Below are 55,624 nucleotides of genomic sequence, written 5' to 3' on the forward strand. Positions count from 1 at the left end.
CTCCGACGCCCGTTCGCGCGAATCGCGCACCGACAGCAGGGCTTCGGTGGGGTCGATGGCGAACTCGAGATGCAGGACCGACCCGTCCCGGCTGCGCTCGACCTGATAGCCCGCGTCCCGGAAGACCGTCACCATCACGGTGTTCTCCGCGAGCACCTCGGCGACGAAGGTCTCGATCTTGTTCTCGGCGGCGGCGCCGGCCAGATGCTCCAGCAGGATCGAGCCGAGCCCGCGGCCTTGATGGCCGTCCGCGACCACGAACGCGACCTCCGCCGCCCGCGGTCCGTCCCGTTCCAGCAGTTCGTAGCGGCCCACCGCCACGATCGCCTCGCCCAGTTCCAGCACCAGGCCGACCCGGTCGTGATAGTCGACATGGGTGGTGCGATACAGGTCCTTCGGCGAGATGCGCGGATACGGCCCGAAATACCGCAGATACCTCGTGCGATCCGACAGCGCCCCGTGGAACTCCTGCAGCCGCTCGGCATCGTCGGGAATGATCGGGCGCAGCCGGACGACCCCACCGTCGGAGGCGAGCACGTCGGCGAACCAGTGTTGCGGCGGCGGGGGCGGGGCGGCGGGAGTGTCCGCGGTATCGGGGAAGTCAGTCACGAGGATCCTCCGGGTCCAGACCCAGCAACCCGAAAGTCGCTCGGCGGGTGGCCAGCACGGCCGTGTCGACGGCACGCTGGGCGCGATCGACCCGCGCGTCACCGGTCTCACCGGTGCCGCCGGGGCCGTCCCATGGACGGTAGGCGACGTCACCGCCGTCGCCCATGGTGAGGGGCGGGTCCGCCCTCGGCGCCGCCGCGCGGATCATGTCGCTCCAGTCCGGTGGGATCGCCGTCGCGGGGTCGATGGTGCGGTCCAGCGCGGTGGCCAGCAGGTGGGTCCAGGCCCGCGGCACCACCCGGACCAATCCGTATCCGCCACCGCCCACGGCCAGCCAGCGGCCCTCGGCATAACGGTCGGCGAGCTCGCGCATGGCGCGGAAGGCCGCGCGCTGTCCGTCGACGGTCAGTTCCAGGTCGGCCAGCGGATCTTCGCGATGGCTGTCCACCCCGCACTGGCTGACCACGATCTGCGGGCCGAACGCGGCCACCGCGCCCGGGACCACGGCGTGGAAACCGCGCAGCCACTGCGCGTCCCGGGTACCGGGCAACAACGGCAGGTTGATCGAGGTGCCCTCCGCCGCGCCCACGCCCGTCTCCTCGGGCCAACCGGTGTTGGGCCACAGGGTGGCCGGATGCTGGTGCAGCGAGATGGTCAGCACCCGCGGGTCGGCGTAGAAGGCCCGTTGCACGCCGTCGCCGTGGTGCACGTCCACGTCGATGTAGGCGATGCGGTCGAATCCGTGGTCGAGCAGCCAGGAAATGGCCACCGCCGGATCGTTGTACACGCAGAAGCCCGCCGCCGAATCGGCCATGGCGTGATGCATGCCACCGCCGATGCTCACCGCTCGCGTGGCGCGGCCCTCGGCGATCTCCCTCGCCGCGGCGAGGGTGCCACCGACGATGGTGGACGCGGCCTGGTGCATGCGGGGGAACACCGGATTGTCCGGGGAACCGAGGCCGTAGGGCGGCGCGGCGGGCGAACCCATCGGCGGCACGGCGCGTTCGACCGCGTCGAGGTAGTCGGGGGTGTGGATGCGCAGCAGATCCTGACGGTCGGCCGCGGCGGGTTCGAGCACTTCGACGCCGTCGAGCAAGCCGAGACTCGCCGCCAGCGCCATGGTGAACTTCAGCCGCGCCGGCTGCATCGGGTGCTCCGGAGTCCAGCGATAATCCAGGAACCGCTCGCTCCAGACGACGGTTCCGGTGCGGCTCGTTCCGAGCGGAATCGGCGCCCGAGGTTCGCCGCGCGGTGCAGTGGCCATGATCGCAACGCTAGCGGGAAGCAAGGAACCCCGCGAAACGTTCCTATGCAGTACAAATACAAGAAAGTACGCTCACGGCCGCCTGCCGTGCGCCGATCGGGTTCCCGCGATGTCGCCGGAGGTGTCGTGCGCAGCGTGGAGCGGCACGATCCGGCACACGGGGGTGCCGTCGTGCGTGGGTAGAATTCGTGCCGACGAAGGGGTAACAGGTGAAGGATCTGGTCGACACCACGGAGATGTATCTCCGTACCATCTACGACCTCGAGGAGGAGGGCGTGGTGCCCCTGCGCGCCCGGATCGCCGAGCGCCTCGAACAGAGTGGTCCCACCGTGAGCCAGACCGTCGCGCGCATGGAACGTGACGGTCTGCTGCTGGTCGCCGGCGACCGTCATCTGGAGCTGACCGAGAAGGGGCGCAGCATGGCCGTCGCGGTCATGCGCAAGCACCGGCTGGCCGAACGGCTTCTCGTCGACATCATCGGCCTGGACTGGCAGAACGTGCACGCGGAGGCCTGTCGCTGGGAGCACGTGATGAGCGAGGACGTCGAGCGACGTCTGGTCGAGGTGCTCAACCACCCCACCACCTCCCCGTACGGCAACCCCATCCCCGGCCTGGACGAACTGGGCATCATTCCGCCGGTGACCGCCGACGAGACGCTGCTGCGCCTGTCCGACCTGCCGCACGGCCAGCGGCACGCCGTCGTCGTGCGCAGGCTCGCCGAGCACATCCAGACCGACCCGGAGGTCATCGGCCGCCTGCGCGAGGCGGGCGTGGTGCCCGACGCCCGCGTCACGGTGGAGACGAAGCAGGGTTCGGTGATCATCACCGTGCCCGGCCACGACGGCTTCGAACTGCCCGACGAGATGGCGCACGCCGTTCAGGTGAAGCTGGCCTGACCCATGAAACTTCTCGTCACGGGTGGCGCAGGTTACGTCGGCGGCGTCTGCGCGAAGGTCCTGCTGGAATCCGGCCACGACGTGGTCGTGGTCGACGATCTGTCCACCGGCAATGCCGACGGTGTGCCATCCGGCGCCCGGTTCGTGCAGGGCGACGTGGCCGTCGCCGCGCCCGAACTGCTGGCCGCAGAACCCTTCGACGGCGTGCTGCATTTCGCGGCGCAGTCGCTGGTCGGCGAGTCGGTGCAGCAGCCGGAGAAGTATTGGCACGGCAATGTCGTGAAGACCTTCGAACTGCTGGAGGCGATGCGGCGCACGGGAACGCCGCGACTGGTCTTCTCCTCCACCGCCGCGGTCTACGGGGAGCCGGAGCGGGTGCCGATCACCGAAGATGCCCCGACGCGCCCGACCAATCCGTACGGCGCGTCGAAGCTGGCCATGGACCATGCCATCACCTCCTACGCGGTCGCACACGGGCTGGCGGCGACCAGCCTGCGCTACTTCAACGTCGCGGGCGCTTATGGCGGCCTCGGTGAGAACCGTGTCGTGGAAACACATCTCATCCCGCTGGTTCTGCAGGTGGCGGCCGGGCATCGCAAGGCGATCTCGGTTTTCGGCACCGATTGGCCCACCGCCGACGGCACCGCGGTTCGCGACTACATCCACATCCGCGACCTCGCTCAGGCCCATCTGCTGGCTCTGGCGACCGCGGAGCCGGGCGCCCATCGGATCTACAACCTCGGCAGCGGCACGGGATTCTCGGTTCGCGAGGTGATCTCGGCGTGCGAGCGCGTCACCGGGCTGCCGATCGCCGCGCAGGACGCGCCCCGCCGTCCCGGCGACCCGGCGACGCTCATCGCGTCCAGCGAACGGGCCATCGCCGAACTCGGCTGGCGGCCCGAGCACAACGATCTCGACGAGATCGTCACCGACGCCTGGGCGTTTCTGCGATCGCTCGGCTCCCGCGCGCACAGCGCGAAATAATCCGCGTACTGCCCGAGTCGGCCCCGCACCGACTCGGGCCGCCGCGACGACATGAGCGCTCCGGAGCCGCAGCGCCGGACGTTCGGACGTAACGCTGCGCGCCGCCACCGCCTCGGTGCCGCGGGCCTGCATATCCGGCTTCACGGTGTCGGTTCCTCGAGATCGACACCGAGCCCAGCGGCGGTTCGGTAGCCGCTGTGCGCGAGGCGACGCAATTGTTCCGGGCGCATGCCCAACCGCAGCGAGGTATCGAGCAGCATCGCCATCGGATGTCCCGGATCCGCCTCCAGCGCGGCTTCCAGCGCGATGCCGGCCAACGGTCCGTCGCAGCGGACGTAAGCGCTGTAGCCGAGCAGGGCGGCGGCCTCGGCCCGATCCGTGCCGGTCAGCGCGCGGGTCAGCGCCGCCCACACCGCCTCCGCGGCGGCGGCGTCGTCGCCGACGGCCAAGGCGAACATCGTGTCGCGCACCGCCCGATCACGCAGGGCTGCGGCGATGTTCGCGAGTTCGGGCGCCAACAGCGCGGCGCCGGATGCGGTGTTGGCGATCTGCCACAGCACATGGTCCAGCGCTTGCCTGCTGTATCCGATCGGATCGCCACGACGCGCGGCGCGCGCATAGCGTTCGCCCGCGCGCGCGAGCGCGTCCGTCAGGTGCGCCGCCACCTCGGCGCGCGCGAGCGGGTCCGGCGCGACCAGATCGGTGAGCTCGGCACGCGAACCGCGGATCGGCCTGCCGTCCAGCACGTGGGTCAGGGTCACCAGGGAAGCCGCGGGATCCCGCAGCACCCCGCGCCGCTGCGGTCCCGCCAAGGACCACCAGCGCTGACCGGCGGCGATCGCGCGCACCGCCCAGACTCCCGCGAGCGCGATATCGCACGCCGCGAGCCGCCTGCCGAGCGAGCCGACCAGCACGTCGAAGCGCCCGGTCGCGCACTCCGACCGATCGGCGCCCGGCTCGACGGCGCGTTCGTCGACGACGACGGCCATGACCTCGGCCGCTTGGTCGTGCGCGCAGATCCGCGCGACCGCGGCCGCCAGCGTCGCACCGCGCACACGCCTGCCGCCGGGTGAATCCAGATCGAACCGCACCACCGCGTCGACCGTCGCACCGCCGGACGCGGCGGGCCGCAGGACGAGCACAACCACCGACCGTTCCGGGGTGAAGCCGAGCATCGCCGGTACCGCGGCGATCAACTCCGCCGGATCGTCCACGCACACAACGTGATCCGGAACACCGTGAAACTGCGGCGGATCTTCACGGCAACGGGTGTGCCGCGTTCGTCCCCCGAGGTTCCACGCACCTGGTCCGTGCGCCGGCGGGCGCGAAAGCGGGTGCGGCGCGCCGATAGCGGCGGGCACGGCGCCCGGCACCGCGTCGGAAGAATCGCGGCCGGGTGGATGGCCGAGGCCTGAGTCCGGCGGCGATTCCTCACCCGTGCCGGTATGTCCGGCATCGACGGGCTCGGGGGTTCGAAACGGGTTCGCGGAAGTCGTCATGCATCGACCATGCGACTCGGCGGCTGCCGGTCGTCGGCGCCGACCTGGCGATTCCGCCGCCCTGGGGAGACCGCTTCGCGCTGTGCACGAATCGACCGAACACAACGGCGGACCGGTGACCCGTGTCGGAGGCTCCTGCTATCGTGCCGTCGCTACTTTTCGCGCACTTTGCGCACCGCGGTGGCGAACAGAGCGTCCAGCGCCGCGGTATCCGGTTCGCCGTCGGCGAACGACATGTAGGTCACCGAGATTCGCACGTCCCCCTTCTGCGCGACGTGGGTGCGCATGGATTGGGTCAGCCTGGCGCCACCCGACTCCGGTCGCACGGTTCTGCGCAGTGAAAGGGCGTCGTCGGCCTCGATCTGCGGCGGCGAGGCCGGCTCGGACGTCACGGTGGTGGCGGCGCCCGCCCGGTTCACCCGCACCGATCCGCACTGCTCCAGCCGGGCGCGCAGGGTGGCCAACGGCTCGCCGGTGCGAGTCAATTCGACGGTCAGCGTGGCGCGCGTCGCGTCGTCGGTGCCGACCGCCATCGCCGTGTGATCGGGCCCGAAGTCCTGCTGCGGCGGCACGCAGCGGCTGGGCTGGACATTCGCGCCGCGGCCCATGCCGTCCAGGTCACCCGCCGCCTGGGCCACCGCCTCCTGGGGCAGCACCACCGCCGTGTACGGCGCGGGGAACTGGCCCGGATCCGGCAGCAGAGTCGGCAGTTCGGCGCTCACGTGCCGGGTCACCGCGGTGGGCGCCCACGAGACGGGGCGCCCCGGCACCGTCGACCCGCATCCTGCGAGCAGCATCGCGAACACGACGGGCGCCACCCGGCCCAGCCGCACGCGCCTCGAATCCGCCACGGTCACACCCCCACTGTGCCGTACTCCCCGGGTCCGGTCGGCGATGCCACGCCGCCGGGCCGGGAATGCGCGGCCCACCGATGCTGTTGGCTCGGAGTGAGGGTCGGTGTCCGGCCGTGCGCGGTGGCCGCCACGGTATGGGGGACAATGGACACGGTCCCCGGTTCGGACGACTGCTCGTCTAGCGCCACCAGCAGTGGCGAACGATCGAGCAGGCAACCACACTGGCGCGTGAGGCACATGTCCGGGCCGCAGGAGCCGCGCAGGAAGGAGTACGCGATGGACTACGAGTCGCGAATGTACGAATTGGAGTTCCCCGCTCCGCAGCTGTCGTCCGCCGACGGCGCGGGCCCGGTCCTGGTGCACGGGCTGGAAGGTTTCACCGACGCAGGGCATGCGGTGCGGCTGGCGACCACGCACCTGCGCGAAAGTCTGGAAAGCGAGCTGGTCGCCTCGTTCGACGTGGACGAGCTGCTGGACTACCGGTCGCGGCGTCCGCTCATGACGTTCAAGACCGATCATTTTTCCGATTACGCCGAGCCGGAACTCAACCTCTGGGCACTGCGCGACACCGCGGGGACGCCGTTCCTGTTGCTCGCGGGCCTGGAGCCGGACCTACGCTGGGAGAAGTTCACCACCGCGGTGCGGCTGCTCGCCGAACAGCTGGGGGTGCGGCGCAGCATCGGCCTCAGCGCCATTCCCATGGCGATTCCGCACACCCGCCCGCTGGGCGTGACCGCGCACTCCTCCAACCGCGACCTGATCTCCGAGCACCAGCGGTGGCCGGGCGAGCTCCAGGTTCCCGGCAGCGCGTCGTCGCTGCTGGAATTCCGCATGGCGCAGCACGGTCACGAGTCGGTCGGCTTCTCGGTGCACGTGCCGCACTACCTGGCGCAGACCGCCTATCCGGAGGCCGCGCAGACACTGCTGGAGAACGTCGCCGACAACGCGGGCCTGGAGTTCCCGCTGGCCGCGCTCGGCGAGGCCGCCGCCAGGGTGCGCGAACAGGTCAACGAGCACATCGCGGGCAACGTCGAGGTGGAGACCGTCGTGCACGCGCTGGAGCGGCAGTACGACAGCTTCGTCACCGCCCAGGAGCGGCAGTCGAGCCTGCTGGTGGGTGACGGCGAGCTGCCCAGCGGCGACGAACTCGGCGCCGAGTTCGAGCGTTTCCTCGCCGAGCAGAGCCGCTATCAGGGCGACGACGAGGGCGATCAGGACTGACCCGGCCCGGCCGCCGGATCCGGATCGCCCCTGCACGCGTGCCCGCGGACGAGGCCGTAGGGTGGTCGGAGTGGATCTGACCGAACTGCTCGACATCCCGGGGACCGACGCCGACGCGCTCTACGAGTCGTTCGGCATGTGGGCCGCCGAGCAGGGCACCCCGCTCTACCCCGCGCAGGACGAGGCGCTGCTCGAGTTGGCGTCCGGATCCAACGTCATCCTCGCCACGCCAACCGGTTCCGGTAAGTCACTCGTCGCGGTCGGCGCGCATCTGTTCGCCCTCACCCAAGGACGGCGCACTTATTACACGGCCCCGATCAAGGCCCTGGTGAGCGAGAAGTTCTTCGCTCTCTGCGATGTCTTCGGGGCCGAACGCGTCGGTATGGTCACCGGCGACGCGGCGGTCAACCCGGAGGCGCCGATCATCTGCGCCACGGCGGAGATCCTGGCCAACCTGGCGCTGCGCGAGGGGGCCGACGCGGATGTGGGCCAAGTCGTGATGGACGAATTCCACTTCTATGCCGACCCCGATCGGGGATGGGCCTGGCAGGTCCCGCTGCTGGAGCTTCCCCGCGCCCAGTTCCTGCTCATGTCGGCCACCCTCGGGGAGGTCGATTTCTTCGCCCGTGATTTGGAGCGCAGGACCGGCCGCTCCACCGCGATCGTCGCGGGCACCGAGCGCCCCGTGCCCCTGACCTTCTCCTACGCGCGCACCCCCATCACCGAGACGCTCGAAGAGCTGGTCACCACCCACCAGGCCCCGGTGTACGTCGTGCATTTCACCCAGGCCGCCGCGCTCGAGCGCGCGCAGGCGCTGACGAGCGTGAATTTCGCGACGCGCGCCGAGAAGGACGCGATCGCCGAGGCGCTGGGCGAGTTCCGGTTCGCCGCCGGTTTCGGCAAGACGCTGTCGCGGCTGATCCGGCACGGCATCGGCGTGCATCACGCGGGCATGCTGCCGAAGTACCGGCGGCTGGTGGAGCGCTTGGCCCAGGACGGCCTGCTGAAGGTGGTCTGCGGCACCGACACCCTCGGCGTCGGCATCAACGTGCCCATCCGAACGGTGCTGCTCACGGGGCTGACCAAGTTCGACGGCGTGCGCACCCGCAGGCTCAAGGCGCGCGAGTTCCACCAGATCGCCGGCCGCGCGGGCCGGGCGGGTTACGACACCATGGGCACCGTCGTCGTGCAGGCTCCCGAGCACGAGGTGGAGAACACCCGCCTGCTGGCCAAGGCGGGCGACGATCCCAAGAAGCAGCGCAAGGTGCAGCGGCGCAAACCGCCGGAAGGCTTCGTCTCCTGGAGCGAGGAGACCTTCGACCGCTTGGTCGCCGCGCAGCCCGAGCCGATGGTGTCGCGTTTCACGGTCACCAACGCCATGCTGCTGAACGTGATCGCCCGGCCGGGGAACTGCTTCACCGCTATGCGCCATCTGCTCGAGGACAACCACGAGCCGCGTCCCGCCCAGCGCAAGCACATTCTGCGCGCCATCCGGCTGTATCGCGCGCTGCGTGATGCGGGGGTGGTGCAGCAACTGCCGGAACCCGACACGCAGGGCCGTCGCGCCCGCCTCACCGTCGACCTGCAGCGCGACTTCGCCCTCGACCAGCCGCTGTCGCCGTTCGCACTGGCCGCGCTGGACCTGCTGGACAAACAGTCCCCGAGTTATACCCTCGACGTGGTGTCGCTCATCGAATCCACGCTGGAGGATCCGCGCCAGCTGCTGATGGCCCAGCAGCACAAGGCGCGCGGCGAGGCGATCGCCGAGATGAAGGCCGACGGCATCGACTACGACGAGCGCATGGAGCTGCTCGAAGAGGTGACCTGGCCCAAGCCGCTGGCCGAGCTGATCGAACCGGCCTACGAGACCTACCGCGCCGGTCATCCCTGGGTCTCCGAGTTCGCGCCCGCGCCGAAATCGGTGGTGCGCGACATGATCGAGCGCGCCATGACCTTCGCCGAGCTGATCTCCTTCTACGAGCTGGCCCGCTCCGAGGGCGTGGTGCTGCGCTACCTCGCCGACGCCTATCGCGCGCTGCGGCGCACCGTGCCGGAGTCGGCCCGCACCGAGGAGCTCGACGACATCACCGAGTGGCTCGGCGAGCTTGTGCGGCAAGTCGATTCGAGCCTGCTCGACGAGTGGGAGCAACTGACCAACCCGGGCGCGGAGACCGACGCCGACCAGATCGCGTTCGGCGCCGAGACCGTCCGCCCGATCTCGGCGAACGAACGCGCCTTCCGGGTGATGGTGCGCAACGCGATGTTCCGGCGGGTCGAACTGGCGGCGCTGCGGCGCTGGGACGAGCTGGCCGGACTCGGCCCCGGCCCGGACTGGCCGGAAGCGCTCGCGGACTACTACGCGGAATACGAGCGCATCGGCACGGGCCCCGACGCGAGGGGCCCGCAACTGTTCCAAGTGGAACGAAGACCCGGATTCTGGCACGTGCGGCAGGTGCTGGACGACCCGGCGGGCGACCACGGCTGGTCGATCGACGCGGTGGTCGATCTCGCCGAGTCCGACGCCGCGGGCGAGGTCGTCTTCGACGACGTCACCGTGTCCGCCGGCTGAGCCCGCACCGCGTACCGGCCCCCTGTCCCCGCAGGTCAGCGGCTTCTTCGTACCGGAAGGACGGGGTTGCGCGATCAGGTGGCGAATCCAGGTTTCGACGGATTCGTTTCTGGGTAGAGGCCGCTGATACTCTCTCCCCCGCTGCCGAAGCGAAAGATCAACTATGCCCGAATCGCCGTACCTTGTCATCCATCCCGAGCGGGTCCGCCGGAATTACCGCGCGCTCGAGGCCGCCCTGTCCCCTGGCACGGGCGCGCGGACGAGGATCCGTTTCGCCGTGAAGGCGAGCCCCGTGCCGGAGATCGTGCGCCTGCTCGACGAGGAAGGCGCGGAATTCGACGTCGCGAGCATCGGTGAGATCGACCTGTGCCTCGGGCTGGGCGTGGCGCCGGAGCGGCTGTGCTACGGCAACCCGATCAAGAAGGCCGCGCACATCGCCCGCGCCTACGCCATCGGGGTGCGCCGTTTCGCCTTCGACACCGAGGACGACCTGCTGCGCATCGCCGAGCACGCGCCGGGCTCGGAGGTGGAGTGCCGGTTCCTCGCCTCGGCCCCGGAGTCGCGTACCCCGTTCGGCGCGAAGTTCGGCTGCAGTCCCGGCGAGGCGTTCCGGCTGCTGGTCCGGGCCAGGGATCTGGGCCTCGTGGTCGCAGGGCCGTACTTCCACGTTGGCTCGCAGCAACTGGACCCCACCGCGTGGCGGATCGGCATCGAACAGGCGGGCCGGATCGCCGAGGCGCTGGCCGACAAGGACATCTCGGTCGGCTCGGTGAACATCGGCGGCGGATTGCCGATCTCCTACGCCGACCCGGCGCCCGCGCTGGATGAGATCGCCGCGGTGGTCAACCACGCCGCGGCCGAATTCCTTTCCGGGAGCACCGGATTGGTCGTCGAACCGGGCCGGGCGCTGGTCGGTTCGGCGGGCACGATTCACGCCGAGGTCGTCGGCGTCCGCACCGCGCCGGACGGCAGGCGCTGGGTATATCTCGACATCGGCCGCTACAACGGCATGGCCGAGACCGAGAACGAGTACATCGCCTACCGGTTCGTCACGGATCGGGACGGCGACCCCGTCGACGAGGCGGTGGTGGCCGGTCCGACCTGCGACGGCGACGATGTACTGTATCAACGCACGCGAGTCCTCCTACCGACCACGTTGCGAGCCGGTGATCGCGTTCGAATCCTCGACACCGGCGCCTATACCGCGAGTTATTCGTCGGTGTCCTTCAATGGTTTTCCGCCCTTGACCGTTCATGTCTCGGGCGCTGAGCGAGAGTGAGTTTGCCCATGACGGCGGAATTCACCGGTTGGCATGTGCTGGCCGAGTTCGGTGGTGTCGACGCAGCCCTCTGCGACGATCTCGAACGACTCGAATCGGCGTTGCGTGAGTCTCTGATCGCGGCGGGCGTCACCATCTGCGATGTCGTACACAAGAAGTTCGAACCGCAGGGGGTGACCGTCCTCGCGCTGTTGTCGGAGTCCCACGCCTCGATTCACACTTATCCGGAGTCCGGCGACATCTTCGTCGACGTCTTCACCTGCGGCAGCATCGGCGCCGGCGCCTCCAAGGCGGTCGAGCTACTGCGAGACGCGTTGGCGCCCAAGGATGTTCGCATGCAGGTCATCCGCAGGGGACACGGCGGTCAGCGGATCGAGGAGCCGGTGGGGGCGGGCCTGACCCGCATCTGGGATCTGCACGAGGTGATCGTCGACACCAACACCCCCTTCCAGCACATGGTCATCGCGCGGACCGAGCAGGGCATCAGTCTGTTCTCCGACGACGACCGCCAGTCCACCGAGTTCTCCCAGCTCACCTACCACGAGGCGATGATGGTGCCCGCCTTCGCGCTGGCCGAGAAGCTGGACAAGGTGCTGATCATCGGCTCCGGCGAAGGCGTGGCCAGCCAGATGTCGGTCGCCGCGGGCGCCACCCTCGTCGATCATGTGGACATCGACCAGCTCGAGGTCGAGTTGTGCGCCGAGCACCTGCCCTACGGCTACACCAGCGACGAACTGGCCGCCGCCGTCAAGGGCGAGGGCCCGATCAAGGTGCACTACGCCGACGGCTGGGATTTCCTGGCCGAGGCCGAGCGCGCGGGCACCCGCTACGACGTCGTCGTGATCGACCTGCCGGACGAGCGCGTCGAGGACGCGCAGCACAACCGCCTCTACGAGGCGGAGTTCCTGTCGCGATGTCGTGCACTGCTCGCACCCGGCGGCGTGCTGTGCGCCCAGGCTGGCTGCGCGACCATGTGGCGCAACGAGACGCTGAAGCGGTCCTGGCAGCGTTTCCACGAGCAGTTCGGCACCGTGGTGCACTACGGCAGCGACGAGCACGAATGGTCGTTCCTGTTCGGCCTGGTCGACCGGATCGACGACCCGGTGGGCGGGATGACCGATCGCCTGGCCCGGCTGCCCTACAAGCCCGAGACCATCGACGCCAGGGCGCTGGTGCGCGGCGCCATCGAACCGCACGCGCTGCGGGTCCAGTGACGCCCGAATGCGCCGGCTCCGGATCCCGGGACCGGCGCATTCGCTACAGCGGTGTCGCGAGACACGCGGCGACCGTCGTCATGACGGCACGGTAGGTCAGGACGGCGACGACCGCTGCTGCTCGCGCCACTGTTCGACGTCGACCCCGCCGACGCCCCAGTTCGACAGCGCGACTTCATCGATCACGACGTAAGTGCTCGCGGGCGATTTGCCGAGCACGTCGTGCAGCAGATCCGTGACACCCTTGATCAGGCGCGCCTTCTGCTCGCGGGTCACGCCTTCGTCGGTGACTTTGATGTTGACGTAAGGCATTTCAGGCCGCCCTTCCAGAGATGAACCCGCCGTCGACGGGGAGGATGTGTCCGGTGGTGAAGGCCGCGTCGGCGAGATACAACACCGCGGCCGTCGTTTCGGCGACTTCGCCGATGCGGTTCAACAGGGCGAGCCTGCCCGATGCCCGCTCGTCGCCGTCGCCGAACAGCGGCGTGCGGATGATGCCGGGCGCGACCGCGTTGACCCGGATGCCGTCGGCGGCGAGTTCGGCGGCCAGAGCGGTGGTCAGCGCGTGGATACCGCCTTTGCTGACCAAGGCCGCGGAGGCGGGCAACCCGGCGAGGGCGTGATCGATCAGCACGGTGCCGATGTTCACGATGCTGCCGCCGCCGGCTCGGGTGAGAAACTGCCGCACCACGGCCTGCGTGGTGAAGTAGGTGCCTTTGAGGTTGCCGGTCAGATACACGTCCAGGTCCTGCTCGGTGACCTCGACGAACGGTTTGGCTCCGAAGACGCCCGCGTTGTTGACCAGCACGTCCACACCGCCGAACCGCTCCACCGCGACGCGCACCAAGGCCGCTCCGGTCGCGGCGCCGATATCGCCCGGCACCGCGGCCACTTGCTCCGGCGCACCGAGTTCGGCGGCCACCCGGGTCAGTTTGTCCGCGTCTCGGCCGTTGAGCACGACGTTGTCGCCGCGTGCCACGAACGCCCGCGCGATATCGCGCCCGATCCCGCTGGAGGAACCGGTCACGATGACGGTCTTCGCCATAGTCATCCCTTCTTCTATACGACCGGTCGTCTTGGAACAGGCAGCCGAAGACGCCGGACAGTCGTTGCGCCCGGATTCAGGGCAGGAAATAGTCGCCCAACAGGCGATCGAGACACTTGCGCAGCGGCGTGAGGGTGCGCTCCATCTTCATCCTGATCACCGCCCCTTCCCAGGATTCGAGCAGCAGATCGGCCAGTTCGACCGCCTCGATATCGGCACGGATCATGCCGAGGCGCTGGCCCTGCGCGAGTTGCTCGGCGACGCGATCGCGCCAGGCCAGCCACGCCGCCGACAGCGATTCCCGCAGCAGCTCACTGCCTTCCAGCTCGCCCCCGAGATTCGCGATGAGACAACCGCCGGTGAAATCGGCCGCGACGAAGTCGTCCATCAGCCGCCCGAAGAATGCCAGCAATCCGCTCACCGGGTCCGGCGCCGAACCGAACGCCTCGGTGAGATTTCGCTGCACGCACACGGAGTGATGCTCGATGATGGCGCGGCCGAAGCTCTCCTTGCTGTCGAAGTAGTTGTAGAACGAGCCCTTCGGCACACCCACCTTGTCCAGGATCTGTTTGATCCCGGTGCCGTGATAGCCGTTCGTCAGGAACCCGGCGGCCCCTTCTTCGACCAGAAGTCGCCGGGTGTCCTCGCTGCGTCGCGGTCGCGCCATGCGCTGAATATACGACCGGTCGTCTTGGAATCGCAACAGCTGTGCGTCATGCTCCAGGGTCCGACCACCCGGGTCCGGCCGTATCGGAGAAGCTCGCAGGCTCCTGCCGCCACCGGGCGGACCGGGCGGTGAAACCCGCGAGATGCTCGGCGGCGAAGCGGTCCCGCTCCCAGTCCGCCGGGTCGGCCGCCACCGTCCAGACGTAGGTCCACACCGGCACCTTCCGGCCATCGACGCGCACCCGGCGCAGGTCGTACTCGTCGTCTTCGAACGCGTCGAGGATGGCCCACTCCGTCGCGGTGAGGCCGCTCAGCACGGCGCCGCGGGCGCGCCCGTGCGCCGCGGAGACCAGTCCCGGATACAGCCGCCGCGGCAGCGTGGCAGCGCGCCAGCCGGTCAGCTCGGCTGGTTCGAGCGACGGCACCCGCCCGAGCAGCGCCGTCAGCACTTCGGGAAATTGCAGCGTTCCGTAGACGAACAGCGCGTGATCCGGCCCGAACAGGCGGGCCAGCCGCCCCGCTCCCAGCGCCGCTGATGCCAATTCGCCTCCCCTCTCGTCGCGGTCCCGTGCTCCCCGCACCGCTACATCGGCCGCTGGGCACGAATGATGGCGGCCAGGTATTCGTAGTCGTCGGCGCGGGCGCTGGACGCGCGGAAGACCAAGCCGATGGTGCGGCCGGGGGCGGGCGCGGAGAAGTGCGCCACGTCCAGCGTGGCGCGGGCGGTCTCCGTGGCGACGGCCATCTGCGGGATCAGCGTGACGCCGAGCCCGCCCGCCACACACTGGACCACGGTGGACAGGGACGCGGCCCTGGTGTCGCCGACGGCGGCCGGATGCACGTCGGCCGAACGGCATGCCTCCAAGGTCTGATCGCGCAGGCAGTGCCCCTCATCGAGCAGCAGCAGCGGCTGGGCGTCCAGTACCGACGCCGCGAGGTCGCCGCGCCCGGCCAGTTCGTGGCCGCGCGGGGTGACCAGCACGAATTCCTCCGAGTACAAAGGGATCTCGACCAGGCCCGGCATCTCGGTCGGCACCGCGAGCAGGGCGACGTCCAGCACGCCGGTGCGCAGCCCGTCCAGCAGACGGGCGGTCTGGTCCTCGATGATCTGCGGTCGCAGCTCGGGCAGCCGCTTGCGCAGCTCCGGCAGCAACCCGGGCAGCACATACGGGGCGACCGTCGGGATGATGCCCATCCGCAGCGTGCCGCCGAGCCCGTCGCCGGTGGCCGAGGCGACGAAACGGTCCGCGGCCTCCAGCGTGGCCATTGCCTTGGGCAGCAACCGCATCCCCGCCGCGGTCACCAGCACGCGCCGGGTGCTGCGTTCGATCAGCTGGAGCCCGAGCCCGTGTTCCAGGGCGGCGAGCGCCTGCGATAGCGTGGGCTGACTCACACCGAGCCGCGCAGCCGCGGTGCCGAAATGGCGATATTCCGCGATCGCCACGAACGCACGCAGCTGTGACAGGGTGGGCTGATAAGTCTGATCAGTCACACCTATCAGTGTAGTGCGACTGATCACCTTTACCTTTTACCGCCCCTTGGGCAAGATCGCCCATGAGCTTTTCACCGGCGGTGTGAGTGCTGGGTCCGAGTCGGTGGCTCTTCCGGCCGCAACGGTCCCGCAATACCGCAGAACACAGTTGGCAAACAAATGACGAGGAGATGAGCATGGCCCTGCTGACCATCGGCGACCAATTCCCGGCATACAACCTCACCGCGGTCATCGGCGGTGACCTGTCGAAGGTCGACGCTCAGCAGCCCGACGACTACTTCACCCGGATCACCAGCGACGATCACGCGGGCAAGTGGCGGATCGTCTTCTTCTGGCCGAAGGACTTCACCTTCGTGTGCCCGACGGAGATCGCCGCGTTCGGCAAGCTCAACGACGAATTCGAAGACCGGGACGCCGTCGTGCTCGGCGCGTCGGTGGACAACGAGTTCGTGCACTTCCAGTGGCGCGCGCAGCACGAGGACCTCAAGACCCTCCCCTTCCCCATGCTTTCGGACCTCAAGCGCGAACTGGCCACGGCCACCGGCGTTCTGAACGCCGACGGCGTCGCCGACCGCGCCACCTTCATCATCGACCCGAACAACGAGATCCAGTTCGTCTCCGTCACCGCGGGTTCGGTGGGCCGCAACGTCGACGAGGTGCTGCGCGTGCTCGACGCCCTGCAGTCCGACGAGCTGTGCGCCTGCAACTGGAAGAAGGGCGACCCCACCATCGACGCGGGCGAGCTCCTGGCCGCCAGCGTCTGAAATCCCCGGCGTCTCCGAGCCTTCGGATACACCCACCCCACACCATCTAGAACCGACCTGGTCCCCGCGGGGACCGCTTCGAGTAGAGGAATCGCCGAATGAGCATTGAGAACCTGAAGAACTCCCTTCCCGAGTACGCCAAGGACCTCAAGCTCAACTTGTCATCCATCGCGCGCACCACGGTGCTGAACGAACAGCAGCTGTGGGGCACCCTGCTCGCGTCGGCGGCCGCGACCCGGTCGACGACCACGCTGCGCGAGATCGCCGAGGAAGCCGCCGACGTGCTGTCGGCGGAGGCGTACAACGCCGCGCTCGGCGCCGCCTCGATCATGGGCATGAACAACGTGTTCTACCGGGGCAAGGCATTCCTCGGCGGTCGCTACGACGACCTGCGGGCCGGGCTGCGCATGCAGATCATCGGCACGCCGGGCGTCGACAAGGCGGACTTCGAGCTGTGGTCGTTCGCGGTCTCCTCGATCAACGGCTGCGCGCACTGCCTCGAGGCGCACGAGCACACACTGCGCGAAGCGGGCGTGTCCCGCGAAGTGATCTTCGAATCGCTGCGCGCCGCCGCCATCGTGGCCGGTGTCGGCCAGGCAGTTCAGTCGACCGAGGCACTCAGCGCGGCCGCGATCTGATTTCGCCGGGAAAGAGGCCCCTGTCCTGCGACGGGGGCCTCTTTCGCGTTCCCGATGTGGTCCCGGCGACAGCTCGCGACCGCGACACCCGAGTAGGCTCGGCGACCATGAGCACACAGGTTGATGTCGTGCGAGTGTTCACCGACGCCGCCGGACGGTTCGGCAACGAGCTGGGTATCGCGCGAGCCGCCGACGTGGCCGCGGCCGATCGGCAGGCGCTGGCCGCCAAAGCCGGATACAGCGAGACCGTGGTCGTCGAGGAGCCGGTGGACGGCGCGGCCGCGGTGCGGATCTACACCCCCACGGTGGAACTCCCCTTCGCGGGACACCCCTCGGTGGGCACCGCGTGGTGGTTCGCGTCGCAAGGGGTCCCGGTGCGCACGCTGGATGTGCCCGCAGGCCCGGTGGCCGTGGAGCTCACCGAGGGATTGACCTGGATCACCGCTCGCGGCGAGTGGGCGCCCACGTTCACCTTCCATCAACTCGAGGACGCCGACGAGCTGGCCGCCCTGCGTCCGGACGAGTTCCCCGGCGGCCCGCACTACCTGTGGGCGTGGACCGACGAGCATCGCGCCGCCCTGCGATCGCGCATGTTCGCGCCGACCATGGGCATCACCGAGGACGAGGCCACCGGAGCGGCGGCCGTGGCGTTGACGGCGTTGCTGCGCAAAGGGCTGGTCATCACCCAGGGCAAAGGCTCGCAATTGTTCACCCGATGGGACTCCGACGGGTGGGTGCATCTGGGCGGCCGGGTCGTCGCCGACCAGCCGGTGGACATCTGACGCTCAGGGCAGGGTGACGCCCACGATCGGATCGCCGCTCGGCGCGTCCGAACCGCCGTCCGGCTCGACGCTCACCGCGAGCACTTCGCCCGATCGGAAACCGGTGACGAACGGTCGCTCGATCGACGGCACGTCGCTGAGCAATCCCGCCGAGCGTGGTTGTCCGTCCGGACCGACCAGCCACACCTGATACACCTGGCCGACCGGCGGCGGAGCGACCTGATCGAAGACGACGACCGCGCGTCCCGATTCGGGCGAGGCGTCCACGACGAGCAGACCGCCCCCGGCGAACGATCCGTTCACCGTCCGCCCGTGCACCTGGTCGGCGGCGGCCGGCTCCGACGGGGTATCGATGAGCTCCGCCGTCACCACGATGCCGCCGATCGCCAGGCACGCCGCGGCCGCGATCGGCACCGCCCAGCGCAACCGCCGCCGCCACGGCGACATCCGCGTGGCCGACCGCTCGGCGTGCTCGTCGGGCAGCGCGTCCAGGATGCGGCGTTCCAGCTCGGGCGGCGGCGCGAGTTCGTCGAGCACGGCCAGCCGCCCCATCACGTCGCGGACCTGCCAGACGGTGTCGGAGAACGCCTGCCGCACCTGCGGGTCGGCAGCCGCCAAGCGGGCATCGATGTGCCTGCGCTCGATGTCGGCGACCGCGTCCAACGCGCAGGGGTAGGCGAGGTCGATGAGATCCGCCTGCGAGCGCGGCGAGGTGTCAACCATCGGTGCCTTCCCCGGACAAACACTTCTCCAATCTTTTCAGCCCGTCGCGGATGCGGGTCTTGATCGTGGGCAGCGGCACCGAGAGATGATCGGCGACCTCTCGGTAGGTCCACCCGCCGTAATAGGCCAGCGTGATCGCTTCGCGCTGGGTAGGCGTCAGCATCTCCAGGCAACCGGCCACCTGTTGCTCCTCGATGCGCTGGGTAACCGATTCGGCGACGACGTCGTGGGCGCGCCCGAGCTGCTCGTGCGCGTAGACCAGGTCCCGGCTGCTGGCCGAACTCTCCGCGCGCACCCGGTCCACCGCCCGGCGGTGGGCGAGCATCATCAGCCAGCCGACCGGACTGGCCAGCGTGGGATCGTAGCGATCGGCCATCGACCACACCTGGAGGTAGACCTCCTGGGTCACCTCCTCGGCGGCGGCGTGACTGCGCAGGACCCGCACCGTGAGCCCGAACACCCGAGGACTGGTCAACTGATAGAACTCGGTGAACGCGCCGCGATCGCCCGCACCGGTGGCGGCGAGCAGCGCCGCGAGTTCACGGCTCGCGCGGGTGGCCTGCGCTCGGTCGTAACCGGTCGGCAGCGGGCGCGCGAGCACCGGGTCATCGGTTCCCTCTCGCGCACGCGCCGGACCGCCGGAGCGATGGGGTGAAGCAGAACCGTGTTCGTTGCTCATGGCCGAATCCCGTGCCTGCATGCACAGGGGTTCGGTATGCGGGGGAAACCGGATTGGTCACGGTCACCGAATGATCACGGCCACGAGCATGTAGGCCGTACCCGCGTCCATCACCACATGCGGCACCGCCGCCCACGGTTTGGCGGGACCGGTGAGGGCGGCGACGCAGCCGCCGGAACGCACCAGCAGCCGCACCGGCCCCGGCGCCCGCGCGGGCGTCCCGCCGGTGCAGGCGGCGAAGGTCACCACCAGCGCGTCGAGCAGGAACAGTACGGCGAGGCCCAGAGCGGGTCCGGTGGCCGGACCGCCCGCATGGCCGGAGGCCGTGTGGCCGGACATCGCGTAGAGCATCGCCGCGGTGGTGACGATGTGGTAGCCCAGCGGCACAAGCCGGTCGATCGGCAGTGGCCGCCCCTGGGCGGCGTGCTCGGCGGCACGGATGGTCAGCAGTCCGGCGAAGACCACGGCCATCGCGGTGAGCACGCCGCGCACCGCGTGCGGGCTCGCGCCCGAGGGAAACACCAGCATGCCGAGCATGACCAGGCACATCACCAAGTGCGCCGCGTCGGATTCGGCGTGCCCGCCCGAAGTGTCCTCCGGTGGACGCGTTTGCGCGACACACCCGGCCGACGGTGTCGCGGCCGCCGCCACCCGCGACAGCACGATCCCGGCGGCGATCACGAACGCCGCCACCACCATCCATCGCAATACGGCATACTCCTGCACGAACTGCGCCACACCCCACCACCTCTCAGCACGGCGACCACGGTCGTCGCGCTTCCATGCTCGCATCCCGGAGCGGTGAGGGTGCCCTTTTCAGACCTCTGGGCGGCAACTCCGACGAGCCGAACGTCGTGGATGCGCCTACTACGACGATGATTCCGAGCGAACCGGGCGGCGAGCCGGATAGCCGCCTGTCCGAATCCGACGAATTCCGGTGCCGGACAGTGGCCTTCCTGCGAGCGCCGTCGGATTCGGCGATCCCCCGGCGTCCTCGGCCGTATCGCCGGAAGTCGGCTCCCCGCGCCGTTCGGTCGGTTCGAGGCCGCCGGAGGAGCAGTCAGGTCGGCCCCGGCGAGTCCGAGCCCGGCGGAAGTGCGAGCGTCGCCGAGCGGGCCGCCATGATGGAGTGATGTCCGACCACGCCGAGCACCGCGCCACCGAGATCGAGCGCGGCGGTCTGCGCATCGTCGTCGACGACCTGACCGGCCCCGAGATCGCGGCACTGCTCACCGAGCATCTCGCCGAGATGGCCGCGCACTCGCCCGCGCAGAGCATGCACGCGTTGGACCTGGCGGCGCTGCGCCGTCCCGGGATCACGTTCTGGACCGCGTGGGAGGGTGCGGGCCTCGCGGGATGCGCCGCGGTGTCGCCTCCGCCCTGCTGCGCCATGTGCTCGCCGAGGCCACCGAACGCGGCTACCGCCGCCTCAGCCTGGAAACGGGCGCCGGTGATTTCTTCCGGCCCGCACGCCGGCTCTATGCCGCCCACGGCTTCGTCTGCTGCGCGCCGTTCGGCGCCTACCGCCATGACCCGCACAGTGTCTTCCTGACCCGCGCCTTGTGACGTCGGGTCGGTGCACACCGTTCGCTCACCCGCCCGGTGACCTCAGGCCTCGTCCAACGCGCGGGTGAATCCGTCGACGAGTTCCGCGACCTGCTCGTCGCTCATGACGAAGGCCGGGGAGATCTGCATGGCGCCCTGGCCGGCGGCGCGACCGGAGATGCCGTGCGCGCGCAACGTCTCGACCAGGCGCGGTCCTTCCGCGGGATCGGCGAGCTGGACGGCCGCGACGGCGCCGAATCCGCTGCGCACCTCGGCGACCCTGGGGTGGTCGGCGAGCACCGACAGCTGGTCGCGCAGGCTGGATTCCAGGCGCAGAGCGGCCGCGAGCAGGTCTTCCCGCTCGATGATGTCGAGATTCGCCAATGCGGCGGCCGCAGCGCCCGCGTGGCCGCCGTAGGTGTAGCCGTGCCGCCACCAGACGCCGCCGGCGAAGAACGGCTCCGCGACGCGCGGGGCGGCGAAGACCGCCCCCATCGGGAGGTATCCCGAGGTCAGTCCCTTCGCGGTGGTCATCAGGTCGGGCTCGAGCCCGAGACGGGATGAGGCGAACCACGCTCCGCCGATGCGGCCGAAACCGGTGACCACTTCGTCGGCGACGAACAGGATGTCGTGGTCGCGGCAGATCCGGCGCACCTCGGCGAGGTAGCCCGCCGGCGGCGGATACACGCCGCCCGCGCCGATGACCGGTTCGCAGAACAACGCGGCGATCCGCTCGGCGCCGACCTCCTCGATCAGGACGAGCAGTGCTTTCGCGTCGTCCCATTCGATGGTTCGCGCCGCGGGCATCAGCTCGCCGTAGCCCTCCGAGTTCCCGGGCAGGCCACCGAGCGCGGTGCCGCCCACGTGCATGCCGTGATAGGCCATCCGCCGCCCGACCACGATGGTCTTGCCCGGCTGCCCGACTTCGTGCCAGTAGCGGCGGGCGAGCTTGGTCGCGGTGTCGACGGAGTCCGAGCCGCCCGAGGTGAAGAAGATCTTGCTCCCTGGCACCGGCGCGAGCCCGGCGAGCCGCTCGGCGAGTTCCTGGGTGGCCGGCTCGGTGATGTCGCCGAAATTGGAGTAGTGCGCGATCGTGCGCAGCTGGACGGCCACCGCGTCGGCGATCTCGCCGCGCCCGTGGCCCACGTTGGCGAACCACAGGCCCGCGGTCGCGTCCAGGTAGCGGTTGCCCGCCCGATCGAAGACGTACACGCCGTCTCCGCGGGCGACGACGAACGCTCCGTCCCGCTCGACGGCGCCCATGTCGGCGAAGCCATGCCATAGCGCGCTCATGTCTCCACCTTTGCCGGTTCCCCGGCCGGGGTCCATACCTCCAGCGCGAACCGGGCGAAGGCCTGGCGCGCACCCGCGTCGACCAGCGCATTCCCCGATGTGGCACCGGGACGGCGGCGAACCTCCGAGTTCCGTCCGGATACCGGCCGCGCCGCCTGGTGGAAAAATCCGCTGGCGGATTTCGCTAGGCTGGTCGATGCAATGACCAGGACAGCCGCCACCGATCTCCGCGACCTTCGCACCCGCCTGGCGAATCTCTCCCTTCGCGACGAACACCGGTTGCGGCGCAGGCTCGACAAAGCACGCGGCGGCGATCTGAGTGAGGTCGAGGCGGAGATCGCGGCGGCCGAACTGCGCGTCGAAGCGCGCCGCGCCGCGGTGCCGGAGATTCGCTACCCGGAGCAGCTTCCGGTCACCGCCCGCCGCGAGGACATCGCCGCGGCCATCGCCGAGCACCAGGTGGTCATCGTCGCGGGCGAGACCGGCTCCGGCAAGACCACCCAGATCCCGAAGATCTGCCTCGAACTCGGCCGCGGCATCCGCGGCACCATCGGGCACACCCAGCCGCGCAGGCTGGCCGCGCGCACCGTGGCCGAGCGCATCGCCGAGGAATTGGGCACCGAACTCGGCGACGTCGTCGGCTACACCGTGCGGTTCACCGACCACGCCTCCGAGCACACCCTGGTCAAGCTGATGACCGACGGCATCCTGCTCGCCGAGATCCAGCGTGACCGGCTGCTGCGCCGCTACGACACGATCATCATCGACGAGGCGCACGAACGCAGTCTCAACATCGACTTCCTGCTCGGCTACCTGAAGCAGCTGTTGCCGCGCAGGCCCGACCTCAAGGTGATCATCACCTCGGCGACCATTGATCCCGAACTGTTCGCCCGGCACTTCGCCGACGAACACGGCACGCCCGCACCGATCGTGGAAGTGTCGGGGCGCTCGTACCCGGTGGAGATCCGCTACCGGCCGCTCGCGCTGGAGCTGCCGAACACCGCCGAAGACGAGGACGACGAGGACACCCGTGTCGTCGACCGGGACCCGGTGGACGCCATCGGCGACGCGGTGACCGAGTTGTTCGCCGCGGGCGACGGCGACGTGCTGGTGTTCCTGTCCGGCGAACGGGAGATCCGCGACACCGCCGACGCGCTGCGCGATCTGAAGCTGCCCCGCACCGAGATCCTCCCGCTGTACGCCCGGCTGTCCACCGCCGAGCAGCACCGCGTGTTCGCCCCGCACACCGGACGCAGGGTGGTGCTCGCGACGAACGTCGCGGAGACCTCGCTCACCGTGCCCGGCATCCGGTACGTCGTCGATCCCGGCACCGCGCGGATCTCCCGCTATTCCATGCGGACCAAGGTGCAGCGGTTGCCGATCGAACCGGTGTCCCAAGCCTCCGCGCGGCAGCGCTCCGGGCGTTGCGGTCGCGTCGCCGACGGCATCTGCATCCGGCTGTACTCGGAAGAGGACTTCGAATCCAGGCCCGCGTTCACCGATCCGGAGATCCTGCGCACCAACCTGGCCGCGGTCATCCTGCAGATGACCGCGCTCGGCCTCGGTGACATCGAGAACTTCCCGTTCGTCGAGGCGCCCGACCGCCGCGCCATCCGTGACGGCATCGCCCTGCTGGAGGAACTCGGCGCCCTCGCGCGCCGGGACGGCGCGACCAAGGCCGACGGCACGCTGTCGCTGACGCCGATCGGCCGCGATATGGCCCAGCTGCCGGTCGATCCCCGCATGGCCCGGATGCTGGTGGAAGCGCAGCGCACCGGCTGCCTGGCCGACGTGCTGGTGATCGTCGCGGCGCTGTCGATCCAGGACGTCCGGGAGCGCCCCGCCGAGCAGCAGCAGGCAGCCGACGCCAAACACGCGCGCTTCACCGTCGAAGGCTCCGATTTCCTGGCCTACCTGCGCCTGTGGGACTATCTCGGCGGACAGCGCAAATCGTTGTCGTCCAACCAGTTCCGGCGCCTGTGCCGGGAGGAGTTCCTGCACTACCTGCGGATCAGGGAGTGGCAGGACCTGCACGGACAACTGCGCACCATCACCAGGGGCCTGGGCTGGTCCACGCGGCCGGAGGGCTCGGAGGACGGTGAGCGGCCCCCAACCGAAGCGGCCACACCGGCTCGCAAGTCCGGCAACAGAGCCCGCCGGGGGACGCGCGACGGTCGCCCCGGTCCAGGACGCGACCGGTCCACCGCCGCCACGGCTGCCGGTGACAGCGACGGACTGCCCTGGGACGCCACGGCCATCCATCAGGCACTGCTGGCGGGCATGCTGTCGCACATCGGCGTCCGCGAGGCGGAGACCAGGGAATTCCTCGGCGCCCGCAATGCCAAGTTCATGATCTTCCCCGGTTCGTCGCTGGCCAAGAAGCCACCCCGCTGGGTGATGGCCGCCGAACTGGTCGAGACCTCACGGCTGTGGGGACGGATGGCCGCGAAGATCGAGCCGGAGTGGGCCGAGCGGCTGGCGGGCGACCTCGTCAAGCGCACCTACTCCGAACCGCACTGGTCGGCCAAGCGGGGCTCGGCGCGCGCCTACGAACGGGTGACGCTGTACGGGATCCCGCTGGTCACCGGCAGGCCGGTCGACTACGGACGCATCGACCCCGAGCTGTCGCGCGAGTTGTTCATCCGCCATGCCCTGGTGCAGGGCGAGTGGCAGACCCGGCACGAGTTCTTCCATCGCAATCGCGCGCTGCTCGACGACGTCGCCGACCTGGAGCACCGCGCCCGCCGCCGCGACATCCTGGTCGACGACGAGGTGCTGTTCGAGTTCTACGACAAGCGCCTGCCCGCCGACATCGTCTCGGTGCGGCACTTCGACAGCTGGTGGCGCACCGCACGCCGGGAAGACCCGGCGCGGCTCGACTTCTCCACCTCCACCGTGGTCAACGAGGGCGCGGCCACGCTGGACCCGGCGGCCTTCCCCGACTCCTGGCGTCAGGGCGAACTCAGTTTCCCGCTCTCCTACCAGTTCGAGCCGGGCAACGAGGACGACGGCGTGACCGTCCGGATCCCGGTGGAACAGCTCGCCCACGTCCGCGCCGTCGGTTTCGATTGGCTGGTGCCGGGCATGCGCGACGAACTGGCCGCCGCGTTGATCAAGACCTTGCCGAAGACGCTGCGGCGCAGCGTTGTTCCCGCTCCGGATTTCGCGGCCGCCGCCCTCGCGGCGCTCACCCCGCGCGCGGAGCCGCTGCGCGCCGGGCTGGCGCGCGAGTTGTCCCGGCTCGGCTCGGTTTCCATCGCCCCCACCGACTTCGACGTCTCGGCACTGCCCGATCATCTGCGGATGACCTTCGCCGCCATCGGCGACGACGGCGCGACGCTCGCGCGCGGCAAGAGCCTCACCGCGCTGAAAGCACAACTGGCCGAGCAGGTTTCCGCTTCGGTCGCCCGCGCCACCGCGGGTGCGGAACGTCCGCCTGCCACGGTGTGGACTTCCGAATCGCTCGGCACCATCACGCCGACGGTGCGCCGCGAGGTCGCGGGCCAGACCGTCACCGGATACCCGGCGCTCGTCGCCGAAGGGGACGGCGTGGCGGTTCGGGTGCTCAGCTCCCCCGCGGAGCAGGCCGCCGCCATGCGCCTGGGCACCAGATCGCTGTTGCTGCACGCGCTGCCCACCTCGGTCCGCTCCGCCACCGCTGGGCTTTCGCCCGCGGACCGCTTGGCCCTGAGCCAGAATCCGTACGGCTCACTGGAAGCGCTGCTCGAGGACTGCCGCGCCGCCGCCGCCGACGAACTGCTCGCGGCCGCGGGCGGCCCGGTACACAGCCCTGCGGAGTTCGACGCGCTCGTCGCCCGGATCCGGCCCGAGTTCGCCGCCACCGTAGGGCGTTTCGTGCGCCTGGTGGTACCGATTCTCGCCGGGGCGCACCAAGTCTCCGCGGCGCTGGAACGAACGAGCGAGCGCGATATCGCCGATGACGTCCGTCATCAGCTCGACAATCTGGTGTTCCGCGGCTTCGTCTCCGAGACGGGCGCGGCCCGACTGCGTGAGCTGCCCCGCTACCTCCAAGCCGCGGTGGCACGTTTGGAGGCGCTGCCCGGCTCCGCCGTGCGCGATCGGCAGGGCATGGCCGAACTCGATCGGGCGCTGGCCGCCTACGACCGCCTGGTCGCGTCGCTACCGGAGACCCGAAGGCATGCGCCCGCGGTCACCGAGATCTGGTGGATGATCGAGGAATTCCGCGTCAGCCTGTTCGCGCAGAAACTCGGCACGCCGTTCCCGGTGTCGGCCAAGCGGATCGAGAAGGCGATCGCCGCCGTCCGGCGCTGAGTCAGTCGGCGGCCGACAACGCTTCGGCGCGGGCCCTGCGCATCTCCCTGATCTCGCGTTCGAAGTCCTCGGCGGAGGTGAACGACCGGTAGACCGAAGCGAAGCGCAGGTAGGCCACTTCGTCCAGATCACGCAGCGGACCGAGGATCGCGAGACCCACCTCGTGACTGGGCACCTCGGGCGAGCCTTTCGCCCGCACCGCGTCCTCCACCTGCTGGGCGAGCAGGTTCAGCGCGTCGTCGTCGACCTCACGGCCTTGGCAGGCCCGGCGCACACCCCGGATGACCTTCTCGCGGCTGAACGGCTCGGTGACGCCGCTGCGCTTGACCACCGACAGGATGGCCGTCTCCACCGTGGTGAACCGCCGCCCACATTGCGGGCAGGCGCGACGGCGGCGGATGGCCGCGCCTTCGTCGGCCTCGCGCGAGTCCACCACCCGGGAGTCGGGGTGTCGGCAGTACGGGCAATGCATCCGAGAAATCCTTCGTCGATGCGCGTGCTCGCGTCCGGACCGGGCGCCGATCGCGGCGATCGGCCCGGCGAGCCCGTGTACAGAGGTCTATACCCCGGCACCAGGCATCCCTCGTGCGACACGCGGAACACCTGCATAACACTTCGAGGATACCCGTCCGAGTTTCCGGTTTGTCGCACTCACCCGGCTACGGGCGGGGCTCGGTCACCCGGAGATCTGCCAGTGCGCGGTGAGGTCGGCGAGCAGGTCGGGCAACCTGGCGGCCAGGCGACCGCGGGCGAGCTTGCCCCAGAACGCTTCGCCGAGGACGGCGCCCGCCGAGACGGGATCGGACTCCATATCGATGTGGCGGGGCACGAGGTCGCCGGTGATGTAGTTCCATCGGGCGTCGCGGTCGGCCCAGTTGAAGCCGGGCAACGGGACACGCAGCGCGACGCTGCGGCCGCCGATGTCCGCGCCGACCACCGTCGGGGCGAACACGCCTGGCGCGCGAACGCCGGGGACAGCGGGTTTGCCCGCGACGGTGCTGACGTAGGTGAGCACGCGGCCGATCGGGGCACGGCCCGCCGACGTCTCGTCCCACTGGTCGGCCACCACGCGGTTCTGCTCCCGGTCGGTCATCCGGACCAGCGCGTCGACATAGCCGTCCCGAGTGCCGGAGGCGACCGACCGCCATGCGGTGTGGATGTCCTCGTCGAGCACACCGGCCGCGTACATCTCCTCGATGCCGCGCATGCCGTATGCGACGTAGGACTCGTGCATCGGCACCAGATCCGTGAAGATGTGCTTCTGCATGATCATCAGGCGCGTCTGGTACCAGGCGACGTCCGCCGCGGTCAGGCGGGAACCTTCGGTGGCGAGCAGCCGGATGTCCTCCGGCAGCGCACGCGCCAATTCCGGTGGGGTGGCGCGCAGAAGGTCGGCGACCGCGTCACCGAGCTGGTGGACGCCGGGCACGTCGAGGACGACGCCCGCATCGCTCATGTCGAAGAAGCCGGAGGCGAACGATCCGCCCGCGATCCCGGCGAGGCCCGCCCAGTAGAACTCCGGGTGCTGCGTGGCCAGCCGCAGGTAGTTGACGTACACCTGATTGAAGGTGCGTTCGTTCGCGCGCGGGCCACGACCCGGATCCCATGCGGCCAAGTCGATGTCGGCGTTGCGGGTGGCGATCACCAGCCAGTACTGGTGCAGCAGAGTCGCGTACCGGCGCGGCGGCACTACGTCGGCCCGTGCCTGCCGCAATGCCTCCGCCAAGGCGGATTCGTCCAGCGGCAGCACCGGATTCAGTCCGCCCGGCCCCGCGCCGTCGTCGTTGACGGAGGGGAGGTCCAAATATGCCGCATAGGCGGGCTCGGCCCTGGCGACCGCTGCTGCGGCGAGCCCGACGACCAGGCAAAGGGACAATGCGGCCATGCGGAGGAAGACGCGGCCCGCGGTGAGGAGTGTCATGTGCTGAAAGGTCCCGACCTCGTTCGGGCGGTGTTGCCCGGATCACGTTTTCAGCACGGTAGCAACACGTTCTAGTTTGCCGATCCACAAATCCGGCCGCCCACGATGGCCGGATTCCTTTGCGCTCACCGCGAATCGCCGCTGCCCGGCACACTCGGACCATCTACCACCGCAGGCGCCGACCGGCCGGACCCGCCGCCCCACTCACCCGCCCGCACATGCGCCAACGCGATCAGCCCGACCACCATCGCCGCGGTGAGCAGCGCGGCGACGGCGAGGGCGGCGAACCCGATCTGCGCCTGCTCGACCCGACGCATCGGATGATCGCCACGGAGACGCCGCCGCGCGAAAGTGCCCGGGCCCCGGCCGTAATCGACCATGCCCGCGCCGGGGCGCGCGCCGGGCGGACGCCGATCGACCGCGGATCGGTGGGCGGGCGTCAGCGTTCGCGGACGCGCGCCGCCGCACAGCAGCCGCCGAGCGGTCTCGTACCCGAGATCGTCCTGCGCCGGGGCGGGATCGGCGACGCGGTGCTCGCCATCGGCTTCCGCCGCGCCGGCGGAAGGGGTGGCATGGCTGATCACAGTGCTCATCGGACAAACCTCCGTAGTGGGTGCTCCGTGGCCGTTCGAGCCGTTCGAACACACGTTTCACAGCGAATTCGCTCATGTGTTCGAAGAACTGGTGTTCGATTTCTACCACGCGCCGGCGACAAAGTCAGCCCCGACACCCGACATACCTCGAACAGATGTTTGATCCAGCGGCGCGACCGGACTAGATTCGAAGAACCGAAGACACGACAGGCCATGAAGACACACGCCGGGCGCGAACCGGCCTGGCACAGCAGGAAAGGGCGGTTGCGGTGAGGCAGACGGACGACACGGGCGACGAGACCGACAGCGGCGCCGACGCGGCGGGTAGCGGGGCGGATCTCACCGTGCGTCAGCGCAAAGTGCTCGAGGTGATCCGCACCTCGGTGAGCGAGCGCGGCTACCCGCCGAGCATCCGGGAGATCGGTGACGCCGTCGGCCTCACGTCCACCTCCTCGGTCGCCCACCAGCTGCGCGCCTTGGAGCGCAAGGGCTATCTGCGCCGCGACCCGAATCGGCCGCGCGCGGTCGATGTACGCGGCTTGGACGAGGTGGTGCGGTCGGTGACCAGCCTGCCGGTCGCCGCGGTCGACGACGGTGAGATCACCGTCGACGTCGAACGCCCGGTTCCCACCTTCGTGCCGGTGCTCGGGCGCATCGCCGCCGGTGGCCCGATCCTGGCCGAGCAGGCCGTTGAGGACGTCTTCCCACTGCCGCGCGAGCTGGTCGGCGACGGTTCGCTGTTCCTGCTGAAGGTCGTCGGCCAGTCCATGATCGACGCGGCGATCTGCGACGGCGACTGGGTGGTCGTGCGGCAGCAGAACGTCGCCGAGAACGGCGACATCGTCGCGGCGATGATCGAGGGCGAGGCCACGGTGAAGACCTTCAAGCGCACCGGCAAGGACGTCTGGCTGATGCCGCACAACCCGGTCTTCGAGCCCATCCCCGGCAACGACGCCCAGATCCTGGGCAAGGTCGTCACGGTCATCCGCAAGATCTGACGGCCCGGCGGAACGGTCCACCGCCGGCGGCGCGCCCGTCGGCTGGTGGACGTCCGGAACTTTGCTGCACGGAATGACCGGATGACCCCGCAGCAGCGGACCACCGCCACCGGGTGACGGTGGTCCGCGCCGAAGGGGTCAGTCGCCGACGCCGAGGGCGGTCAGGAACACCAGCACGACGGTTGTCACAGCGAATACACCGTGAGCGGCGACGACAGCCACGGGAAAGTGCCTTTCGGGAGGCTCGGCCGTTCCCGTGGAACGCCCCTGGTAAATGGGGATCCAGCGCAGCAGCATCGTGAATCCGAGCAGCGCGACCGGGATCAGCAGCACGAACGCGATCCAAGCCAGCGCCGTGCTGTCGACGACGAGGTACACGATCCAGACGATCAGTCCGGCGACCGCGAGCAAGAAGTGACCGAACAGCACCGGGGCAGGCAGCTGGGTCGAATTCGGCTGGCGGGTGCCGCCCTTGGCGATCCAGGTGCCGAGCAGGAAGAACCCGCCGCCCGCGGTGAGCAACCAGAAGATCAGTGCGGCGATGCCCATGGTGTACCTCCTGATATTGGGAAGGGATTCAGCGTGTGAAGCCGTCTGCCTGGGCGGCCTCGTCGGCGACACGGACGCCGTACCGATAAGCGAGCTTGCCCCCGAGATACCCGGAAACCGCCAAACTCACCAAGGCCACCACCGACAGCGCCAGCGGCCCGGCCGGGACCGGGCGCGCGGTGTCGGCGCCCTGCCGCCATACGAAGCCGATCGCGTAGGCGACGGTCACCAGCAGGTTGAGCGTCATGTGCAGCAAGCCGGTGCGGAAGGCGGGCGTACCGGTCGGGATCGCGAGCAGATCGAGGAATCCGATCGTCGCGGCGGCCAAGGCGCCGAGCACACCGATCGCGATCAGCCACGACGACCCCTTGACCAGGAACTCCGGATCGTCGACCAGCCGGGACGCGATATCGAACACCAGACTGGCGACCCAGGCGCCGATCGGGACGGTGACCAGGATCGGATGGAAAGGATGCCCGTAGGGACCGGCCAGCGCGGCGGTCACCGGCCGCTTCGCCTGCCGCGGGTCGCCGGTCATGGCGCACCTCCACCGAGGTCGCTCGTCTTCGCATCGGCCGGCCGGCCACGGAGCCGAGGCTCGGCGACGGTCGGCCGAGTCGTTACACGCCGCCGATGGCCGACGGATATCGCTCTTGTATGTGCGGGAATTGTGCATCGATTACGGTAGTCCACGAAGTGGACGTACCACCGTACGAAAATTGCACACCCCCGTGCGGGAAAGACGCACCGAGCGCCGTCGAGCCGAATTACCGGCCGGTTGCGGCTGATCTTTTCCTGTTTCTGGAGCGGGCTACGACATCATCGGAAGCATCGGCATCGGCATGTTGGGGAACATGTTGTTCCACATGTCGCGAATCATCCCCATCATCTGACCCATCACGGTAGTTCACCTCCCTTCCGGTGATTTCCGAAAAGCGGATCAGCCCGTCGGGCGCGATGGCGTGCGACACGGCGAAACACCGGCGAAAGCATCCGGGGAACGGTTTCTGGACTTTTGCCCGGATGACTACCGGCGTACACGTGTCGCTCCTCGGCTCGACAGCTATATACAGGATACGCCGCGCAAAGGTGACCGAAACACGCCAACGGAATGGGCGGATTTTCCGAACCGCCGAGTTCGCCGCTATTCACGCGGTTCGAAACCGGCGCTCCTGGTGTCCGTATACCGGCGGCGGCGCCGGTACGTCCGCTGCCGCTGTGGGCACGACTTCGCGGCACCGCACAGAGCCGATCATCTGATCTCCGGGCTGCCTCGTGCGGCCGGGCGCCGGTTCGTGATTTCCAATTGACGCACCGTGGCCGCCTCCAGAGTGCTCGCCTGGACCTCGTCCAAGCGCCCGCACAGACGTCCCCAGTGCACCGCTACCCGCTCCCCCACCCCGACGTCCGGCAGCGCCGCGTACCCGTCCACCCGGATCGGCACCGACCGCGCCGATTCCGCCGACAGCGCGAGACGTTCCCCGTCCCAGCTCAGCCCACGACAGCGCAGCACGACCTCGCCGCCGGCGCGGTCGAGCACCGTTCCCCAGGTGATCCGGCAGTTGTCGAGCACGCGCAAGGGATGCTCGCTGCCGTGCCGCAGCAGCCGCGACCACGGGTACACGCCGAAGACGTGGAAGCAGTGATTGGCGGCCGCCTCCTCGGCCAGCCCCGGTGTCAGATGCGTCCAGTAACCGCCCGCGACCGGGCCGAGCAGATCCAGCAGTTCGGCGGTGAACTCGCGGGCGTCCAGGTCGGCGCCGACACCGCCGCCCAGCCAGTAGGACTCGACGAGCCTGCGGTCCAGCGGGTCGGCGATGCCGGTCATCCGCGCCATCACGCGCAGATACGGCCATGCTCCGGTGAACCGGCGCGCCACCGCGCGCACCTGCTCGTCGGAGCCGTCGCGCAGGGCCGCCGCGTCGGGCGGCCCGCAGTAGCCGAGCCGATTGGGGGCGTAGGCGTACCGGGCGAACATCTCCGCTCCGCTGGCCGCCATCAGCACGGTCCTCCGCCGGCGCGGCCGGTGGACCATCGCTGCTCGATGCGGCCGAATCGCCACACCCCGACGGCGACCGCCCAGGTGAGCAGGAACAGCCCGGCGATCACGAAACCCATGGCCCCCAGATCCAGCCCGCCGACCCAGGCCAGCGGTCCGTCGGCGATGCCGAATTCCTCGGCCAGCAAGGAGATCATCTCCTGCGCGCCGATCAGCAGCGCCACCGCCACCGACAAACCGGTGACGACGATGTTGTAGTAGACCGTGCGCAGCGGCCCGGCGAACGCCCATCCGTAGGCGTAGTTCATGAACGCGCCGTCCAGCGCGTCCAACAGTGTCATGCCCGCCGAGAACAGCACGGGCAGCACGAGTATCGCGTACCACGGCAGGTCGGTCGCCGCCGCGCCGCCCGCGATCACCAGCAGGCTCACCTCGGTGACGGTGTCGAAGCCGAGGCCGAACAGCAGCCCGACGGGGTACATCTGCCACGGCGCGCGCACCGCCTTGGTCAGCGGCCCGATCACCCGCTGCAAGGCGCCGCGGTCGTGCAACCGCTGCCGTAACGCGGCCTCGTCGTAGCTGCCGCGGCGCATCCCACGGAACACCCGCCAGATGCCGATCAGCGACACCAGGTTCAGCGCCCCGATGACGAGCAGGAAAGTGCCGGAGACGCCGGTGCCGAACAGGCCGGTCCACCGTTGCAACCCGGAGTTCTCCTCGCGCAGGTCGCCGGCCAGCGCTTTGACGCCGAACGCCAGCAACGCCACGAGCACGAAGACGATGGTGGAATGCCCGAGGGAGAACCAGAATCCGGTCGACAGCGGACTGCGCCCGTCCGCGATCAGCTTGCGGGTGGTGTTGTCGATCGCGGCGATGTGGTCGGCGTCGAACGCGTGCCGCATCCCCAGCGTGTAGGCGGTGACGCCGAGGCCGACGCCGAACACCGCGCCGTCCACCGTGTATCCGCCGGGGACCACGAGCAGCAGCAGCGCCGACCACCCGAGGACGTGCAAGGCGACGACGACCGCCGCCATCCCCGCGACGTCGCGCCGCTGCCGCCCGTCCAGCGGGGCACGCGACGTCGCAGGCGTGTCGGCGATCCGAACGATGATCCACACCTCGCCTTCTGCGTCCCCGCGTCAGCAGATCCGCGGCAACTGCTCGCCCGCGGGCAGATCCACCACCCGCGTACCGCCGAGTGCGGTGCGGGCGACCACCATGCCGGGATGTTCGGCGACGCATCGGCCGATCACGGCGGCCTGTGCGCCCAGCGGATGTTCCCGCATCGCCGCGAGCACGCGATCGGCGTCCTCGGGCGCGACGAACGCCAGCAACTTGCCCTCGTTGGCCACGTACATCGGGTCGAGTCCGAGCAGCCCGCACGCGTCGCGCACGCCGGCGGGCACCGGGAGCTGCCGTTCGTCCAAGGCCACACCGACTTCGGCGGCGCGGGCGATCTCGTTGAGCGAGGCCGCGACGCCGCCGCGGGTGGGGTCGCGCAGCACGTGCACGTCGGCGCCGGTGGCCAGCATCGCCGCGACCAGACCGTGCAGCGGCGCGGTGTCGCTGAGCACGGTGGTGCCGAACTCCAGTCCCTCCCGGCAACTGAGCACCGCGACACCGTGCACGCCGATCTCGCCGCTGACCAGCACGACGTCGCCCGGGGTAGCGCGCTGCGGCCGGATGTCCACCTCCGGGGCGACCACGCCGATCCCGGCCGTGTTGATGTAGATCCCGTCGCCGTGCCCGGCGTCGACCACCTTGGTGTCCCCGGTGACCAGCTGGACCTCCGCGGCCAGCGCGGCGGTGCCGACCGCCTGGGCGACGCGCGCGATGTCGGCCAGCGCGGTGCCCTCTTCCAGGATGAACGCGGTGGACAGCACCATCGGGCGCGCGCCGGACATGGCCAGATCGTTCACCGTGCCGTTGACCGCGAGTTCGCCGATCGTGCCGCCCGGGAACACCAGCGGTTTCACCACGAACGAATCGGTGGAGAAGGCCAGCCGCGCGCCGTCGAGCGTGACCACCGCGGAATCGGTCAGATCCGCGTTCGCGGCCGGACCGAACGCGGGCAGGAACAGGTGCTCGATCAGCTCGCCGGACATCGCGCCGCCGCCGCCGTGTCCCATCACGATGTTCGGCGAATCCCGCAGCGGCATCGGGCAGACCCAGCCCTCCATGTCGATCGTCACGGGGGCGGTGCCTTCCTCAGGCATGAGCCACCTCCGCGGGCAGATCCAGGCGCCGGTACAGGTAGTAGGCGGCGCACGCGCCTTCGGAGGACACCATGGTGGCGCCCAACGGATTACGCGGCGTGCACTCCTTGCCGAAAGCGGCGCACTCGTGCGGCTTGATCAGCCCTTGCAGCACCTCGCCGGAGCGGCAGATGGTCGATTCGGCGGTGTGCAGGTCGCCCACGGCGAAGCGGTGTTCGGCGTCGAACTCGCGATAGCGCTCCGACAGGCGCCAGCCGCTGTTCGGGATCACGCCGATGCCGCGCCAGCCCCGGTCGGTGACCTCGAAGACGTCTTGCAGCATGGCTTTCGCCGCGGGATTGCCCGCCGCGGACACCGCGCGAGGGTAAGCGTTCTCCAGCTCGTGCCTGCCCGACTCCAATTGCAGCACGGTGCGGCGGATGCCCTCGAGGATGTCCAGCGGCTCGAATCCGGTGACCACCATCGGCACCTTGTACTGCTCGGCCAGCGGCGGGTACTCGTCGGTGCCCATCACCGTGCAGACGTGCCCGGCGGCGAGGAACCCCTGCACCCGGCAGGTCGGCGACTCCATGATCGCGGCGATGGCGGGCGGGACCAGCACATGCGACACCAGCAGCGAGAAATTCCCGATGCCGAGCCGCTCGGCCTGGTAGACCGTCATCGCGTTGGCCGGAGCCGTGGTCTCGAAGCCGATGCCGAAGAACACGACCTCGCGGTCGGGATTCTCCCTGGCCAGGTTCAGCGCGTCCAGCGGCGAGTACACCACCCGGACGTCGCCGCCCTCGCTCTTCACCCGGAACAGGTCCTTGGAGCTGCCCGGCACCCGCAGCATGTCGCCGAACGAACAGAAGATCACGCCCGGTCGCGCGGCGATCTCCAGTGCCTTGTCGATCACCTCCAGCGGGGTGACGCAGACCGGGCAGCCGGGGCCGTGGATCATCTCGATCTGGTCGGGCAACAACTGGTCGATGCCGTGGCGGATGATCGAGTGCGTCTGTCCGCCGCAGACCTCCATGATCGCCCAGCGGCGGCTGGTCGTGGCGCGGATGCGATCGAGCAGGCGCTGGGCCAGCTCGGGGTTGCTGAATTCGTCCAGATACTTCATGACCGGTCCTCCGGTTCCTCCCGTGACGGCTCGGCGGCGGGATTGTCCAGGCCCGCCTGCTTCGCGGCGATGGCGAAACCGTCGCCGAATTCATCGTTCAGTACGCCGAGGTGCTCGAACTCGGCCAGGGTCCGCAGCGCGGACTCCTCGTCCAGACGCTGGATGGCGAAACCGACGTGGACCACGACGTAGTCCCCGACCGCCGCGTCCGGGATGTATTGCAGGCACACGTCCTTGTGCACGCCGCCGAAGTCGACGACCGACATCAGCGTGCCGTCCCGCTCGTGCAGGCTGAGCACTTTGCCTGGTACCGCAAGACACATCGTTGTTCTCCTTCGCTCATCCCTCGCTGCACGCGAGGAGTTGCCCGAACGCGAGGCCGCCGTCGTTGGGCGGCAGGCGGTGGTGGGTGATCACGGTGAACCCGTTGTCGCGCAGCAGCGCACACGATCGCGGGAGCAGCAGGGCGTTCTGGAAGACGCCGCCGGACAGGGCGACGACCGTCCCCGAAGTGGCGTAGCGAGCCGCGAGGTCGAGCACCAGCCGAGCGACGGCGGCGTGGAAGCGCGCGCCCACCACCTGCGGGGGCGCGCCCGCACGAACATCGGCGACCACATCCGCGATCACCGGTGCGGGATCGATAGCGGCGGGATCGCCGTCCACGAGCGAGAATCGGTAGGCGGTGTCGCCGTCCGGCCCGGCGCGCGAGAGCCCTTCCAGCTCGATCGCCGCCTGGGCTTCGTAGTCGACGACGTGCCGCACGCCGCACAGCGAGGACACCGCGTCGAACAACCGGCCCATGCTCGAGGTGGGCGCGCAGCCGAGGCCGGTGCGGAACTGGTGGGCCAGCACGGAACGCTCCGCGGGCGGGCACGCCGCGACCGCGGGAATGTCCTCGCGCCAGTCGATCCCGGCCGCGCGCAGATGAGCCAGCGCCATGCGGTAGGGCCTGCGCACGGCGAGATCGCCACCCGCGAGCGGCACGTACTTCAGGTGCGCCAGACGACGGTAGCCCTTGTATCCGGCCAGCAGGACCTCACCGCCCCACACGGCCGCATCCGGCCCGTACCCGGTGCCGTCGAAGGCGATGCCGACGACTTGGTCGGTGGCGCCGAGTCCGTGCTCGCCCATGACGGCGGCGATGTGCGCGTGATGGTGCTGGACGGTGTACAAGGGGCGCTCGCCCGCGTGCCTGCGCGCCCAGGCGGTGGAACGGTAGGCGGGGTGCGCGTCGGCGACCAGCTGCGCGGGGCGGACCCCGGTGAGTTCGCCGAGGTGGCGCTGGGCGGCGTCGAAGGAGCGCAGCGTCGCCAGGTCGTCCATGTCGCCGATGTGCTGGCTCAGCCAGGCGTAGCGGCCGTCGGCCATCGCGCAGGTGTTCTTCAGGTCGGCGCCGACGGCCAGCGTCGGCGGCAGCGGCACCGGGAGCAGCAGCGGCAGCGGCGCGTAGCCGCGCGAGCGCCGGACGGGCAGTTCCCGGCCGTCCAGGCAGCGCACCACCGAGTCGTCGCAGGGCACGAGGATGCGCCGGTTGTGCGACAGCCAGCCGTCGGCCAGACCGGCGAGGCGGGTGCGGGCGTCGTCGTCCTGGTAGCAGATCGGCTCGCCGCCGAGATTGCCGGAGGTCATCACGAGCACCTGCGGGCCGGGCGGGTCGCCGGGCAGCCCGAACAACAGCAGGTGCAGCGGGGTGTAGGCGAGCATGACGCCCAGGTCCGGGTTGCCGGGCGCCACCGAGGGCGCGGGCACCGGGTCGCGGCGCACGGACGCCGAGTCGTACCCGCTCGAAGGGCGTGCGTCGCGCGGCGAGCGTCGAGCCAGCAGCACGATGGGGCGTGCCGGGCTGGTCAGCAGCTTCGCGGCGGCATCGTCGACAGTGACGACGGCCCGTGCCGTGGCCAGATCCGGCACCATGACGGCGAAGGGCTTGTCACCGCGGCGTTTACGACGCCTGAGCTCCGCGACGGCCGGCTCGTTCGTGGCGTCGCAGGCGAGGTGGTATCCGCCGATGCCTTTGACCGCGAGGATGCCGCCCTCGCGCAGCAGTCGCCGCGCGGCCGTCAGCGGCGCGCCGGCTCCCGGGCCGGTATAGGCGAGCGTGGGTCCGCAGTCCGGGCAGGCGATCGGCTGCGCGTGGAAGCGGCGGTCGGCGGGATCGGCGTATTCGCCGGCGCACCGGTCGCACATGGCGAAGTCGGCCATCGACGTGCGCTCGCGGTCGTAGGGCAAGCTCGCGATGATGGTGAAGCGCGGGCCGCAGTTGGTGCAGTTGACGAACGGGTGGCGATAACGGCGATCGCGCGGATCGCGCAGTTCGCGTTCGCAATCGGCGCAGATCGCGACATCGGGCGAGGCGAGCGTGCGACCGCCGCCCTCGCGCGTGCTGCCCGCGATGTGGAATCCGGTGCCGCCGCGCGCCGGGATGTCGGCCTGCTCCACCGACTCGACCACCGCCAGCGGCGGCGGCCGCAGGCGCAGCCGCCGGGCGAACTCGTCCAGCTCCCTCGGCGCTCCTTCGATCTCGATGACCACGCCGTCGCTGTCGTTGCTCACGCTGCCGGACAAAGCCAGTTCGGCGGCGGTGGTGTAGACGAACGGCCGGAACCCGACGCCTTGGACCACACCGCGCACCAGCAGACGCCGCCGCAGCCGCGCCGTGCTCATGGCAGGTCTCCGCGTTGCAGGAGACGCAGCCCGCTCAGCGCCGCCTCGGCCCCGGCCTCGTCGGTCTTCTCCACCGCGAAGCCCATGTGGATGATCACCCAGTCACCCGGCCGGGCCGGATCCCCGTCCAGCAGGCCGATATTCACCTTCCGCTGCTCGCCGGACACCTCGACCAGCGCGATCTGGTCGTGATAGCCGTCGGGGATCGCCAGCACTCGTCCCGGGATGCCCAGACACATCGTCAGTCCTCCTGTCGCGCTGTGGCCCGCGGACGCGGGGAGCCGTCGGATACCGCGGTGGGCAGGAACGCTGCGAGCACCTCACCGACGGCGGCGACCGCCTCCGGCACCGCCGCGGCGACCGGCGCGGACAGGCCGATGCCCTCTTCCACGCAGGCGACCTGGCAGCCGATCACCACCGTGGGCGGTAGCACGCCGCCCAGCGCGCGCACCCCCGCGAAGACGGCGTCCGGGCTCATCGCGTGGGCGTCGAGCTGTGCGCCGGTGTCCTCCGGTTCGGCGCCGAACACCTCGATCCGGCCGGGCGCGCCGCGGTCGGGCAGCGCGTCGATCAACAGCAGCGCCGCCCAGGGGTCTAGCAGGTCGTAGGCCAGATGCATGCCGCGGATGCCGTAGTCCACCGCGCGCACGCCGGGGTCGGGGTGGCGCGGCAGCCTGCGCACCACCTCGGGTCCGAATCCGTCGTCGCCGAGGAAGATGTTGCCGATCCCGGCGATCAGCACCGCGGCCGTCGGGTCACCCCTCTTCCTCGGTGGGCGTGGTCGCGCCGCCGACCCGCGCGTCGTCGACCTTTCCGGTCGCCGTCTCGCCGGGGGCGTTGGCGGTGTCCTTGCGCTCGTCGTAGGGCGGTGCCGCCGCTTCGGTGCCGGGCGGGGCTTGCGAGGTGAACTCGGTGCCCTTCTTGACGTCGTCCGAATGCGCGGAGCGCATCTCCTCGTGATCGATGTGCCCCGGTTCCCGTTCCGCCGGGCCTGCGGCCGCGACGCTCGCACCCGCGTCGCGCGAACCAGGCGCGCCACGTGCCGATTGCGGCTCTTCGCGATGTTCACCCATGATGCTTCCTCTCCGATCCCCCGCTACATGTGCCGGATCTTCAGGTATCGCCGCAGGTCCGGGATCGACCGCACGCCGAGATACACCCCCGCCGCCACCAGCACGGCGACGACGGTCGTCGAGACCACTCCCACGGTTTCCATTGCGGACTTCCTTTCATTCCTCGGTGCCGCCGAGCGGCTCCAGTTCGTCGGGCGCGAAATACAGGTAGCGCCCGTACCATTCGTGCAGCTCGGCCGCCGGATCGGCATCCAGAACCACCCCGACGTGCGCCTGCCCGTCGACGTCCTGGTGCACGGAGACGACCCGCGCGCACTGCCCGTCGAAGAACAGATCCTGGGCGTCGGCCCGCCGCGCGGGATGCAGCCGGACGCGGCTGCCCTTGCGGACCAGCGCGCCCGCGACCGGCACGGCGTCGAGGTCAGGGCGAACGGCGCCGTCGGCCAGCGGGTCCCACCAATCGACGCCTTCGGGGACCTCCGGGATCAACCCGGGACCTTCGGCGTGCGGGTCGCGCAGCACGCCGTGCAGCTGCCGCATCGCGTCGGGCGACATGGCCTCGCACCGGTCGATGATCTCCGCCGCGCGCGGGTCGGTGGCCCGGGCCCGCGCCTTCTCCGCGTCGGTCATGGTGAGGATGCGCAGCGTGAGGATCTCGTCGATCTCGGTGGAGTCGAACAGCGCGCCTTCGCTCTGCTCCGCGATCTCCGGATGGTCGTAGAGGATGATCGGCGAGATGAGCACCACGCTGTGATCGCCGGGCGGCCCCGCGAGCACCGGGAAGCAGCGGTATCGGTCGCAGCGGGCGGCCGCCGCGGTGGCGTCGGGCGGCGGTTCCAGCAGGGAGACGAACTGGCCGCCGATGATCTCCGCGATGACGTGCGCGCCGATCAGCGAGCGGGCGATGGCGTCGCGCTTGTCGGTCGCGGGCGCGCCGACGTTGCGCAGGACGACCGTCAGCCGCAGGAAGCCGTCGTCGCGGTCGGCGGCGAGTTCGAGCTCGCCCGCCAGCGGCAGCCGGGTCCGCACGAACGTGCCGGGCGCGGGGACGGCGGCCATGGCGATCCGCTCGGCGTCGCAGCCGCCCGGGATGTCGAGCGGGTGGACCAGACGCCCGGGCGCGACGGGGCCGACGGTGATCTCCTGCTCGACCGCCTCGTCCCAGGACAGCCACGACCGCGCGCCGTCGGTCAGCTCCGCCACGGGCGTGCCGTCCTCGTCCACCACTTGCCGGCGCTGCAGTTGCAGGAACCGCACGGTCACGGTGAGTTCGGGATACTCGCCCGGATCGATCAGGCACTGGGCCGACAGCGTCGACTCCTCGCCGATGCCGGCCGCGGCGGCCCCGGGCGGCCCGAGCACGCCGAACTGCCAGCGCGACTGGTTCTTGCGCGCGTCGGCACGGTAGGGATAGAGCAGATAGCCCTCGTAGAGCACCGCGTCGGCCACGGCGCGGGCGCGGGCGCGTGCTTGCGTGGTCGTCACGGCGTCTCCTCGGCGCTGGTCAGCAGGCGGGTCACCGCGTCGTCGAAGCCGGGAAGGCCATGGCTGGATTTGTAGCCGGCCAGCGCGCGGAGCGTGTCGTTGTGCAGCCGCACCCACCCGGTATTGGGGAAGTACGCGTCCATCAGGCCCTGCCATACCGACACCGGCATCGCGAACTTGTCCTCGCGGTCCCACGGGATCTGCTGGATGGCGAATCCGGTCGTGCCACGGATGAAGACCGTCCCGCTGAACAGGAACAGCAGCGGAACCACGCCCTCGCGCAACGCGTGCAGGTACTTCGATCCGGTCACCTCGAAGTCGTAGGTGCACGGCATCGGCAGGTCCACCTGGGCGCCGCCGGTGAAGCTCGGCACCATGGTGGCGCAGTGCATCCACAGGAACGAACGCTGGGTCTCGTGCCACCGTTCGCGCGGACCGAACAGATCGACCAGCCCCGCGGCCTCCTCGTCGGAGTAGCCGCGGCGGAACGGCTCGATGCGCACCTGCGCGCGCAGGGCGATGGCGTGCACCGGTTCCTCGGCGAGCGCGGCGATGCCGACGCGCGCGGACAGGATCGGCGCGACGGCGTACGGCTCGGGTTTGATCTCGAGCACCGCGAACGTCGTCGAGTACACCGGGCTCATGCAGCACCACCGGCTCTCGCGCGCGCCGACGCGTCGGCGAAGAACTGCTCCAGATACCGGTGCACGTCCTGGCCGCCGTCGAATCCGTGCCACAGCAGCCGCATCCGGCCGACGAACTCATAGCAGGCGTCGATCGGCAGCAGCAGGCACGCCGCCCGCTCGGTGCGGCGGTCGGGCACCCGGATGAGCAGCGCTTCCACATCGGGAGCGAGCACGTCCAGCTCGGGATGCCGGTTGAGAATCGAATTCCATTGTTCCAGTGGCAATTCCGACTCCGTCGCGCCTGCGGGCCCTGGATAGAACGCCACCGTCCGGTCCAGCGCGGAATTGCGGAAGAAGAACGCCAGACTCACCGGGATGTCCAGCGCGTCCCATTCCGCCCGGCTGATCGTGAAATCGGGGAACGCGAGATACCGGTCCGGCACCGCCCGATAGCGCAGCTCCGCCTTCTGGTCGACGAACAACAGGTAGCAGCCACGGCACACGCACATCAGCTGTCTGCCTTCGACGTTCACCACATGCTGGTGCCGCTCGGCGATGGGCTCCGCGCACATCTCGCACCGCTCGCCGGGCCTTGGGGCGGGCCCGCGATCGGCGGCGATCCGCCGCAGCGCGCGAAACGGTGTGCTCACCCGCCGACCTCCGCCGGCACCGCCACCGACAGTTCGCCGGAGCGCACGAGCACGGGCAGCGGTTCGAGATGCCCGTCGCCGTCGACCCTGGCGCCGGCGTGCACCACGTCGTAGTGTGCCCGGCAAGTCGGGCACCGCAGCACCGCGTCACCGGCCGGGAAACCCACGCGCCGCTCCAGCGCCGCACCCGCGAGCGAGCGCTCGCACGCCGGGCAGTGGTCGCGGTAGGCGTACAGCTGCTCGCCAACCCGGCAGGCGAGCACGGTCAGCCCGGCGAGGGCGAAGCCACCCACCTCCCCCGCGCCGAGTTCGGCCAGTTCGGGGACCGCGACCCAGCTGCCGGACCGCGCACCGTCCGCCCGCACGCGTGAGAACAGCGAGTCGGCGGAGATCACCCCCGCCGACTCGGTCCGCGCGGCGACGACTTCGATGGACTCGATCTCCGGCGCGGCCGCCCGCACCGCGTCCTCCACGGCCAGTTCGAGCGTCACCGACGAGGACGGACAGCTCTTGCAGCTACCCGCCAGCTCCAACCGGACCACGCCGTCGGCGACGTCGACCAGATGGACGTCGCCGCCGTGGGATCCGAGATACGGACGCACGCTGTCCAGCGCGTTCGCCACGCGGGTGGTCACATCGTGCGGATGCAACCCGTGGACGAGCAGCAGACTCGCGACCAGATCGTCGCGGGCCAGCCGATCGACCGCCGCGTCGTCGAGCAGCTCGAGCACGCGGGTCAGTCCCGCGCCGTAGAGTCCGACCAGTTCGCGCACCAGTTGCTCCGCGCGTTCGCGGGCGAGCGCGCCGCCCGCCGAACTCGCTTCCAGCAAGGTCTCGATGCGATCACCGGCTTCGCGCCACCGGGAGTCGTCGAGCGTCGCGTCGTCCCGGCCGTCCGGGCGATCCTCCACCGTCACCTCCGGGTCGTTTCGCCCGACGCGGACTCACTCGGGTGTGAGCGTCTGCGTCGGTGAGTGCAGCTTCTCCAGCGTCTTGCCCTTGCCGAGGTACATGTGCACGCCGCACGGCAGGCAGGGATCGAAACTGCGCACGGTGCGCATGACGTCGATGCCCTTGAAGTGCTCGCGGTCGTTCTCCTCGAAGATCGGCTGGCCCTGCACCGCGTCTTCGTAGGGTCCCGGTGTGCCGAAGCTGTCGCGTGGGCTCGCGTTCCACGGCGTCGGCGGATACGGGTGGTAGTTCGCGATCTTGCCGTCCCGGATCACCATGTGATGCGACAGCACGCCGCGCACCGCCTCGGTGAAGCCGCAGCCGATGCCCTCTTCCGGTACCTCGAACTTCTCCCAGGTCTTGGTGTGGCCCGCCCGGATCTCCGCCATCGCCTTCTCCGCGAAGTGCAGCGCGCAGGCCGCCGCGTACGCCTGGAAATAGGTGCGCGCGCGGTTGCGCTCGAGGGTGTTGCTGCCGTGCACCGGAATCTTCCACTCCAGCGTCACCGGACCTTTGAGCGCGGTCTTGGGCAGGTTGATCTGCACGCTGTGCCCGGTGGCCTTGACGTAGCCGATGTCGATCAGGTTCGCCAGCGCCGTCGACCACAGCCGAGCCAGCGGACCGCCGCCGGTGTCCAGGGAGAGGTAGTCGGTGCCGTCGAACCAGCGCGGCGACATGACCCAGCTGTACTTCTCGTCCAGGTCGCGTTTCTGCGGCCGGGGATTGGTGTGCTGGTTCCAGGGATGGCGCCGGTCCACCGGGTTGCCCAGCGGATCGGTCTTGACGAACATCTCCTGATCGGTCCAGTCCTCGTAGTACGAACTGCCCAGCAGGATCCGCAGACCCAAGTTGATGTCGACCAGGGAGGTGGTCAGCAGCTTGCCGTCGACCACGACGCCGGGGGTCACGTACATCTTGCGGCCCCAGTCGGCCATGTCCTTGTACTCGAAGTTGCAGACCTCCGGGTCCTGGAAGGAGCCCCAGCAGCCGAGCAGCGTGCGGCGCAGACCGACCTTCTCGTACCCCGGCATCGCTTCGTAGAAGAAGTCGAACAGGTCGTCGTGCATCGGCACGACCTTCTTCATGAACTCCACGTAGCGCATCAGCCGGGACAGGTAGTCGGTCATCAACTGGATGGTCGCGACCGTGCCCGGCCCACCGGGATACAGCGTGGACGGATGGACGTGCCTGCCCTCCATCAAGCAGAACATCTCCCGGGTGATCCGGCTGACCTGCAACGCCTCCCGATAGAACTCACCGGTGAACGGGTTGAGCGCACGCATGATGTCCGCGACGGTGCGATACCCGTGGTCGCCCGCGTGCGGGGCCTCGGTGTTCTCCGCCCTGGCCAGCACGCCGGGGTTGGTCTCGGAGACCATCTTCTCGCAGTAGTCCACGCCGACCAGGTTCTCCTGGAAGATGTTGTGGTCGAACATGTACTCGGCGGCCTCGCCCAGGTTGACCACCCACTCGCCGAGGTGCGGCGGACGCACGCCGTAGGCCATGTTCTGGCAGTAGCACGAACAGGTGGCGTGGTTGTCGCCGCAGATACCGCAGATGCGGCTGGTGATGAAGTGCGCGTCGCGCGGGTCCTTGCCCTTCATGAAGATCGAGTAGCCGCGGAAGATCGAGGAGGTGCTGTGGCACTCGACCACTTCCCGATTCTCGAAGTCGATTTTCGTGTAGATGCCGAGGCTGCCGACGATGCGGGTGATCGGGTCCCACGCCATCTCGACGAGGCGGTCCGGCTCGATCGTCTTGTGCGACGGCTCCGGGATGATCCGGGTCATCAGAGAACCTCCTACCAGGTGCGGGTCGCGCCGGTCTCCAGCTTCCGGCCCCGGTGCCGCCAGTGCGGCTCCTTGTCGACCGTGCGCCCGGTGATGTGACGGAGGCTGCGGATCACCGATCCGTAGAGCCCCGATGCGGTGGACGAGAACTTCCCGCCGGGTGGTTCGTCCATGAACGGCATGAACTTGTCCGGGAAGCCCGGCATGGTGCAGCCGATGCAGATGCCGCCCACGTTCGGGCAGCCGCCCAAGCCGTTGATCCAGCCACGCTTGGGCACGTTGCACTTGACCACGGGCCCCCAGCAGCCGAGTTTCACAATGCATTTCGGCGAGCCGTACTCGGTGGCGAACTCACCTTGCTCGTAGTAGCCCGCGCGGTCGCAGCCCTCGTGCACGGTGGCCCCGAACAGCCACTTGGGCCGCAGCGCGTCGTCGAGGGGGATCATCGGCGCCTGGCCGGTCGCCATGTAGAGCAGATAGGTGAGCGTCTCGGACATGTTGTCCGGTTGGATGGGGCAGCCGGGCACGCAGACGATCGGGATACCGGCCTTGCTCTTCCAGTCCCAGCCGAGATAGTCCGGCACGCCCATCGCGCCGGTCGGGTTGCCCGCCATCGCGTGGATGCCGCCGTAGGTCGCGCAGGTGCCCGCCGCGACGATGGCCGTGGCCTTCGGCGCGAGCCGGTCGAGCCATTCGCTGGTCGTCATGGGCTGGCCGGTGGCGGGATTGTTGCCGAACCCGCACCAGTAGCCCTCCTTCTTGATCTGTTCGTTCGGGATCGAGCCCTCGACCACCAGCACGAACGGTTCCAGTTCCCCGCGGTCGGCCTTGAAGAACCACTCCAGGAAGTCGTCCGCACCGCCGTTGGGACCGCACTCGAAATCGATCAGCGGCCAGTGCACGGCGATCTTGGGCAGACCGGGGAGCGCGCCGAGGGCGATCTCTTCGATGCTCGGCTGCGTGGCCGCCGTCAAGGCGACCGAGTCACCGTCACAACTGAGGCCCGCGTTGATCCACAGCACATGGATCAGGGTCTCTTCGGCTCGTACTGCTTCCTGAGTGGGCATCTCGCCACCTCCCGCAGCGGACCACGGGGGGCCGGATCTCACCTTTCTCGAAGAAGGGGTCACCCGCAGCTGTGATCCTGATCACCTCACTCTAAGCGCGCCCGGCAGCATCCTCAAGAGCCGCCGTACCCGCCGCGCGACGCTCATCGGCAAGCCAGTCGTACCAGGTAGACAGCCCTTCTCCGGTGCTGACCGACAGCGGCAGGACCTCGACGCCGGGGTGTATCGAACGGATGTATTCCCGGCATCGATCCAGGTCGAAATCGACATACGGCAGCAGGTCGGTCTTGTTCACCAGCACCAGTCCCGCGGCCTGGAACATGTGCGGATACTTCAGCGGTTTGTCGGTCCCCTCGGTCACCGAGATGACCACTACCTTCGCCCGCTCCCCCAGATCGAACAGCGCGGGGCAGACCAGGTTGCCGACGTTCTCCACGAACAGCAGCGTGCCCGGCGCGGGGTCGAGCGTCTCCAGGGCGCGATACATCATCTCGGCGTCCAGGTGGCATCCCGCGCCGGTGTTGACCTGCACCACCCGGCACCCCGTCGCCTCGATCCGTTCGGCGTCCAGCAATGTCGCCTGGTCCCCCTCGATCACCGCGATCGGAGCCTGGCCCGACTCGCGGATGGTGCGTTCCAGCAAAGTCGTCTTGCCCGCGCCGGGGGAACTGGTCATGTTGAGCGCGACGGTGCCGCGCTCGGCCAGCCAGGCGCGATTGCGCTGCGCCAGCTCGTCGTTCTTGGCGAGGACCTTCAGCTCGAGGGTGACCGTCTCGGTGGCGGGCACGTGGGCGTGGTCGGCGCCGGAGCCGTGCTCATGCGGGTGCTCGTGGTCCGCATGGGTGTGGTCGTGGCCGTCGGCGTGCTGGTGATCGTGTGGGACGCGGATCAGCGCGGCGGCGTCGTCGCCGCACCCGCAGGTTGCGCACATGCCTCACTCACCTCCATGGATCGGATGCGCAGCTCGCGCCCGGCGCGGATCTCGACATCGGCGCTGCCGCACGGACACAGCGGGATCGGGTCCGGCAGCCGGAACTCGGCGCCGCAGGTGCGGCAGGCCGCCACACCCGGGATCTCCACCAGAACCAGTTCCGCGCCCTCGGCGACCGTCGCCTCGGCCGCGACTTCGAAACAGAACCGCATGGCATCGGGCACGACGGCGCACAGCGCGCCGACCTCGACGGTGACGGAGTGGACCCGCCGGCCCGCCGCGTGCTCACAGACGGCGTCGATGACGCACCGTGTGATGGCCATTTCGTGCATCCCGACCTCGATTCCTCGAGTGGACAACTCGAGGCTACTCCGGGGCAAACCTTCAGCGGGCGAAATCTTCCAGGCTCCCGTTTCCCGCGCCACGCACGGGGCCGGCCAGGATCCCCGCACTGCGGCCGGGATCTCCCTCCAGATCCCTGCCGCCCGGCAGCGAAACCTGGCGCTTACCCATGCCCGAGTCCGTCACACCGGTGTCCTGCGACTAAGGGCGTGGCGGTCAGTCGTGGTCGACCACGGCGCGGACCTGGCCGCTGTTCGCATCGATCGTCACGTCGTGCTCCACGCCGTCGGCAGTGGTGAGCTCCACGTCCCACACCGCGACCCCGCGATCGGTGTCGAATTCGACGGACCCGACCCGACCGCCCGGCACGGTCGCCAGCGCCTTGTCGATGGCCTGCTGCCTGCTGATCGCGGGGTCGGCCACCAGTGACCGGTTCGCCGCGACCGAGCGGAACGCGACGGTGTGATCGTCCGGACCGCCGGTGGCGACCGCGGCCAGGACCGCACTCAGACCGACGACGGCGGCCGCGACGGCCGTGCCGACGAGCAGCCAGCGAAGACCTGCGTAGGCGCGGCGGATTACGGTTGTCATGGGAAACCTCCTGCGGGAGTGTTGATTCCGAATGCGTCCACTGTGGCGATCGGAGCTGAAGGCGAGCTGAAGTGACCTGAAGACGGTTTCAGGATTCGTCTGCCACTCTTGGGGGATGCGTCTGCTGATCGTCGAAGACGAGAAACGTCTGGCCCTCACGCTGGCAAAAGGGTTGTCGGCGGAGGGATTCGCCGTGGATGTGGTGCACGACGGCGCCGAGGGCCTGCACTTGGCGACGACCACCGACTACGACTTGATCATCTTGGACATCATGCTGCCCGGCATGAACGGCTACCGCGTCTGCGCCGCGCTGCGGGCCGGTGGTCACGAGACGCCCGTGCTCATGCTGACCGCGAAAGACGGCGAATACGACGAGGCCGAGGGGCTGGACACCGGCGCCGACGACTATCTCAGCAAGCCGTTCTCCTACCTGGTGCTGCTGGCCCGCATTCGTGCGCTGTTGCGCCGCCGGACCCGTGGCGGCGCGCGCGTGCTGCGCGTCGGTGACCTGATCGTCGACCCCGGGACCAGGACCTGCCGCCGCGGTGCGCAGGACGTGACACTGACCGCCAAGGAGTTCGCCGTGCTCGAGCACCTGGCCGTCCGCGCCGGCGAAGTGGTGTCGAAAGCCGATATCCTGCACCATGTCTGGGATTTCGCCTACGACGGCGATCCGAACATCGTCGAGGTCTACATCAGCACGTTGCGCCGCAAGATCGACGCGCCGTTCGGGCGGCGATCGATCACCACCGTGCGCGGCGCGGGCTACCGGCTGGCGGCCGATCGTGCCTGAGCGCGGCCGGGCCTGGTGGCGCTCGGTCCGCGCGCGCACCACGGTCGCGGCGACCGTCGTGGTCGCGGTGGCGCTCACCGCGGCCGGGTTCGCGGTGCTGGCCGTGCTGCGGCACAACCTGGTGCACAGCGCCGAAGTTCAGGCGGAGACCACAGCGCGCGACGTGGCCGCTCAGCTGGCAACGGGCACGGACCCGGCCCGATTGCGGCTCCCCGACGCGGAAAGCGGACCGGTGCAGGTTGTTTCGCTCGATCGCCGCGTGCTCGCGGCCGATGACGACCTCGCGGGCAAACCGCCGATGGCCGGCTTCGGCCCGTATGCCAAGGCGTCCGAGGACGAGGACGAGGACGAGGACGACGAGCGAGAAGACGACGAAGACGACGAAGACGACGGGGACGACGAAACTCGTTCGCAGGCAACGGATCCCGCGACGGTCGACGCCGAGTTCGGTGACGTGCGTCTGACGGTGGACGACGAGGACGGACCGCATCCGTTCCGGGTCGCCGCCCTCCCGGCGACCGTCCGGGGCGGACAGCCGGTCACCGTCTACGCGGGCTCCTCGCTGGAGACCGCCGACAGCGCGGTGGCGGACGCACGGCAGGCGATGCTCATCGGCCTTCCCCCGCTGCTCGTCGTGGTCGCCATGGTGATCTGGCTGGTCACCCGGCGCGCCCTGCGCCCGGTGGAGGCGATCCGCAGACAGCTCGCCGAGATCGTGGACGGCGATCTGTCCCGCCGCGTGCCGGAACCGGGTTCCCGCGACGAGATCGGCAGGCTGGCGAGCACCACCAACGCCACCCTCGCCGCGCTGGAAGAATCCACGGAGCGCCAGCGCCGGTTCATCGCCGACGCCGCACACGAGTTGCGCAGCCCCATCGCTAGCCTGCGCACCCAGCTCGAGGTGGCCCAGGCCCACCCGGAACTACTGGAACTGGACGGACTGATCGGCGACACCATCCGGCTGGAACATCTCGCGGCCGACCTCTTGCTCCTGGCCCGGCTCGACGCGGGTGAACAACCGCGCGCGGATCGGGTGGACCTGACCGCCCTGGTCCGCGAGGAACTGGAGCACCGCGTCCGCGACCGGGTGGCCGTGCGGATCGAGACACCGAAACAGCCCGTGGCGGTCACCGGAAGCCGTACCCAGCTCGCCCGCGTCCTGGGCAACCTGGTCGACAACGCCCAGCGGCACGCCTCGGCCACCGTCGGCGTCGCCGTGGACCGCGACACCGACGGGCGAGTGGTGCTGTCGGTCACCGACGACGGACCAGGTGTGCCACCCGCCGACCGCGAGCGGATCTTCCAGCGATTCGTCCGCCTGGACGACGCCCGCAGCCGCGACGAAGGCGGCGCGGGCCTCGGCCTGGCCATCGTCCGCGACGTCGTGGAACGCCACGGCGGCAGCATTCACGTCACCGACGGCGCACCCGGCGCCCGCTTCGTCGTAACCCTGCCCGCAACCGGTACATGACCCGGGGGTGCGCTACATGTTTCGACGCGGTGCAGCTCGGGGTCGGAATCAACGAGCGCGGGGGCGATTCCGTTCGGATTCCGGCGGTGAGCCACAGCCCACCGAGCGTCGCGAGCCGCTACTCGCCGCCGTGACCGCCTTCTCCGGTGCGGGCCCGCTGATCGAGCGACAGGTCATGGGCCTATGAGACGCGGGCGATCCGCCACTCGCACCGTGGAGGCTCGTCGGCTGCGAGGCCCTGCCCTCGGTAGGCGTCGTCGGGGTTTGCCGATCCGGTTTGAGGGAGACCGACCGACGGCAGGCATGGTCTGCCGGTATGGCGGCGGAGCGACCGGTCGTGCTCGGAGCGGCGCTGCCCGGCCCGGGCCGGATGCAGCAACGCAGATCTTCCGGCACGGAACGTCGTTCACCCGGCGAGCGCGCCACGCAGACTCTCTATGACGATCCGACGCGCGGCGCGCCCTTCCGGGGTCGGAGTCAGCGGATAAACGTGTGGCAGACCGGGGGCTTCGTGGTAGTCCACCACGACTCCGGCGGCGCGCGCGGCCTCGACCAGCAGGAGGGTGTCCGGCCACAGGATGTCGTCGGTGCCGCAGAAGACCGTCAGCGGGCCGAGTCCGCGCGGGTCGGCGGCCAGTGGGCTGACGCGCGGGTCGGCGAGCTCGAGATCGCCGCGCCAGTGGTCGATGAACACCCGCGATCCCGCGACGCCCAGCCACGGGTCGCGCGGCTGCACGACCTCGATCTCCGGATTGGTCAGCGAGAGGTCGAGCGCGGGTGCGATGAGCACGGTGCCGGGCAGCCGCACGTCGTGCTCGTCCCGCAGGACCACCGCGGCCGACAGCGCGATCTGCCCACCGGCGGAATCCCCTGCCAGGCAGACGTTCCCGTAGGTTTCCCGGTTGGCGAGCACCAGGTCGACGAAGCCCGCGACGACCTGTCCGGCCGTGCCGAACGGAATCAGCGGATAGATCGGAACCGTCACGGCCGCACCGGTTTGCGCGGCGACCGCCGCGCACAGGGCCCAGTGCTGCGGCGCGATCTCGTGCACCCAGCCGCCGCCGTGCGCGTACACGACGCTTCCTCGGGGCGGGCGCCCGCGCGGCGTGAGGGTGTAGACCGGCCAGCCATCCCGGCGTTCCACCGTGATGTCCACATCCGCGCGCAGCCGGCGCGGCGGACCGTAGTCGCGGGGCCGCACGCTTCGCTCGAGGACCCGTCGGCGCGCGGCGTCGGCATCGACGAACACGCGATTGGCCCGCGTCGCCTTCAGGTACCCGCGCACGACCTGGTTGGCCAGACTCGGCATCGCAACTCCTCCACTCCGGCGACCGGCGAACGGCGAGTTCGCCCGCGCCTCGAGAGGCGATTGTGCCGCAACCCGGGCCGACGACAACCGACGGCCCGAGCCGGCTCTCCTGCGATCAGGCCAGTTTCAAGCTGCGCCCGATGATCTCCTTCATGATCTCGGTGGTGCCGCCGTAGATGGTCTGGATGCGGGCGTCCATGTAGGCCTTGGCGATGGGGTATTCCTTCATGTAGCCGTATCCGCCGTGCAGTTGCAGGCAGCGGTTGATCAGGTCGAGCTGCTCCTCGGTGCTCCACCACTTGGCCATCGCCGCGTCCTCCGCGGCCAGCTTGCCCTCGTTGAGCAGTTCGATGAACTTGTCGACCATCAGGCGCACCGCGGTGGTCTTGGTGGCCAGTTCGGCGAGCACGAAGCGGGTGTTCTGCAGCGCGCCGATCGGCTTGCCGAACGCCTTGCGGTCGCGGACGTACTGCACGGTCATGTCCAGGCAGGACTCCATCGCCGCCGCCGCCATGACCGCGATCGACAGGCGTTCCTGCGGCAGGTTCTGCATGAGATGGATGAAGCCCATCCCCTCGGTGCCGAGCAGGTTCTTGCCGGGCACGCGCACGTCGGTGAAGCTCAGCTCGGCGGTGTCCTGGGCCTTGAGGCCCAGCTTGTCCAGGTTGCGGCCGCGCTCGAAGCCGGGCATGCCGCGCTCGACCACGAGCAGGCTGAAGCCCATCGCCCCCTTCTCCGGGTCGGTCTGCGCCACCACGATCACGATGTCGGAGTTGATGCCGTTGGTGATGAAGGTCTTGGCGCCGTTGAGGATCCAGTCGTCCCCGTCGCGCACCGCGCGGGTCTTGATGCCCTGCAGGTCCGAACCGGTGCCCGGTTCCGTCATCGCGATCGCGGTGATGATCTCGCCCGCGCAGAAGCCGGGCAACCAGCGCTGCTTCTGCTCGTCGTTGGCCAGCTCGAGCAGATAAGGCGCGATCACATCGTTGTGCAGCGAGAAGCCCAGGCCGGAGTACTGGCCGCGCACGCACTCCTCCGAGACGATGGCGTTGTAGCGGAAGTCCTTCACCCCGCCGCCGCCGTACTGCTCCGGCATGGCCATGCCGAGGAAGCCCTGCTTGCCCGCCTCGAGCCAGACCTCCCGGTCGACGATGCCCTGCTCCTCCCACTTCGCGTGATTCGGCGCGACGTGCTGATCGAGAAACTTGCGGAACGACTCCCGGAACAGTTCGTGCTCGGGTTCGAACAGTGTGCGTTCCACGCCAACCTCCTAGTGACCACACCGGCCGGTCCACACCGACCAGTCGTTGCCCCATACCGTACCCGGAGCGAGAATCCCTGTTCACTTCTGGGGCTGAAACCATGGTCTCACCAGGAGCGGCGGACCGGGTAGAGATCAGCGGACGAGATTCCCGGCAAACGGTCGAGACCTTCGCGGCAGCACGACACCGCTCGACGTTGTTCCGCAGAGCCGACGATTCGCAGCGAGGTTCGTCGGAGCGAGTGGTCCCTCGGCGCGCCGGACACCGCGGGTGGTTCACAAATTGCGTTGAACCCCCGTGCGTGCTCGGGTACCAAGAGCGGATGGGTCCTTCAGCCGTCGCCGAGCGCATCCTGGAACTGCGCAGGATCACCGCGGAGACCGTGTACGAAGTGTGCGAGCGCTCTACACCAGTTACGGCCGCGGGCCGGGCAGCCCTGAAGGCTTCTAACGCTCGCTGGGCTTCGCACCGACCGGAGAATTGGTCGACGGCGAAACAGAGGCTTGTCCTGCGCTGGTGAGCGCGAGCCCGGCGCCGGGTCGGATCGCGACCGACCGAGCCGAGGTCAGCGTTTCAACCAACCGCGCAAACGGCCCACCAGAGTGCGTCCTTCGTCGCGTGCCCGCTCGGCGAAGAGGAAGTTCATCTCCTCCTCCAGCGCTTTGCGCACCACGTCGCGGAATTCCACGGCGGCGGCGTGCATGTCGCCCGCGTTGCGCCACGGCGCCGGGTCGATGGGCGCGCCCGCGGAGAAATAGAAGCGCTCCGGGCGCGGAATGACGGTGGGGCCGACGCCGCGGATGAGCGGCGGGGTGAGGTCGCGGCTGAGTCCCAGCGCTTCCACGGTCCAGCGCAGCGGGCGCAGGAGCGGATGGTCGCCGTCGACCACGATGTCGTACGCGTCGTCGACGCCGATCATCGCGACCGGAACGATGGGCGCGCCCGCCTCGATGGCCATGCGCGCGAAACCGCTGCGCCCTTCCCACTTCAGCAGGTACTTCTCGTTCTTGCGGCGCACCGCCTCCCGGCCGCCGCCGGGGAACACCAGCACGGCCTCGCCGCGCCGCAGCAAGGACAGGCAGTTCGACCGCGTTCCGCGCACCGCGCCGTAGTGGTGCAGCAGGTGACGGACACCTGGCACGTTGATCAGCACGTTCTCCGCGAGACCGCGGATGAGGCGGCCGCGACGGCGCAGCACCTCGGGCAGCAACAGCGGTGCGTCGATGCCGCCCAGCAGATTGTGGTTACCGACCAGCAGCACCGGGCCGTCGGCCGGGATGTTCTCCAAGCCGTAGAAGCGCGGACTGGTCCAGGCGCGCAGCGGCGCCAGCAGGGTGTCGATCACCCGCAGATCGGTGTCGGTCAGCGAAACCGACAGCGGCGCGCCGTCGGTGAGCGCCGGGTCGGCGCTGTTCGCGGCGCCGGAGCGCCGAGCGCGGGAATCGGAGCTGGCGTCCGACATGAACCCTCCTGATGTCGATTCGATGACGATAGCGCAACGAAATCGACTGCGTCGCACCGGATGTGCGCGTCGCGCCGCGACACGCCCGATCCGGGTGATGACCAGCTTGTTCGCTGTCCCGGCAAGCCCGTCGCGAACCCGCACTTCGGTGACGGCCACGTCCCGACCGGACCGGTGTGGTTCGTGCGCCCGGCGGGGACCTGTGCGTTGGTGGCGTCGGACGGAGTCCACCCGGTCGGCGCCAGCGGGTTCGGCGGCGAGACCGCCTCCCACCTCCTCGCCCACCGATCGCGCTGGGGTGAGATCCGGGATACTCGCCTACTCCCGCGTACCGTCGGTCCCCGCGTGCGCGTACTCCGACAGGGCGGCGGCCAGAGCGTGCGGGACGCGCGCGCGAACGCGGGTTCCGCCCTCCTCGTGATCCGAGCCCAGGATGCGACCGTCCGCGTGGATGCGGGCGAGCAGGTCACCGCGCGTGTACGGCAACAGCACGCTGATCTCCACGTCCAAGCCGCCGAGCATCTCGGCCAGCCGCTCGCGCAGCGCGTCGATGCCGTCGCCGCTGTGCGCGGAGACGAACGAGGCGTCGGGCAGCAGCGCACGCAGGTTCGTGAGCTCGGTCGGCCCCATGGCGTCGGTCTTGTTCACCACCAGCAGCTCGGGCGGGGCAGGCGTGCCGGACTCCTTGATCACATCGGTGATCACCTCGCGGACCGCCTTGATCTGCTCGGCGGGTAGCGCGTCGGAGCCGTCCACCACGTGCAGCAGCAGGTCGGCGCCGGTCACCTCCTCCAAGGTGGAGCGGAACGCCTCGACCAGCTGAGTCGGCAGGTGCCGCACGAAGCCGACGGTGTCGGTGAAGACGACCTCGCGCCCGTCGTCCAGCTCGGCCCTGCGGGTGGTCGGATCGAGGGTGGCGAACAGCGCGTCCTGGACCAGCACGCCCGAGCCGGTGAGCTTGTTCATCAAGCTCGACTTCCCGGCGTTGGTGTAGCCGACGATCGCCACGGACGGGATGCCGCTCGAGGTGCGGCGCGCTCGCATGGTGTCGCGCGCGGTCTTCATCTCGCGGATCTCCCGCCGCAACTTGGCCATGCGCTCGCGGATGCGACGGCGATCGGTCTCGATCTTGGTCTCACCGGGACCGCGCAGGCCCACGCCGCCGTTGCTACCGGCGCGGCCACCGGCCTGCCGGGACATCGACTCACCCCAGCCGCGCAGCCGGGGCAGCATGTACTCCATCTGGGCCAGCGAGACCTGCGCCTTGCCCTCCCTGGAGGTGGCGTGCTGGGCGAAGATGTCCAGGATCAACGCGGTGCGGTCGACCACCTTGACCTTGACCACCTTCTCCAAGGCGGTCAGCTGGGCCGGGGTCAGCTCACCGTCACAGATGACGGTGTCCGCGCCGGTCTCCAGCACCACGGAACGCAGCTCGTCGGCCTTGCCGGAGCCGATGTAGGTGGCCGG

Annotated in this window: 56 protein-coding genes (2 of these 56 running past the window's edge); 14 read left to right on the forward strand and 42 right to left on the reverse strand. The window is 69.7% G+C overall.

Translation table 11 applies throughout. The features are described 5' to 3' along the window. Both ACWDMM_RS09335 and ACWDMM_RS09340 read right to left on the reverse strand, forming a co-directional pair. Positions 1 to 609, reverse strand: the 5' portion of a protein-coding gene (locus ACWDMM_RS09335) for a bifunctional acetate--CoA ligase family protein/GNAT family N-acetyltransferase (protein WP_357108002.1). Its footprint begins 2,064 nt before the window's first position; the window shows 609 of its 2,673 coding nt (coding positions 1-609); it begins with the start codon at positions 607 to 609; its stop codon lies off the left edge, out of view. Continuing rightward, positions 602 to 1,873, reverse strand: a complete 1,272-nt coding sequence (locus ACWDMM_RS09340; RefSeq protein WP_357108005.1) for an acetoin utilization protein AcuC — start codon at positions 1,871 to 1,873, stop codon at positions 602 to 604. The genes ACWDMM_RS09335 and ACWDMM_RS09340 overlap by 8 nt, the downstream gene beginning before the upstream one ends. 209 nt (positions 1,874 to 2,082) lie before the next feature. Between ACWDMM_RS09340 and ACWDMM_RS09345 the strand changes: the two genes are divergently transcribed. Next, complete coding sequence (locus tag ACWDMM_RS09345; protein ID WP_195082204.1) at positions 2,083 to 2,769, forward strand: metal-dependent transcriptional regulator; 687 nt, start codon at positions 2,083 to 2,085, stop codon at positions 2,767 to 2,769. A 3-nt stretch (positions 2,770 to 2,772) separates the two neighbouring features. After that, on the forward strand, positions 2,773 to 3,753 hold the full coding sequence (gene galE, locus ACWDMM_RS09350) for a UDP-glucose 4-epimerase GalE (protein WP_195082203.1): 981 nt from the start codon (positions 2,773 to 2,775) through the stop codon (positions 3,751 to 3,753). A 140-nt stretch (positions 3,754 to 3,893) separates the two neighbouring features. On the opposite strand, the gene ACWDMM_RS09355 is transcribed toward galE, so the two are convergent. Further along, complete coding sequence (locus ACWDMM_RS09355; RefSeq protein ID WP_449936841.1) at positions 3,894 to 4,967, reverse strand: DUF4192 domain-containing protein; 1,074 nt, start codon at positions 4,965 to 4,967, stop codon at positions 3,894 to 3,896. Positions 4,968 to 5,404: 437 nt separating this feature from the next. Further along, positions 5,405 to 6,109, reverse strand: coding sequence for a sensor domain-containing protein (locus ACWDMM_RS09360; protein ID WP_323124433.1), 705 nt, complete (start codon positions 6,107 to 6,109; stop codon positions 5,405 to 5,407). Positions 6,110 to 6,382: 273 nt separating this feature from the next. Between ACWDMM_RS09360 and ACWDMM_RS09365 the strand changes: the two genes are divergently transcribed. The 4 genes from ACWDMM_RS09365 to speD all read left to right on the forward strand — a co-directional run bounded on the left by ACWDMM_RS09365 (position 6,383) and on the right by speD (position 12,389). Then, the gene (locus tag ACWDMM_RS09365; RefSeq protein ID WP_195082200.1) at positions 6,383 to 7,327 is read left to right on the forward strand and encodes a PAC2 family protein; all 945 of its coding nucleotides are present in this window, start codon (positions 6,383 to 6,385) and stop codon (positions 7,325 to 7,327) included. 70 nt (positions 7,328 to 7,397) lie between these two features. Continuing rightward, positions 7,398 to 9,896 (forward strand): DEAD/DEAH box helicase, encoded by a 2,499-nt coding sequence (locus ACWDMM_RS09370; RefSeq protein WP_195082199.1) that lies wholly within the window; start codon positions 7,398 to 7,400, stop codon positions 9,894 to 9,896. A gap of 163 nt (positions 9,897 to 10,059) precedes the next feature. Then, a complete protein-coding gene (locus ACWDMM_RS09375; RefSeq protein WP_195082198.1) occupies positions 10,060 to 11,175 on the forward strand; it encodes a type III PLP-dependent enzyme in 1,116 nt (371 codons plus the stop codon). 8 nt (positions 11,176 to 11,183) lie between these two features. Next, a complete protein-coding gene (gene speD, locus ACWDMM_RS09380; protein WP_449936844.1) occupies positions 11,184 to 12,389 on the forward strand; it encodes an adenosylmethionine decarboxylase in 1,206 nt (401 codons plus the stop codon). A gap of 96 nt (positions 12,390 to 12,485) precedes the next feature. Here the strand turns inward: speD and ACWDMM_RS09385 are convergent, their stop codons facing one another. The 5 genes from ACWDMM_RS09385 to ACWDMM_RS09405 all read right to left on the reverse strand — a co-directional run bounded on the left by ACWDMM_RS09385 (position 12,486) and on the right by ACWDMM_RS09405 (position 15,592). Then, positions 12,486 to 12,701: a tautomerase family protein gene (locus ACWDMM_RS09385; RefSeq protein WP_195082196.1), complete on the reverse strand. Its 216-nt coding sequence runs from the start codon at positions 12,699 to 12,701 to the stop codon at positions 12,486 to 12,488. A gap of 1 nt (position 12,702) precedes the next feature. Continuing rightward, positions 12,703 to 13,440 (reverse strand): SDR family NAD(P)-dependent oxidoreductase, encoded by a 738-nt coding sequence (locus ACWDMM_RS09390; protein WP_195082195.1) that lies wholly within the window; start codon positions 13,438 to 13,440, stop codon positions 12,703 to 12,705. A gap of 70 nt (positions 13,441 to 13,510) precedes the next feature. Continuing rightward, positions 13,511 to 14,101, reverse strand: coding sequence for a TetR family transcriptional regulator C-terminal domain-containing protein (locus ACWDMM_RS09395; protein WP_195082194.1), 591 nt, complete (start codon positions 14,099 to 14,101; stop codon positions 13,511 to 13,513). Between the two features lie 46 nt (positions 14,102 to 14,147). After that, positions 14,148 to 14,642, reverse strand: coding sequence for a gamma-glutamylcyclotransferase family protein (locus tag ACWDMM_RS09400; RefSeq protein ID WP_357206777.1), 495 nt, complete (start codon positions 14,640 to 14,642; stop codon positions 14,148 to 14,150). A gap of 41 nt (positions 14,643 to 14,683) precedes the next feature. After that, positions 14,684 to 15,592 carry a hydrogen peroxide-inducible genes activator gene (locus tag ACWDMM_RS09405; RefSeq protein WP_195082193.1) on the reverse strand — a complete coding sequence of 303 codons (909 nt, stop codon included), beginning with the start codon at positions 15,590 to 15,592 and terminating at the stop codon, positions 14,684 to 14,686. 176 nt (positions 15,593 to 15,768) lie between these two features. Between ACWDMM_RS09405 and ACWDMM_RS09410 the strand changes: the two genes are divergently transcribed. From ACWDMM_RS09410 to ACWDMM_RS09420, 3 genes are all read left to right on the forward strand, one after another. Further along, on the forward strand, positions 15,769 to 16,356 hold the full coding sequence (locus ACWDMM_RS09410; protein WP_195082192.1) for a peroxiredoxin: 588 nt from the start codon (positions 15,769 to 15,771) through the stop codon (positions 16,354 to 16,356). A gap of 98 nt (positions 16,357 to 16,454) precedes the next feature. Further along, positions 16,455 to 16,994, forward strand: coding sequence for a carboxymuconolactone decarboxylase family protein (locus ACWDMM_RS09415; protein ID WP_067808928.1), 540 nt, complete (start codon positions 16,455 to 16,457; stop codon positions 16,992 to 16,994). A gap of 107 nt (positions 16,995 to 17,101) precedes the next feature. After that, complete coding sequence (locus ACWDMM_RS09420) at positions 17,102 to 17,776, forward strand: PhzF family phenazine biosynthesis protein (protein WP_195082191.1); 675 nt, start codon at positions 17,102 to 17,104, stop codon at positions 17,774 to 17,776. A 3-nt stretch (positions 17,777 to 17,779) separates the two neighbouring features. Here ACWDMM_RS09420 and ACWDMM_RS09425 read toward each other — a convergent pair whose 3' ends face one another. The 4 genes from ACWDMM_RS09425 to ACWDMM_RS09440 all read right to left on the reverse strand — a co-directional run bounded on the left by ACWDMM_RS09425 (position 17,780) and on the right by ACWDMM_RS09440 (position 20,460). Beyond that, a complete protein-coding gene (locus tag ACWDMM_RS09425; RefSeq protein ID WP_357206779.1) occupies positions 17,780 to 18,499 on the reverse strand; it encodes an anti-sigma factor in 720 nt (239 codons plus the stop codon). After that, complete coding sequence (gene sigK / locus ACWDMM_RS09430) at positions 18,492 to 19,178, reverse strand: ECF RNA polymerase sigma factor SigK (protein ID WP_357108028.1); 687 nt, start codon at positions 19,176 to 19,178, stop codon at positions 18,492 to 18,494. The genes ACWDMM_RS09425 and sigK overlap by 8 nt, the downstream gene beginning before the upstream one ends. A 63-nt stretch (positions 19,179 to 19,241) precedes the next feature. Further along, positions 19,242 to 19,916, reverse strand: a complete 675-nt coding sequence (locus ACWDMM_RS09435; RefSeq protein ID WP_195082188.1) for a DUF5134 domain-containing protein — start codon at positions 19,914 to 19,916, stop codon at positions 19,242 to 19,244. 322 nt (positions 19,917 to 20,238) lie between these two features. After that, positions 20,239 to 20,460: a hypothetical protein gene (locus ACWDMM_RS09440; protein WP_323124436.1), complete on the reverse strand. Its 222-nt coding sequence runs from the start codon at positions 20,458 to 20,460 to the stop codon at positions 20,239 to 20,241. 74 nt (positions 20,461 to 20,534) lie between these two features. Here ACWDMM_RS09440 and ACWDMM_RS09445 point away from each other — a divergent pair, with 74 nt between their 5' ends. Further along, on the forward strand, positions 20,535 to 20,744 hold the full coding sequence (locus tag ACWDMM_RS09445; RefSeq protein ID WP_323124437.1) for a GNAT family N-acetyltransferase: 210 nt from the start codon (positions 20,535 to 20,537) through the stop codon (positions 20,742 to 20,744). 42 nt (positions 20,745 to 20,786) lie between these two features. Here ACWDMM_RS09445 and ACWDMM_RS09450 read toward each other — a convergent pair whose 3' ends face one another. Beyond that, positions 20,787 to 22,016 (reverse strand): aminotransferase family protein, encoded by a 1,230-nt coding sequence (locus ACWDMM_RS09450; protein WP_195082187.1) that lies wholly within the window; start codon positions 22,014 to 22,016, stop codon positions 20,787 to 20,789. Positions 22,017 to 22,217: 201 nt separating this feature from the next. On the opposite strand from ACWDMM_RS09450, the gene hrpA reads away from it, so the two are divergent. Further along, positions 22,218 to 26,309: an ATP-dependent RNA helicase HrpA gene (gene hrpA / locus ACWDMM_RS09455; protein WP_449936850.1), complete on the forward strand. Its 4,092-nt coding sequence runs from the start codon at positions 22,218 to 22,220 to the stop codon at positions 26,307 to 26,309. Between the two features lies 1 nt (position 26,310). Here hrpA and nrdR read toward each other — a convergent pair whose 3' ends face one another. From nrdR to ACWDMM_RS09470, 3 genes are all read right to left on the reverse strand, one after another. After that, positions 26,311 to 26,781, reverse strand: a complete 471-nt coding sequence (gene nrdR / locus ACWDMM_RS09460) for a transcriptional regulator NrdR (protein ID WP_067808939.1) — start codon at positions 26,779 to 26,781, stop codon at positions 26,311 to 26,313. Between the two features lie 204 nt (positions 26,782 to 26,985). Continuing rightward, positions 26,986 to 28,230 carry a hypothetical protein gene (locus ACWDMM_RS09465; protein WP_449936853.1) on the reverse strand — a complete coding sequence of 415 codons (1,245 nt, stop codon included), beginning with the start codon at positions 28,228 to 28,230 and terminating at the stop codon, positions 26,986 to 26,988. A gap of 125 nt (positions 28,231 to 28,355) precedes the next feature. Then, positions 28,356 to 28,823 (reverse strand): hypothetical protein, encoded by a 468-nt coding sequence (locus ACWDMM_RS09470; protein WP_449936855.1) that lies wholly within the window; start codon positions 28,821 to 28,823, stop codon positions 28,356 to 28,358. Between the two features lie 269 nt (positions 28,824 to 29,092). On the opposite strand from ACWDMM_RS09470, the gene lexA reads away from it, so the two are divergent. Continuing rightward, a complete protein-coding gene (gene lexA, locus ACWDMM_RS09475) occupies positions 29,093 to 29,821 on the forward strand; it encodes a transcriptional repressor LexA (protein ID WP_195082183.1) in 729 nt (242 codons plus the stop codon). A gap of 138 nt (positions 29,822 to 29,959) precedes the next feature. Here the strand turns inward: lexA and ACWDMM_RS09480 are convergent, their stop codons facing one another. The 21 genes from ACWDMM_RS09480 to ACWDMM_RS09580 all read right to left on the reverse strand — a co-directional run bounded on the left by ACWDMM_RS09480 (position 29,960) and on the right by ACWDMM_RS09580 (position 47,860). Next, complete coding sequence (locus ACWDMM_RS09480) at positions 29,960 to 30,370, reverse strand: hypothetical protein (RefSeq protein WP_195082182.1); 411 nt, start codon at positions 30,368 to 30,370, stop codon at positions 29,960 to 29,962. A 28-nt stretch (positions 30,371 to 30,398) separates the two neighbouring features. Continuing rightward, positions 30,399 to 30,908, reverse strand: a complete 510-nt coding sequence (locus tag ACWDMM_RS09485) for a DUF2231 domain-containing protein (protein WP_195082181.1) — start codon at positions 30,906 to 30,908, stop codon at positions 30,399 to 30,401. A 714-nt stretch (positions 30,909 to 31,622) separates the two neighbouring features. Continuing rightward, positions 31,623 to 32,369 (reverse strand): DUF6390 family protein, encoded by a 747-nt coding sequence (locus ACWDMM_RS09490; protein WP_323124438.1) that lies wholly within the window; start codon positions 32,367 to 32,369, stop codon positions 31,623 to 31,625. After that, positions 32,369 to 33,436, reverse strand: coding sequence for a HoxN/HupN/NixA family nickel/cobalt transporter (locus tag ACWDMM_RS09495; RefSeq protein WP_449936939.1), 1,068 nt, complete (start codon positions 33,434 to 33,436; stop codon positions 32,369 to 32,371). The genes ACWDMM_RS09490 and ACWDMM_RS09495 overlap by 1 nt, the downstream gene beginning before the upstream one ends. A gap of 72 nt (positions 33,437 to 33,508) precedes the next feature. After that, on the reverse strand, positions 33,509 to 34,585 hold the full coding sequence (hypE, locus tag ACWDMM_RS09500; RefSeq protein WP_195082180.1) for a hydrogenase expression/formation protein HypE: 1,077 nt from the start codon (positions 34,583 to 34,585) through the stop codon (positions 33,509 to 33,511). Beyond that, positions 34,578 to 35,690, reverse strand: coding sequence for a hydrogenase formation protein HypD (gene hypD / locus ACWDMM_RS09505; protein ID WP_357108042.1), 1,113 nt, complete (start codon positions 35,688 to 35,690; stop codon positions 34,578 to 34,580). Before hypD ends, hypE begins: the two co-directional genes overlap by 8 nt. Further along, complete coding sequence (locus ACWDMM_RS09510) at positions 35,687 to 36,013, reverse strand: HypC/HybG/HupF family hydrogenase formation chaperone (protein ID WP_357108045.1); 327 nt, start codon at positions 36,011 to 36,013, stop codon at positions 35,687 to 35,689. Before ACWDMM_RS09510 ends, hypD begins: the two co-directional genes overlap by 4 nt. Before the next feature lie 16 nt (positions 36,014 to 36,029). After that, positions 36,030 to 38,354: a carbamoyltransferase HypF gene (gene hypF / locus ACWDMM_RS09515; protein ID WP_449936858.1), complete on the reverse strand. Its 2,325-nt coding sequence runs from the start codon at positions 38,352 to 38,354 to the stop codon at positions 36,030 to 36,032. Further along, complete coding sequence (locus ACWDMM_RS09520) at positions 38,351 to 38,593, reverse strand: HypC/HybG/HupF family hydrogenase formation chaperone (protein ID WP_195082176.1); 243 nt, start codon at positions 38,591 to 38,593, stop codon at positions 38,351 to 38,353. The genes hypF and ACWDMM_RS09520 overlap by 4 nt, the downstream gene beginning before the upstream one ends. Before the next feature lie 2 nt (positions 38,594 to 38,595). Beyond that, the gene (locus tag ACWDMM_RS09525; RefSeq protein ID WP_195082175.1) at positions 38,596 to 39,096 is read right to left on the reverse strand and encodes a hydrogenase maturation protease; all 501 of its coding nucleotides are present in this window, start codon (positions 39,094 to 39,096) and stop codon (positions 38,596 to 38,598) included. Positions 39,097 to 39,109: 13 nt separating this feature from the next. Next, on the reverse strand, positions 39,110 to 39,427 hold the full coding sequence (locus ACWDMM_RS09530; protein WP_195082174.1) for a hypothetical protein: 318 nt from the start codon (positions 39,425 to 39,427) through the stop codon (positions 39,110 to 39,112). 23 nt (positions 39,428 to 39,450) lie between these two features. Next, on the reverse strand, positions 39,451 to 39,570 hold the full coding sequence (locus ACWDMM_RS09535) for a DUF6893 family small protein (RefSeq protein ID WP_085994907.1): 120 nt from the start codon (positions 39,568 to 39,570) through the stop codon (positions 39,451 to 39,453). Positions 39,571 to 39,583: 13 nt separating this feature from the next. Next, positions 39,584 to 40,912, reverse strand: coding sequence for a hypothetical protein (locus tag ACWDMM_RS09540; RefSeq protein WP_195082173.1), 1,329 nt, complete (start codon positions 40,910 to 40,912; stop codon positions 39,584 to 39,586). After that, positions 40,909 to 41,556, reverse strand: a complete 648-nt coding sequence (locus ACWDMM_RS09545; protein WP_195082172.1) for a DUF6084 family protein — start codon at positions 41,554 to 41,556, stop codon at positions 40,909 to 40,911. Before ACWDMM_RS09545 ends, ACWDMM_RS09540 begins: the two co-directional genes overlap by 4 nt. Then, on the reverse strand, positions 41,553 to 42,188 hold the full coding sequence (locus ACWDMM_RS09550; protein ID WP_357206787.1) for a DUF5947 family protein: 636 nt from the start codon (positions 42,186 to 42,188) through the stop codon (positions 41,553 to 41,555). The genes ACWDMM_RS09545 and ACWDMM_RS09550 overlap by 4 nt, the downstream gene beginning before the upstream one ends. Continuing rightward, complete coding sequence (locus ACWDMM_RS09555; RefSeq protein ID WP_397069156.1) at positions 42,185 to 43,099, reverse strand: NifU family protein; 915 nt, start codon at positions 43,097 to 43,099, stop codon at positions 42,185 to 42,187. The genes ACWDMM_RS09550 and ACWDMM_RS09555 overlap by 4 nt, the downstream gene beginning before the upstream one ends. 33 nt (positions 43,100 to 43,132) lie before the next feature. Next, entirely contained in the window at positions 43,133 to 44,929 is a 1,797-nt protein-coding gene (locus ACWDMM_RS09560; protein ID WP_195082170.1) for a nickel-dependent hydrogenase large subunit, read from the reverse strand. An 11-nt stretch (positions 44,930 to 44,940) separates the two neighbouring features. Further along, positions 44,941 to 45,996: an NADH-quinone oxidoreductase subunit B family protein gene (locus ACWDMM_RS09565; protein WP_067808970.1), complete on the reverse strand. Its 1,056-nt coding sequence runs from the start codon at positions 45,994 to 45,996 to the stop codon at positions 44,941 to 44,943. Between the two features lie 91 nt (positions 45,997 to 46,087). Further along, positions 46,088 to 46,927 (reverse strand): hydrogenase nickel incorporation protein HypB, encoded by an 840-nt coding sequence (gene hypB / locus ACWDMM_RS09570; RefSeq protein ID WP_449936864.1) that lies wholly within the window; start codon positions 46,925 to 46,927, stop codon positions 46,088 to 46,090. Next, positions 46,885 to 47,259: a hydrogenase maturation nickel metallochaperone HypA/HybF gene (locus ACWDMM_RS09575; RefSeq protein WP_195082168.1), complete on the reverse strand. Its 375-nt coding sequence runs from the start codon at positions 47,257 to 47,259 to the stop codon at positions 46,885 to 46,887. Before ACWDMM_RS09575 ends, hypB begins: the two co-directional genes overlap by 43 nt. Positions 47,260 to 47,485: 226 nt before the next feature. Then, on the reverse strand, positions 47,486 to 47,860 hold the full coding sequence (locus ACWDMM_RS09580) for a PepSY domain-containing protein (protein ID WP_195082167.1): 375 nt from the start codon (positions 47,858 to 47,860) through the stop codon (positions 47,486 to 47,488). A gap of 115 nt (positions 47,861 to 47,975) precedes the next feature. Here ACWDMM_RS09580 and ACWDMM_RS09585 point away from each other — a divergent pair, with 115 nt between their 5' ends. Next, complete coding sequence (locus ACWDMM_RS09585) at positions 47,976 to 48,653, forward strand: response regulator (protein WP_195082166.1); 678 nt, start codon at positions 47,976 to 47,978, stop codon at positions 48,651 to 48,653. Then, the gene (locus tag ACWDMM_RS09590) at positions 48,646 to 50,124 is read left to right on the forward strand and encodes a sensor histidine kinase (protein ID WP_357206791.1); all 1,479 of its coding nucleotides are present in this window, start codon (positions 48,646 to 48,648) and stop codon (positions 50,122 to 50,124) included. Before ACWDMM_RS09585 ends, ACWDMM_RS09590 begins: the two co-directional genes overlap by 8 nt. A gap of 406 nt (positions 50,125 to 50,530) precedes the next feature. Here ACWDMM_RS09590 and ACWDMM_RS09595 read toward each other — a convergent pair whose 3' ends face one another. The 4 genes from ACWDMM_RS09595 to hflX all read right to left on the reverse strand — a co-directional run. Continuing rightward, the gene (locus ACWDMM_RS09595) at positions 50,531 to 51,433 is read right to left on the reverse strand and encodes an alpha/beta hydrolase fold domain-containing protein (protein WP_449936868.1); all 903 of its coding nucleotides are present in this window, start codon (positions 51,431 to 51,433) and stop codon (positions 50,531 to 50,533) included. Between the two features lie 115 nt (positions 51,434 to 51,548). Then, a complete protein-coding gene (locus tag ACWDMM_RS09600; RefSeq protein ID WP_195082163.1) occupies positions 51,549 to 52,694 on the reverse strand; it encodes an acyl-CoA dehydrogenase family protein in 1,146 nt (381 codons plus the stop codon). A 566-nt stretch (positions 52,695 to 53,260) separates the two neighbouring features. Then, positions 53,261 to 54,157 carry a lysophospholipid acyltransferase family protein gene (locus ACWDMM_RS09605; protein WP_195082162.1) on the reverse strand — a complete coding sequence of 299 codons (897 nt, stop codon included), beginning with the start codon at positions 54,155 to 54,157 and terminating at the stop codon, positions 53,261 to 53,263. 318 nt (positions 54,158 to 54,475) lie between these two features. Continuing rightward, positions 54,476 to 55,624: the 3' portion of a GTPase HflX gene (gene hflX / locus ACWDMM_RS09610; RefSeq protein ID WP_195082385.1), read on the reverse strand. 279 nt of this gene lie beyond the right edge of the window; the window shows 1,149 of its 1,428 coding nt (coding positions 280-1,428); its start codon lies off the right edge, out of view; the stop codon is at positions 54,476 to 54,478.

The organism is Nocardia sp. NPDC003726, assembly GCF_053586955.1.

What these genes read in the sequence shown, in the direction of transcription:
- ACWDMM_RS09340 (WP_357108005.1), bottom strand. Translation starts at nt 1,873, where the DNA reads ATGGCCACTGCACCGCGCGGCGAACCTCGGGCGCCGATTCCGCTCGGA.
- galE (WP_195082203.1), top strand. Translation starts at nt 2,773, where the DNA reads ATGAAACTTCTCGTCACGGGTGGCGCAGGTTACGTCGGCGGCGTCTGC.
- ACWDMM_RS09365 (WP_195082200.1), top strand. Translation starts at nt 6,383, where the DNA reads ATGGACTACGAGTCGCGAATGTACGAATTGGAGTTCCCCGCTCCGCAG.
- ACWDMM_RS09375 (WP_195082198.1), top strand. Translation starts at nt 10,060, where the DNA reads ATGCCCGAATCGCCGTACCTTGTCATCCATCCCGAGCGGGTCCGCCGG.
- speD (WP_449936844.1), top strand. Translation starts at nt 11,184, where the DNA reads ATGACGGCGGAATTCACCGGTTGGCATGTGCTGGCCGAGTTCGGTGGT.
- ACWDMM_RS09385 (WP_195082196.1), bottom strand. Translation starts at nt 12,701, where the DNA reads ATGCCTTACGTCAACATCAAAGTCACCGACGAAGGCGTGACCCGCGAG.
- ACWDMM_RS09390 (WP_195082195.1), bottom strand. Translation starts at nt 13,440, where the DNA reads ATGACTATGGCGAAGACCGTCATCGTGACCGGTTCCTCCAGCGGGATC.
- ACWDMM_RS09395 (WP_195082194.1), bottom strand. Translation starts at nt 14,101, where the DNA reads ATGGCGCGACCGCGACGCAGCGAGGACACCCGGCGACTTCTGGTCGAA.
- ACWDMM_RS09410 (WP_195082192.1), top strand. Translation starts at nt 15,769, where the DNA reads ATGGCCCTGCTGACCATCGGCGACCAATTCCCGGCATACAACCTCACC.
- ACWDMM_RS09415 (WP_067808928.1), top strand. Translation starts at nt 16,455, where the DNA reads ATGAGCATTGAGAACCTGAAGAACTCCCTTCCCGAGTACGCCAAGGAC.
- ACWDMM_RS09420 (WP_195082191.1), top strand. Translation starts at nt 17,102, where the DNA reads ATGAGCACACAGGTTGATGTCGTGCGAGTGTTCACCGACGCCGCCGGA.
- ACWDMM_RS09425 (WP_357206779.1), bottom strand. Translation starts at nt 18,499, where the DNA reads ATGGTTGACACCTCGCCGCGCTCGCAGGCGGATCTCATCGACCTCGCC.
- sigK (WP_357108028.1), bottom strand. Translation starts at nt 19,178, where the DNA reads ATGAGCAACGAACACGGTTCTGCTTCACCCCATCGCTCCGGCGGTCCG.
- ACWDMM_RS09445 (WP_323124437.1), top strand. Translation starts at nt 20,535, where the DNA reads ATGCGCCGCGGTGTCGCCTCCGCCCTGCTGCGCCATGTGCTCGCCGAG.
- ACWDMM_RS09450 (WP_195082187.1), bottom strand. Translation starts at nt 22,016, where the DNA reads ATGAGCGCGCTATGGCATGGCTTCGCCGACATGGGCGCCGTCGAGCGG.
- hrpA (WP_449936850.1), top strand. Translation starts at nt 22,218, where the DNA reads ATGACCAGGACAGCCGCCACCGATCTCCGCGACCTTCGCACCCGCCTG.
- nrdR (WP_067808939.1), bottom strand. Translation starts at nt 26,781, where the DNA reads ATGCATTGCCCGTACTGCCGACACCCCGACTCCCGGGTGGTGGACTCG.
- ACWDMM_RS09465 (WP_449936853.1), bottom strand. Translation starts at nt 28,230, where the DNA reads ATGACACTCCTCACCGCGGGCCGCGTCTTCCTCCGCATGGCCGCATTG.
- ACWDMM_RS09470 (WP_449936855.1), bottom strand. Translation starts at nt 28,823, where the DNA reads ATGAGCACTGTGATCAGCCATGCCACCCCTTCCGCCGGCGCGGCGGAA.
- ACWDMM_RS09480 (WP_195082182.1), bottom strand. Translation starts at nt 30,370, where the DNA reads ATGGGCATCGCCGCACTGATCTTCTGGTTGCTCACCGCGGGCGGCGGG.
- ACWDMM_RS09485 (WP_195082181.1), bottom strand. Translation starts at nt 30,908, where the DNA reads ATGACCGGCGACCCGCGGCAGGCGAAGCGGCCGGTGACCGCCGCGCTG.
- ACWDMM_RS09490 (WP_323124438.1), bottom strand. Translation starts at nt 32,369, where the DNA reads ATGGCGGCCAGCGGAGCGGAGATGTTCGCCCGGTACGCCTACGCCCCC.
- hypE (WP_195082180.1), bottom strand. Translation starts at nt 34,585, where the DNA reads ATGCCTGAGGAAGGCACCGCCCCCGTGACGATCGACATGGAGGGCTGG.
- hypD (WP_357108042.1), bottom strand. Translation starts at nt 35,690, where the DNA reads ATGAAGTATCTGGACGAATTCAGCAACCCCGAGCTGGCCCAGCGCCTG.
- ACWDMM_RS09510 (WP_357108045.1), bottom strand. Translation starts at nt 36,013, where the DNA reads ATGTGTCTTGCGGTACCAGGCAAAGTGCTCAGCCTGCACGAGCGGGAC.
- hypF (WP_449936858.1), bottom strand. Translation starts at nt 38,354, where the DNA reads ATGAGCACGGCGCGGCTGCGGCGGCGTCTGCTGGTGCGCGGTGTGGTC.
- ACWDMM_RS09520 (WP_195082176.1), bottom strand. Translation starts at nt 38,593, where the DNA reads ATGTGTCTGGGCATCCCGGGACGAGTGCTGGCGATCCCCGACGGCTAT.
- ACWDMM_RS09530 (WP_195082174.1), bottom strand. Translation starts at nt 39,427, where the DNA reads ATGGGTGAACATCGCGAAGAGCCGCAATCGGCACGTGGCGCGCCTGGT.
- ACWDMM_RS09535 (WP_085994907.1), bottom strand. Translation starts at nt 39,570, where the DNA reads ATGGAAACCGTGGGAGTGGTCTCGACGACCGTCGTCGCCGTGCTGGTG.
- ACWDMM_RS09545 (WP_195082172.1), bottom strand. Translation starts at nt 41,556, where the DNA reads ATGAGCCCGGTGTACTCGACGACGTTCGCGGTGCTCGAGATCAAACCC.
- ACWDMM_RS09560 (WP_195082170.1), bottom strand. Translation starts at nt 44,929, where the DNA reads ATGACCCGGATCATCCCGGAGCCGTCGCACAAGACGATCGAGCCGGAC.
- ACWDMM_RS09565 (WP_067808970.1), bottom strand. Translation starts at nt 45,996, where the DNA reads ATGCCCACTCAGGAAGCAGTACGAGCCGAAGAGACCCTGATCCATGTG.
- hypB (WP_449936864.1), bottom strand. Translation starts at nt 46,927, where the DNA reads ATGTGCGCAACCTGCGGGTGCGGCGACGACGCCGCCGCGCTGATCCGC.
- ACWDMM_RS09575 (WP_195082168.1), bottom strand. Translation starts at nt 47,259, where the DNA reads ATGCACGAAATGGCCATCACACGGTGCGTCATCGACGCCGTCTGTGAG.
- ACWDMM_RS09580 (WP_195082167.1), bottom strand. Translation starts at nt 47,860, where the DNA reads ATGACAACCGTAATCCGCCGCGCCTACGCAGGTCTTCGCTGGCTGCTC.
- ACWDMM_RS09585 (WP_195082166.1), top strand. Translation starts at nt 47,976, where the DNA reads ATGCGTCTGCTGATCGTCGAAGACGAGAAACGTCTGGCCCTCACGCTG.
- ACWDMM_RS09595 (WP_449936868.1), bottom strand. Translation starts at nt 51,433, where the DNA reads ATGCCGAGTCTGGCCAACCAGGTCGTGCGCGGGTACCTGAAGGCGACG.
- ACWDMM_RS09605 (WP_195082162.1), bottom strand. Translation starts at nt 54,157, where the DNA reads ATGTCGGACGCCAGCTCCGATTCCCGCGCTCGGCGCTCCGGCGCCGCG.